Annotated in this window: 58 protein-coding genes (2 of these 58 running past the window's edge); 27 read left to right on the forward strand and 31 right to left on the reverse strand. The window is 64.7% G+C overall.

Annotated elements, in window-relative coordinates; all coding sequences use genetic code 11:
* Positions 1 to 303, reverse strand: partial view of a TetR/AcrR family transcriptional regulator gene (locus P9217_RS01145; RefSeq protein WP_095824675.1) — the beginning only. Its footprint begins 324 nt before the window's first position; the window shows 303 of its 627 coding nt (coding positions 1-303); its start codon is at positions 301 to 303; the stop codon falls past the left edge of the window.
* A 460-nt stretch (positions 304 to 763) separates the two neighbouring features.
* Between P9217_RS01145 and P9217_RS01150 the strand changes: the two genes are divergently transcribed.
* The 3 genes from P9217_RS01150 to P9217_RS01160 are packed head-to-tail and all read left to right on the forward strand — an operon-like array spanning position 764 to position 4496.
* Positions 764 to 1231, forward strand: coding sequence for a (2Fe-2S)-binding protein (locus P9217_RS01150; RefSeq protein ID WP_278088283.1), 468 nt, complete (start codon positions 764 to 766; stop codon positions 1229 to 1231).
* Positions 1228 to 2211, forward strand: coding sequence for a xanthine dehydrogenase family protein subunit M (locus P9217_RS01155; RefSeq protein ID WP_095824555.1), 984 nt, complete (start codon positions 1228 to 1230; stop codon positions 2209 to 2211). The genes P9217_RS01150 and P9217_RS01155 overlap by 4 nt, the downstream gene beginning before the upstream one ends.
* Positions 2208 to 4496 carry a xanthine dehydrogenase family protein molybdopterin-binding subunit gene (locus P9217_RS01160; protein ID WP_278086820.1) on the forward strand — a complete coding sequence of 763 codons (2289 nt, stop codon included), beginning with the start codon at positions 2208 to 2210 and terminating at the stop codon, positions 4494 to 4496. Before P9217_RS01155 ends, P9217_RS01160 begins: the two co-directional genes overlap by 4 nt.
* A 158-nt stretch (positions 4497 to 4654) precedes the next feature.
* Here the strand turns inward: P9217_RS01160 and P9217_RS01165 are convergent, their stop codons facing one another.
* Both P9217_RS01165 and P9217_RS01170 read right to left on the reverse strand, forming a co-directional pair.
* Complete coding sequence (locus P9217_RS01165; protein ID WP_095801424.1) at positions 4655 to 5419, reverse strand: slipin family protein; 765 nt, start codon at positions 5417 to 5419, stop codon at positions 4655 to 4657.
* Positions 5416 to 6795, reverse strand: a complete 1380-nt coding sequence (locus tag P9217_RS01170; protein WP_278086819.1) for a nodulation protein NfeD — start codon at positions 6793 to 6795, stop codon at positions 5416 to 5418. Before P9217_RS01170 ends, P9217_RS01165 begins: the two co-directional genes overlap by 4 nt.
* A gap of 192 nt (positions 6796 to 6987) precedes the next feature.
* Between P9217_RS01170 and P9217_RS01175 the strand changes: the two genes are divergently transcribed.
* From P9217_RS01175 to P9217_RS01195, 5 genes are all read left to right on the forward strand, one after another.
* Positions 6988 to 7224: a DUF1127 domain-containing protein gene (locus P9217_RS01175; RefSeq protein WP_164746786.1), complete on the forward strand. Its 237-nt coding sequence runs from the start codon at positions 6988 to 6990 to the stop codon at positions 7222 to 7224.
* A 259-nt stretch (positions 7225 to 7483) separates the two neighbouring features.
* Positions 7484 to 8062, forward strand: a complete 579-nt coding sequence (locus tag P9217_RS01180) for an OsmC family protein (RefSeq protein ID WP_095783432.1) — start codon at positions 7484 to 7486, stop codon at positions 8060 to 8062.
* 167 nt (positions 8063 to 8229) lie between these two features.
* Positions 8230 to 9456 carry an NAD(P)/FAD-dependent oxidoreductase gene (locus tag P9217_RS01185; RefSeq protein ID WP_278086818.1) on the forward strand — a complete coding sequence of 409 codons (1227 nt, stop codon included), beginning with the start codon at positions 8230 to 8232 and terminating at the stop codon, positions 9454 to 9456.
* Between the two features lie 24 nt (positions 9457 to 9480).
* On the forward strand, positions 9481 to 10776 hold the full coding sequence (locus tag P9217_RS01190) for an NAD(P)/FAD-dependent oxidoreductase (RefSeq protein WP_278086817.1): 1296 nt from the start codon (positions 9481 to 9483) through the stop codon (positions 10774 to 10776).
* Entirely contained in the window at positions 10773 to 11240 is a 468-nt protein-coding gene (locus P9217_RS01195; protein ID WP_082953788.1) for a MaoC family dehydratase, read from the forward strand. The genes P9217_RS01190 and P9217_RS01195 overlap by 4 nt, the downstream gene beginning before the upstream one ends.
* Positions 11241 to 11293: 53 nt before the next feature.
* On the opposite strand, the gene P9217_RS01200 is transcribed toward P9217_RS01195, so the two are convergent.
* Positions 11294 to 11605 carry a hypothetical protein gene (locus P9217_RS01200; RefSeq protein WP_127323873.1) on the reverse strand — a complete coding sequence of 104 codons (312 nt, stop codon included), beginning with the start codon at positions 11603 to 11605 and terminating at the stop codon, positions 11294 to 11296.
* Positions 11606 to 12194: 589 nt separating this feature from the next.
* Here P9217_RS01200 and P9217_RS01205 point away from each other — a divergent pair.
* Positions 12195 to 12596: a low affinity iron permease family protein gene (locus P9217_RS01205; protein ID WP_095801430.1), complete on the forward strand. Its 402-nt coding sequence runs from the start codon at positions 12195 to 12197 to the stop codon at positions 12594 to 12596.
* A 95-nt stretch (positions 12597 to 12691) separates the two neighbouring features.
* On the opposite strand, the gene P9217_RS01210 is transcribed toward P9217_RS01205, so the two are convergent.
* Together P9217_RS01210 and P9217_RS01215 are read right to left on the reverse strand one after the other, a co-directional pair.
* The gene (locus P9217_RS01210) at positions 12692 to 14269 is read right to left on the reverse strand and encodes an alpha/beta hydrolase (protein ID WP_278056601.1); all 1578 of its coding nucleotides are present in this window, start codon (positions 14267 to 14269) and stop codon (positions 12692 to 12694) included.
* 309 nt (positions 14270 to 14578) lie between these two features.
* Positions 14579 to 16012, reverse strand: a complete 1434-nt coding sequence (locus P9217_RS01215) for an MFS transporter (RefSeq protein ID WP_278086815.1) — start codon at positions 16010 to 16012, stop codon at positions 14579 to 14581.
* A 134-nt stretch (positions 16013 to 16146) separates the two neighbouring features.
* On the opposite strand from P9217_RS01215, the gene P9217_RS01220 reads away from it, so the two are divergent.
* Positions 16147 to 17040 carry a LysR family transcriptional regulator gene (locus P9217_RS01220; RefSeq protein WP_067322378.1) on the forward strand — a complete coding sequence of 298 codons (894 nt, stop codon included), beginning with the start codon at positions 16147 to 16149 and terminating at the stop codon, positions 17038 to 17040.
* A 783-nt stretch (positions 17041 to 17823) separates the two neighbouring features.
* Here the strand turns inward: P9217_RS01220 and P9217_RS01225 are convergent.
* From P9217_RS01225 to P9217_RS01250, 6 genes are all read right to left on the reverse strand, one after another.
* On the reverse strand, positions 17824 to 17961 hold the full coding sequence (locus P9217_RS01225) for a hypothetical protein (protein WP_164746987.1): 138 nt from the start codon (positions 17959 to 17961) through the stop codon (positions 17824 to 17826).
* A gap of 309 nt (positions 17962 to 18270) precedes the next feature.
* The gene (locus P9217_RS01230; RefSeq protein ID WP_127241894.1) at positions 18271 to 18363 is read right to left on the reverse strand and encodes a putative RiPP precursor; all 93 of its coding nucleotides are present in this window, start codon (positions 18361 to 18363) and stop codon (positions 18271 to 18273) included.
* 102 nt (positions 18364 to 18465) lie between these two features.
* On the reverse strand, positions 18466 to 18558 hold the full coding sequence (locus P9217_RS01235) for a hypothetical protein (protein WP_082980611.1): 93 nt from the start codon (positions 18556 to 18558) through the stop codon (positions 18466 to 18468).
* Between the two features lie 156 nt (positions 18559 to 18714).
* Positions 18715 to 19647 carry a hypothetical protein gene (locus P9217_RS01240; protein ID WP_066999480.1) on the reverse strand — a complete coding sequence of 311 codons (933 nt, stop codon included), beginning with the start codon at positions 19645 to 19647 and terminating at the stop codon, positions 18715 to 18717.
* Positions 19648 to 20030: 383 nt separating this feature from the next.
* On the reverse strand, positions 20031 to 22106 hold the full coding sequence (locus tag P9217_RS01245; protein ID WP_278086814.1) for an AI-2E family transporter: 2076 nt from the start codon (positions 22104 to 22106) through the stop codon (positions 20031 to 20033).
* 178 nt (positions 22107 to 22284) lie between these two features.
* A complete protein-coding gene (locus P9217_RS01250; RefSeq protein WP_066999535.1) occupies positions 22285 to 22827 on the reverse strand; it encodes a hypothetical protein in 543 nt (180 codons plus the stop codon).
* 361 nt (positions 22828 to 23188) lie between these two features.
* On the opposite strand from P9217_RS01250, the gene P9217_RS01255 reads away from it, so the two are divergent.
* Positions 23189 to 25201: an acyltransferase family protein gene (locus P9217_RS01255; RefSeq protein WP_245322360.1), complete on the forward strand. Its 2013-nt coding sequence runs from the start codon at positions 23189 to 23191 to the stop codon at positions 25199 to 25201.
* Between the two features lie 256 nt (positions 25202 to 25457).
* On the opposite strand, the gene P9217_RS01260 is transcribed toward P9217_RS01255, so the two are convergent.
* Positions 25458 to 25811 (reverse strand): cupin domain-containing protein, encoded by a 354-nt coding sequence (locus P9217_RS01260; protein WP_127246740.1) that lies wholly within the window; start codon positions 25809 to 25811, stop codon positions 25458 to 25460.
* A gap of 284 nt (positions 25812 to 26095) precedes the next feature.
* Between P9217_RS01260 and P9217_RS01265 the strand changes: the two genes are divergently transcribed.
* Positions 26096 to 26413 carry a hypothetical protein gene (locus P9217_RS01265; RefSeq protein ID WP_066999538.1) on the forward strand — a complete coding sequence of 106 codons (318 nt, stop codon included), beginning with the start codon at positions 26096 to 26098 and terminating at the stop codon, positions 26411 to 26413.
* A gap of 204 nt (positions 26414 to 26617) precedes the next feature.
* The gene (locus P9217_RS01270; RefSeq protein WP_278086813.1) at positions 26618 to 27883 is read left to right on the forward strand and encodes a DUF763 domain-containing protein; all 1266 of its coding nucleotides are present in this window, start codon (positions 26618 to 26620) and stop codon (positions 27881 to 27883) included.
* An 883-nt stretch (positions 27884 to 28766) separates the two neighbouring features.
* Here P9217_RS01270 and P9217_RS01275 read toward each other — a convergent pair.
* The 6 genes from P9217_RS01275 to P9217_RS01300 all read right to left on the reverse strand — a co-directional run bounded on the left by P9217_RS01275 (position 28767) and on the right by P9217_RS01300 (position 32431).
* The gene (locus P9217_RS01275) at positions 28767 to 29366 is read right to left on the reverse strand and encodes a DUF6456 domain-containing protein (protein ID WP_278086812.1); all 600 of its coding nucleotides are present in this window, start codon (positions 29364 to 29366) and stop codon (positions 28767 to 28769) included.
* 279 nt (positions 29367 to 29645) lie between these two features.
* Entirely contained in the window at positions 29646 to 29987 is a 342-nt protein-coding gene (locus tag P9217_RS01280; protein WP_127326152.1) for a hypothetical protein, read from the reverse strand.
* Positions 29908 to 30615 carry a hypothetical protein gene (locus P9217_RS01285; RefSeq protein WP_067322350.1) on the reverse strand — a complete coding sequence of 236 codons (708 nt, stop codon included), beginning with the start codon at positions 30613 to 30615 and terminating at the stop codon, positions 29908 to 29910. The genes P9217_RS01280 and P9217_RS01285 overlap by 80 nt, the downstream gene beginning before the upstream one ends.
* A 265-nt stretch (positions 30616 to 30880) precedes the next feature.
* Positions 30881 to 31678, reverse strand: coding sequence for a GcrA cell cycle regulator (locus P9217_RS01290; protein ID WP_127246736.1), 798 nt, complete (start codon positions 31676 to 31678; stop codon positions 30881 to 30883).
* A gap of 103 nt (positions 31679 to 31781) precedes the next feature.
* Entirely contained in the window at positions 31782 to 32093 is a 312-nt protein-coding gene (locus P9217_RS01295) for a hypothetical protein (protein ID WP_278086811.1), read from the reverse strand.
* Entirely contained in the window at positions 32090 to 32431 is a 342-nt protein-coding gene (locus tag P9217_RS01300; protein WP_278088262.1) for a hypothetical protein, read from the reverse strand. Before P9217_RS01300 ends, P9217_RS01295 begins: the two co-directional genes overlap by 4 nt.
* Before the next feature lie 80 nt (positions 32432 to 32511).
* Between P9217_RS01300 and P9217_RS01305 the strand changes: the two genes are divergently transcribed.
* A complete protein-coding gene (locus tag P9217_RS01305) occupies positions 32512 to 33144 on the forward strand; it encodes a S24 family peptidase (RefSeq protein ID WP_278086810.1) in 633 nt (210 codons plus the stop codon).
* A gap of 199 nt (positions 33145 to 33343) precedes the next feature.
* The gene (locus P9217_RS01310; RefSeq protein ID WP_278086809.1) at positions 33344 to 37246 is read left to right on the forward strand and encodes a tetratricopeptide repeat protein; all 3903 of its coding nucleotides are present in this window, start codon (positions 33344 to 33346) and stop codon (positions 37244 to 37246) included.
* 88 nt (positions 37247 to 37334) lie between these two features.
* Here the strand turns inward: P9217_RS01310 and P9217_RS01315 are convergent, their stop codons facing one another.
* Entirely contained in the window at positions 37335 to 37580 is a 246-nt protein-coding gene (locus tag P9217_RS01315; protein WP_278086808.1) for a hypothetical protein, read from the reverse strand.
* 68 nt (positions 37581 to 37648) lie between these two features.
* Between P9217_RS01315 and P9217_RS01320 the strand changes: the two genes are divergently transcribed.
* From P9217_RS01320 to P9217_RS01335, 4 genes are all read left to right on the forward strand, one after another.
* Complete coding sequence (locus tag P9217_RS01320; protein ID WP_141247088.1) at positions 37649 to 38185, forward strand: hypothetical protein; 537 nt, start codon at positions 37649 to 37651, stop codon at positions 38183 to 38185.
* A gap of 124 nt (positions 38186 to 38309) precedes the next feature.
* A complete protein-coding gene (locus P9217_RS01325; protein WP_278086807.1) occupies positions 38310 to 39398 on the forward strand; it encodes a GSU2403 family nucleotidyltransferase fold protein in 1089 nt (362 codons plus the stop codon).
* Between the two features lie 82 nt (positions 39399 to 39480).
* Positions 39481 to 39828 carry a hypothetical protein gene (locus P9217_RS01330; protein WP_278056581.1) on the forward strand — a complete coding sequence of 116 codons (348 nt, stop codon included), beginning with the start codon at positions 39481 to 39483 and terminating at the stop codon, positions 39826 to 39828.
* Between the two features lie 126 nt (positions 39829 to 39954).
* Positions 39955 to 40287 (forward strand): hypothetical protein, encoded by a 333-nt coding sequence (locus P9217_RS01335; protein WP_278086806.1) that lies wholly within the window; start codon positions 39955 to 39957, stop codon positions 40285 to 40287.
* 93 nt (positions 40288 to 40380) lie between these two features.
* On the opposite strand, the gene P9217_RS01340 is transcribed toward P9217_RS01335, so the two are convergent.
* The 3 genes from P9217_RS01340 to P9217_RS01350 form a co-directional block, all read right to left on the reverse strand.
* Positions 40381 to 40632, reverse strand: coding sequence for a DUF2934 domain-containing protein (locus tag P9217_RS01340; RefSeq protein ID WP_278086805.1), 252 nt, complete (start codon positions 40630 to 40632; stop codon positions 40381 to 40383).
* Positions 40633 to 40740: 108 nt separating this feature from the next.
* Entirely contained in the window at positions 40741 to 40950 is a 210-nt protein-coding gene (locus P9217_RS01345; protein ID WP_067001047.1) for a hypothetical protein, read from the reverse strand.
* Positions 40951 to 41024: 74 nt separating this feature from the next.
* Positions 41025 to 41324, reverse strand: coding sequence for a DUF1236 domain-containing protein (locus P9217_RS01350; RefSeq protein WP_067001089.1), 300 nt, complete (start codon positions 41322 to 41324; stop codon positions 41025 to 41027).
* A gap of 204 nt (positions 41325 to 41528) precedes the next feature.
* Here P9217_RS01350 and P9217_RS01355 point away from each other — a divergent pair, with 204 nt between their 5' ends.
* Complete coding sequence (locus P9217_RS01355) at positions 41529 to 41882, forward strand: DUF982 domain-containing protein (protein ID WP_245322363.1); 354 nt, start codon at positions 41529 to 41531, stop codon at positions 41880 to 41882.
* A 156-nt stretch (positions 41883 to 42038) separates the two neighbouring features.
* Here the strand turns inward: P9217_RS01355 and P9217_RS01360 are convergent, their stop codons facing one another.
* A complete protein-coding gene (locus P9217_RS01360) occupies positions 42039 to 42257 on the reverse strand; it encodes a hypothetical protein (protein WP_067001044.1) in 219 nt (72 codons plus the stop codon).
* 260 nt (positions 42258 to 42517) lie between these two features.
* Complete coding sequence (locus tag P9217_RS01365) at positions 42518 to 42820, reverse strand: DUF1236 domain-containing protein (RefSeq protein WP_067001081.1); 303 nt, start codon at positions 42818 to 42820, stop codon at positions 42518 to 42520.
* A gap of 221 nt (positions 42821 to 43041) precedes the next feature.
* Here P9217_RS01365 and P9217_RS01370 point away from each other — a divergent pair, with 221 nt between their 5' ends.
* The 3 genes from P9217_RS01370 to P9217_RS01380 all read left to right on the forward strand — a co-directional run bounded on the left by P9217_RS01370 (position 43042) and on the right by P9217_RS01380 (position 45169).
* On the forward strand, positions 43042 to 43857 hold the full coding sequence (locus P9217_RS01370) for a DUF1236 domain-containing protein (protein ID WP_278086804.1): 816 nt from the start codon (positions 43042 to 43044) through the stop codon (positions 43855 to 43857).
* Positions 43858 to 44173: 316 nt separating this feature from the next.
* Entirely contained in the window at positions 44174 to 44407 is a 234-nt protein-coding gene (locus P9217_RS01375) for a polymerase (RefSeq protein ID WP_067321681.1), read from the forward strand.
* Between the two features lie 414 nt (positions 44408 to 44821).
* Positions 44822 to 45169 (forward strand): hypothetical protein, encoded by a 348-nt coding sequence (locus tag P9217_RS01380; RefSeq protein ID WP_245299725.1) that lies wholly within the window; start codon positions 44822 to 44824, stop codon positions 45167 to 45169.
* 296 nt (positions 45170 to 45465) lie between these two features.
* Here the strand turns inward: P9217_RS01380 and P9217_RS01385 are convergent, their stop codons facing one another.
* The 5 genes from P9217_RS01385 to P9217_RS01405 form a co-directional block, all read right to left on the reverse strand.
* A complete protein-coding gene (locus P9217_RS01385; protein WP_095824576.1) occupies positions 45466 to 45873 on the reverse strand; it encodes a hypothetical protein in 408 nt (135 codons plus the stop codon).
* Between the two features lie 758 nt (positions 45874 to 46631).
* The gene (locus P9217_RS01390) at positions 46632 to 47570 is read right to left on the reverse strand and encodes a hypothetical protein (RefSeq protein ID WP_164896086.1); all 939 of its coding nucleotides are present in this window, start codon (positions 47568 to 47570) and stop codon (positions 46632 to 46634) included.
* Positions 47571 to 48000: 430 nt separating this feature from the next.
* On the reverse strand, positions 48001 to 48411 hold the full coding sequence (locus P9217_RS01395; RefSeq protein WP_067321690.1) for a TadE/TadG family type IV pilus assembly protein: 411 nt from the start codon (positions 48409 to 48411) through the stop codon (positions 48001 to 48003).
* Positions 48401 to 48841 carry a TadE/TadG family type IV pilus assembly protein gene (locus tag P9217_RS01400; RefSeq protein ID WP_278086803.1) on the reverse strand — a complete coding sequence of 147 codons (441 nt, stop codon included), beginning with the start codon at positions 48839 to 48841 and terminating at the stop codon, positions 48401 to 48403. The genes P9217_RS01395 and P9217_RS01400 overlap by 11 nt, the downstream gene beginning before the upstream one ends.
* A gap of 4 nt (positions 48842 to 48845) precedes the next feature.
* Entirely contained in the window at positions 48846 to 50099 is a 1254-nt protein-coding gene (locus P9217_RS01405; RefSeq protein WP_067321698.1) for a pilus assembly protein TadG-related protein, read from the reverse strand.
* Between the two features lie 280 nt (positions 50100 to 50379).
* Here P9217_RS01405 and P9217_RS01410 point away from each other — a divergent pair, with 280 nt between their 5' ends.
* On the forward strand, positions 50380 to 51597 hold the full coding sequence (locus P9217_RS01410) for a TadE/TadG family type IV pilus assembly protein (protein ID WP_278086802.1): 1218 nt from the start codon (positions 50380 to 50382) through the stop codon (positions 51595 to 51597).
* 21 nt (positions 51598 to 51618) lie between these two features.
* Here the strand turns inward: P9217_RS01410 and P9217_RS01415 are convergent, their stop codons facing one another.
* Positions 51619 to 51855, reverse strand: coding sequence for a hypothetical protein (locus P9217_RS01415; protein ID WP_067001071.1), 237 nt, complete (start codon positions 51853 to 51855; stop codon positions 51619 to 51621).
* Positions 51856 to 52338: 483 nt separating this feature from the next.
* Between P9217_RS01415 and P9217_RS01420 the strand changes: the two genes are divergently transcribed.
* From P9217_RS01420 to dinB, 3 genes are all read left to right on the forward strand, one after another.
* Positions 52339 to 52623, forward strand: coding sequence for a hypothetical protein (locus P9217_RS01420; protein WP_067001023.1), 285 nt, complete (start codon positions 52339 to 52341; stop codon positions 52621 to 52623).
* Between the two features lie 754 nt (positions 52624 to 53377).
* On the forward strand, positions 53378 to 53758 hold the full coding sequence (locus P9217_RS01425; protein ID WP_095783402.1) for a cupin domain-containing protein: 381 nt from the start codon (positions 53378 to 53380) through the stop codon (positions 53756 to 53758).
* Between the two features lie 357 nt (positions 53759 to 54115).
* On the forward strand, positions 54116 to 55070 hold the 5' portion of the coding sequence (gene dinB, locus P9217_RS01430; RefSeq protein ID WP_278086801.1) for a DNA polymerase IV. It continues 308 nt past the right edge of the window; only the first 955 of its 1263 coding nucleotides appear in the window; the start codon lies at positions 54116 to 54118; its stop codon lies off the right edge, out of view.

Here is a 55070-nt window from a genome sequence, read left to right on the forward strand (position 1 = left end):
CAGCGCCACATCGGCCGGATGAGCGCCGGCAAGTTCCTCGGCCGCATGGCAGAGCGCTTCCACCTCGCGGCGGTAGACCACCTCGACCAGATGCTCGCGCGTCGGGAAATGCCGGTAGAGCGTGCCGATGCCGACTCCTGCCCGCTTGGCGATCTCCTCCAGCGAGGCATCGACACCCTCGGCGGCAAACGCCTGCGTCGCCGCCTCGACAAGCTTGTCGCGGTTGCGCTGCGCATCGGCGCGCAGCGGCTTTGGCGCCGGCGTTTCAGGCTTTTCGGCAGGCTCCGAGGGCTGTTCAGTCAGTTTTTTCTCCACTGTCGCAATATGGGGCTTGAACCCATCCGGGTCAGCCCCCACGTAAATAAACGGAGGCGCCTCCGTTTTAGTGGAGTTGTCTTATCATATAATCAGGGGAAGCGATATGTCACGGGGTAAGCGCCTAATCTTCCCCCTCGAGGGGGAGATGTCGCCGAAGGCGACAGAAGGGGTCGCCGCGCGTGAAACGCCTTGCTGGCGCGCGACGCGCGAGGGCGTTGGCGCTCTACGTGAGACGACCCCCTCTGCCCTGCCGGGCATCTCCCCCGCAAGGGGGGAGATTAGCTGCTTCGACGCCTTGCCCCTCTCCTCCCAAGCCCCATTTCCCTCCCCCTAGCGTCCAGCAATCGGAGCCCGACGCCTCATGACCAGCCAGACAATCATCGATCCTCCCGAAGACGGCCATTTCAGGAACGGCCAGGCCAGCAATGGCGCAAGCCCCACCACCTTGTCCATCCACCTCACCATCAACGGCCGTGACCACGCGCTCGATATCGAGCCGCGGGTTACCCTGCTCGACGCGTTGCGCGAGCGGCTCCACCTCACCGGCACCAAGAAGGGCTGCGACCAGGGCCAGTGCGGCGCCTGCACCGTTCATGTCGACGGTGAGCGGGTGCTGGCCTGCCTGACGCTCGCCGCCCAGGTCGAGGGACGCTCGATCACGACAATAGAAGGGCTCGCCGACGAACACGGCACGCTGCACGCCGTGCAGGCCGCCTTCCTCGAACAGGACGCCTTCCAGTGCGGCTATTGCACGCCCGGACAGATCATGTCGGCGGTGGCCTGCATCCGCGAGGGCCATGCCGGCTCCGACGAGGAGATCCGCGAATACATGGCCGGCAATCTGTGCCGCTGCGGCGCCTATCCGCACATCGTCGCCGCCGTCCGCCAGGCAGCTGGGGAGCTCCGCTCATGAGAGACTTTTCCTATCTTCGCGCCGACAGCGTCGAGGCCGCGCGCAACGCGGCCGCCCTTCCCGGCGCCATGCTGCTTGCCGGCGGCACGACGCTCATCGATCTCGCCAAATGCGGCGTCGCCGAACCGGCCACCGTCATCGACATCAGCCATATCGAAGGGCTCAACGCCATTGATGTAACCGCCGACCGCGCCGTCATCGGCGCGCTGGCCAAGATGAGCCATGTCGCCGACAACGCCGAGGTGAAAAGCCACTTCCCAGCGGTTTCGGAAGCGTTGTGGCAGGCGGCCTCGGCGCAGCTCCGCAACATGGCGACCATCGGCGGCAACCTGATGCAGCGCACGCGCTGTCCCTATTTCCGCGATCCGCAGAACTTCCCGGCCTGCAACAAGCGCGAGCCGGGCAGCGGCTGCTCGGCGATCGGCGGCGTCACGCGCGGCCATGCGGTGCTCGGCACCAGCGAAGCCTGCATCGCCACCTATCCGGGCGATCTTGCCATCGCGCTTGTCGCCTTCGACGCCGAGGTCGATCTTGGCGAGCGGAAGCTGAAGGTCGAGGACTTTTTCCTCGCCCCTGGCGCCACGGCCGAACGCGAGCACGACATCCGCCCCGGCGAACTGATCACGGCCATCGAGATCCCGGGCTCGGCCGCGGCCCGGCGGTCGACCTATCTCAAGGTCCGCGACCGCCAGTCCTATGAGTTCGCGGCGGCGAGCGCTGCCGTCGGACTGGAGCTCGAGGGCGACGGCCGCACCATACGCGACATCCGCGTCGCGGTCGGCGGCGTCGCGACGAAACCGTGGCGGGCGCGCGCCGTCGAAGAGGCGCTGAAGGGCAAGCCGCTCGACGAAGCGTCCGTTCGCAAGGCGAGCGAGCTCGTCATGGAGGGCGCCGTCGACCACGGCGCCAACCACTACAAGATCGCATTGGCGCCCCGCGTGATCGCGCGCGCCATCCTGAAATTGGGAGAAACGGCATGACCGTTCATGACATGAAACACGCAGGCTCCGACAGCGCGCGCCTCGAAGCGGTGGGCGGGCGCCTGTCGCGCGTCGACGGCCCGGCCAAGATCACCGGCGCCGCGCGTTACGCGTTCGAACAGCACCTCGAAGGCCTGACCCATGCGGTACTGGTCGGCGCGACGATTGCCGCCGGCAAGGTCACCGGCATCGACACGCGCGCGGCGGAAACCGCGCCAGGCGTGCTCGCGGTGCTGACGCCCGACACCATCATGGACCTGAATTCGGCATCGGACTGGTTCGGCAGACAGCCGTCCGAAGAAACCTATTGCCCGCTCGTCCGGGAGGTCACCTTTTCCGGCCAGCACATTGCTGCCGTCGTGGCCGAGACGTTCGAGCAGGCCGTCGCCGCCGCGGCGCTGGTCAAGGTCAGCTATGACGAGACGCCGGCAGTCGTCGACCTGAGCGACGGCAGCGACGGTATTCCGGTCGACGCCATGACCAAGGAATGGGGCGACCCCGAAGCCGCCTTCGCCGAGGCACCGGTGCGCGTCTGCGCCGCCTACAACACGCCGCGCGAGTTCCAGGCGGCGATGGAGCCGCACGGGCTGATCGCGCGCTGGGAGGGCGACCAGCTCACCATCTGGGAACCGAGCCAGTGGCTCGACGGCATGGCGCGCACCTATGCCGAATGGTTCGGCGTGCCGTTCCAGAACGTGCGGCTGGTCTCGCCCTATATCGGCGGCGGCTTCGGCTCCAAGGCGCTGGCGCTCGCGCACAGCGCGGTGGCGGCGGCAGCGGCAAAGATGCTCGGACGCCCGGTGAAGCTGGTGCTCAACCGGCCGCAGAATTTCACCTCCTATGGCGGCCGCGCCGCGACGCGCCAGACGGTTGCGATCGGCGCCGACAAGGCGGGCCGCATACAGTCGATCGTGCATCGCGGCGTCAACGAGACGGCGGTCGACGGCATGTGGGTCGAGCCTCTCGGCTCCGTCACCTCGATCATGTATGCGACGCCCAATTTCTCCTCGAAACAGAATGTGGTCAGGGTGAACACGGTGGTGCCGGGGGCGAAGCGCGCGCCGGGCGAGAACCCGAGCGCCTTCGGTATCGAATGCGCCATCGACGAGCTCGCCCATGAGCTCGGTATCGACCCGCTGGAGATGCGGCTGATCAATTATGCCGAGCAGGATCCCCACGCGAAGAAGGCGTGGTCGACAAGGCAGTTGCGGGAGGCCTTTGCCGCCGGCGCGGAAGCCTTCGGCTGGGCGAAGCGTTCGCGCGAGCCGCGCTCGATGCGTGACGGCCACCAGCTCATCGGCTGGGGCGTCGCGGCCGGCACCTATCCGGTTCGGCGCGCCTATGGCGAGGCCGTGGTGAAGCTCCTGGCCGACGGCTCGGTCGAGGTCGAGAGCTCCTCCATCGACATGGGCCAGGGCACCTACACGATCCTGGCGCAGACCGCGGCCGAGACGCTTGGCGTGCCGGTGGAGAAGGTGTCGGTGAGGCTGGGGGATTCCCATTTCGCCCGCGCCGGCGTCACCGGCGGCTCGCGGCTTGCCGGGGTCATGACCGGCGCCGTCTACAAGGCGGCGGGCCAGGCGCTGGACGAGCTGATCGGGCTGGCGCTCTCCGATCCGCGCTCGCCCTTCCATGGGCTGCAAGCGAACACGCTGCAAGTGAAGGGTGGCCGCATCGCCTCGCCGCGCGGTGACGGCCCGGAGTTCTCGATCGCCGAGCTGATGCGCGCCCTCGGTCGCGAAAAGATCGAGGCCAAGGGCGACACGGTTCCGGCCAGCTTCACGCCGGAGCAGCGCTACAACAACTACACTACCATCGCCATGGCGCTGCCGCACACCGAGGGCGATTATTCCCGCCACTCCTGGTGCGCGCATTTCGTCGAGGTGCGCGTCGACGAGGATTTTGGCACGGTGCGCGTGTCGCGCGTCGTGTCGGCGCTGGACTCCGGCCGGCTCTACAACCCCAAGCTGGCGGAGAGCCAGTGGAAGGGCGGCATCATCATGGGTATCGGCCAGGCGCTGCTGGAAGAAGGCATCGTCGACCGCCGCCATGGCCGGATCGTCAACGGCAATCTCGCCGACTACATGCTGCCGACCAATGCCGACATCCCGGATATCCAGACGATCTCGGTCGGCATCCCCGACCCGCATTCCTCGGCGCTGGGCGGCAAGGGCGTCGGCGAGCTCGGCATCGTCGGCGTCGCGCCGGCGATTGCCAACGCGGTGTTCCACGCGACGGGGAAGCGGGTGCGGGACCTACCGATTACGCTGGAGAAGTTGATTTAGCGCCGGCCTTGTCTCCCCCCTCGAGGGGGAGATGTCGCCGAAGGCGACAGAGGGGGCGCCGCGCGTGGGGCGCCAACCTACAACCGTCGCAATAGGCTGAGTCCAGTCGGACCGACCCCCTCTGCCCTGCCGGGCATCTCCCCCTCGAGGGGGGGAGATCACTTGCCCTGGCTCTGGCCCTTCAAAAACTGGCTGAGCAGATCCATCGGCAGCGGGAAGACCACGGTCGATGAGCGCTCGCCGGCGATGTCGTGCAGGGCCTCGAAATAGCGCAGCTGCATGGCCTGCGGTTCGGCCGCCAGCATGCGGCCGGCCTCGACCAGCTTGGCCGCCGCCTGCTGCTCGCCGTCGGCGTTGATGACCTTGGCGCGCCGCAGCCGCTCGGCCTCTGCCTGCTTGGCGATGGCCCGGACCATGCTCTCATTCAGGTCGACATGCTTGATCTCGACATTGGAGACCTTGATGCCCCAGGCGTCGGTGCGCTGGTCGAGGATGTCCTGGATGTCGCTGTTGAGCTTGTCGCGCTCGGCCAGCATCTCGTCCAGCTCGTGCTTGCCGAGCACCGAACGCAGCGTGGTCTGCGCCAGCTGGTTGGTGGCGGTCATGAAATCCTCGACCTGGATGATCGCCCGCTCGGCGTCGACGATGCGGAAATAGAGCACCGCGTTGACCTTGACCGAGACATTGTCGCGCGAGATGACGTCCTGCGGCGGCACGTCCTGCACCACAACGCGCAGGTCCACGCGCACCATCTGCTGGATGAAGGGAACGAGCAGGATGAGGCCGGGCCCCTTGACCCCGGTGAAGCGGCCGAGCGTGAAGACCACGCCGCGCTCATATTCCCTCAGGATGCGGATCGCCGCCGACAGGAACATGATCACCAGCAGCGCGAGGATCAGATAGGCGACATAGCCGAGCGTCATCGTTTTGCTCCGTCGTTTCCCGCTCCGTTGTGACCTGCACCACGCCGCCGCACCGTCAGCACGAGATCGCTGACGGCGGTCACCTCAGCACGATCTCCGGGCGCGATCGGCTCCTCGGCCTTGGCGCGCCAGCGCTCGCCGAGCGCCAGCACATGACCTTCTCCGCCTTCCCAGTCGAGAACGTCCACGGAAAGACCGTGCATGGCCCCGCCGCCGACGCGCGGCGGATTGCGACGCGCCGCCCAGAGATAGCTGCCGGCCAGCAGCGCGAGGCCCAGCGTCAGCGCCGCGGCGGGGCCGATGACCGCCCAGGATATGGCGAAGCCCGGCCCCTCGACCTTGAGCAGCATGGCCGCGCCGAGCAGGAAGGCGGCCGCGCCGCCGACACCCAGCACCACTGTCGGGCTGAAAGCCTCGACGATGAGGAAGGCGACGCCGAGCAGCATCAGGGCGAGACCGGTATAGTTGATCGGCAAGAGATCGAGCGCGTAGAGGCCGAGCACGAGGCAGATGGCGCCAATGACGCCAGGCGCCACCGCACCTGGGCTCGTGACCTCGAAGACGATGCCGTAGAAGCCGATCAGCATCAGGAGGACGGCAACGTTCGGATCGGTGATGACCGCGAGAAGCCGGATGAACCAGCCGGGATCCAGGACCTCGACGGCCAGGCCCTTCGTCGCCAGCACCTCTTTCTTGCCGGCCACGTCGACGGTGCGGCCGTCGGCGAGCTGCAGCAGCTCCGCCGTGTCACGGGCGACGAAGTCGATGACATGTTGCTGCAGCGCCGCGCTTGCCGAGAGGCTCGCCGCCTCGCGAACCGCCTTCTCGCCCCAGTCGCCATTGCGCCCGCGCAGTTCGGCGAGCGAGCGGATCAGCGCCACCGCGTCGTTGGTCGCCTTGGCCGTCATCGGGTCGCCGGCTGGCTTGCCGGTGCCCTTGTCGTCCTTCTCGCCGGGAAGCGAGGGCAGCCCGCCGATCTCGACCGGCGTCGCGGCGCCCAGATTGGTGCCGGGCGCCATCGCCGCGACATGGGTCGAGTAAAGGATATAGGTTCCGGCGCTCGCCGCATGACCGCCGGCGGGCGCGACATAGCCGATGACGGGAACGGGGGACGCCAGGATATCGGCGATCATCTCGCGCATCGAGGTGACGAGGCCGCCGGGCGTGTCGAGCTGAAGGATGAGAGCCCCGGCGTTGCGCTCGGCCGCGGTCTTGAGCGCTTCCTTGAGCTGGCGCGAACTCGCCGGACCGATGGCGCCGTCAATCGCGATGCTCAAGGCCATCCTCTCCCCCGCCGTTTCGGCCGAGGAGAAGGGGAAAACCGCCGCGGCGGCCATGAAAGCCGCTGCCAGAAGGGCCACCCGCGCGAGTTTCACGCCTCAAAGCTCCTTGGGATTCAATATGGGGTTGTGCCGGGGCAAGTCCAATGAGGGCAGCGGAGCGGGTAATCTCCCTCCTCACGATTCCACGGCAATTTCGACGTCGCCTCCAACGCTGGCTCCCTCGCCCGTACGTCATTGTCCCCATCGACGGCGCGAATGAACGCGCTCGCAACAATGGAGACGACAATGACGACGATGGATCGTTTACAGTACGAAACCGACCGCACGGGCTTCAACCTGTTCGGCTCTGCCCGCCGCGGATTGCGGCTGGCCTATCACGCCATGCGGATGCGCAGCGATCGCGCCGCGCTGCGCGCCATGCCGGACTATTTGCTCAAGGACATGGGCATCAGCCGCTCGCAGATCGAGCACTACACGTCCACGCGCGCCGCGCTCGCCGCAGCCGGCAGGACGGACGCCTGAAGCGGATGAACGAGTGCATCGGCGGCCGGCCGGAAGGCTGGTGAAAACCCCGGCTCGCCGGGGTTTTCGCGTTCCGGCGCGAGGCACTGCCGGCATTGGAACCGGTCGCGGGCTGCCCGCCCAAATGAACGGCCGATGCAATTTCCACGGTGGGCGTATCAGAAATTCCACGCTGCCATCCACTCTCGTTCAAACGCATCGGCGTCAGAAAGGAGCCGTCACGGCAACCAAGCCGCAAAGCAACCTTCGGAGTAGTCACATGCAACCCAGCACCAAACCTGCCCGCGTTCCGCTCAATGGCGTCGACACACCGAACCTTCTGGCGACCATCAATTTCGTCGCCGGTCAGCCGGAGCTGGCGAAATTCCAGTTCCGCGCCCACAACGAATGGATCGAAGGCACCCACAGCAAGAGCGTCATGCATGGCTTCCACGGTGCCGGCCAGGAGCAGAAGCACGAGAAGCCCTTCTATGCCGACAGCGACCATCCGGCGATCCTGTGCGGCGCCGACAACGCCCCGACCCCTGTCGAGTGGCTGCTGCATGGGCTGGCGAGCTGCCTGATGGCGGGGCTCGCCAATATCGCCGCCGCGCGCGGCATCAAGCTCACCAGCGTGAAGTGCTCGGTCGACGGCGACATCGACCTGCGCGGCATCCTCGGCATCTCGGACGAGGTACGCAACGGCTTCCAGAACATCCAGGTGTCGTTCGAGGTCGAGGGCGACGCGCCGGCCGAGAAGCTTGAGCAGCTGGTCGAGCAGGCCCGCGCACGCTCGGCCGTGTTCGACGTGCTGACCAACGGCGTGCCGGTCACGGTCGGCATCAAGACCATCCAGTGAACTAAAGCGCGTCGTCCTGAAAACGGTTCAGGCGACGCGCCTTAGTTCTTTGTTTTGACGCATGTCGTTGTTCCAGAACCGCTGCACACTTCTGGGCGACATGCGTTAGCTGAAGCGACGGTTCGGAGAAATCCGGACCGTCTCTCCTAGGGCCTCGGAACAGAGCCATGAAACATGCTGACGTCGTCATCATCGGCGGCGGGCAGGCCGGGCTTGCGCTCAGCCATTGCCTTGGCCGCGCCGGAATCGACCATGTCGTGCTGGAGCGCGGCCGCATCGGCGAGCGCTGGCGCACGCAGAGCTGGCGATCGCTGAGGCTGTTGACGCCGAACTGGCTGAACGGCCTGCCCGGCTCGCCCTATGAGGGCCCGGACCCCGACGGCTTCAGGACAAAGGACGTGTTCGTCCACGATCTCGAAACATATGCAAGCCGCTGGCAGGTGCCGGTGGAATGCGGCGTCGAGGTCACCTCCTGCAGGCGGACCGGCGGCGGCTTCGCGCTCGCCACCGGCGCCGGCGACTGGTCGGCCAGGGTCGTAGTGGTGGCGACGGGGCATTGCGACCGGCCGATGATGCCCTTTGTGTCCGAGACCAGAGGCGGACCGCTGAATTTCCACGCTTCGCAGTATCGCTCTCCCGGCGAGCTGCCGCCCGGCGGGGTGCTGATCGTCGGCGCCTCATCTTCCGGCGTGCAGATCGCCGACGAGCTCGCGCGCGCCGGCCGGCGTGTGATGCTGTCCGTCGGCAAGCATACGCGCCTGCCGAGACTGTGGCGCGGCAAGGACATCTTTTTCTGGCTCTGTCAGATGGGCGTGATGGCCCAGCCGCTCGACGGGCTCGCCAATCCCGAGAGCGCCAGGCGGCAGCCCTCGCTGCAGCTCGCCGGGCGACCGGACAAGGCCGATGTCGACCTTGCCACGCTGCAGGCGCTCGGTGTCGAGCTCACCGGCCGCGTGCGCGGCATAGCCAACCGCGAGATCGCCTTTGCCGACGATCTTGCCGCGCAGATCGCGGCGGCGGACGCGAAGCAGGCGCGGCTGCTTGCCGAGATCGACCGCTTCGCCGGCGCCGCGCGGCCCGGCCGGCGCGAGCCGGTGCGGGTGCCTTCGACGCGCCGCCAGCGGCTTTCGCTGACGGAGGGGTCGACCGGCACGGTGATCTGGGCGACGGGCTATGCCCGCTCGTTTGACTGGCTGGAGCCGTCGGCCGTTGGGCCGGATGGCGAGCTGGCGCACCGCGACGGGATCACCGGCGTTCCCGGCCTCTATGCGCTCGGCTTCCGCTTCCTGCGCAAGCGCGATTCCAACTTCATCGGCGGCGCCGGCGTCGACGCGCAAGCGATCGCCGCCGAGGTCTCCAGCTATCTCGACCGCAAGGGTCGCCAAGCCGCCTGAGAGGCCGCCGTGAGGACACCGAAGATGCCGACGACCGCGATTTCCCTTCCGCCAACGCCCAAGCGCGCCCACTACGACGCCATCATCGTCGGTGCGCGCTGCGCCGGGGCCTCGACGGCGCTGTTGCTTGCCCGCGCCGGCCTGACGGTGCTGGCGATCGAGCGCCGGCCCTACGGCTCCGACACGCTGTCGACGCACGCGCTGATGCGGCCCGCCGTGCTGCAGCTGTCGCGCTGGGGCTTGCTCAAACCGCTGCTCAGGGCCGGCACGCCGCTGATCGAGACAACGACGTTCCACTATGGCGACGAGGAGATCACCATTCCGATCAATGCCGGGCCCGATCTTCCCGGGCTGATCGCGCCCAGGCGCACCGTGCTCGACCGCATGCTCGTCGATGCCGCGCGCAGGGCCGGCGCCGAGTTCCTGCACGAGGTGGCGGTCGGCGACCTCTTTGCCGACACGCGCGGACGCGTGCGCGGCGTCGAGATTCGCGGCGCCGGCCGCGCGGCCTTACGTTTAAGCGCCGACATCGTGATCGGCGCCGACGGCATCGGCTCCACGGTGGCGAAATGCTGCGACGCGCAAGTGCTTAGAAGGGGCACGGTCTCGGCAGCCCATGTTTATGGCTACGCGCCGGTCGAACCCGGCGCCGGCTATCACTGGTATTTCCGCGACGGCATCGCCGGCTCCCTCATTCCGACCAATGGCGGGCTGGCCTGCATCGTCGCTTCGGTGCCGACCAAGCTGTTTGACGAGCGCTTCCGCCTTGGCCATGGCCGCGCCCGCATGAAGGTGCTGGAGGCGCTTTCGCCGGCACTGGCCGAACAGGCGAGCCGGGCGCCCGACGATGTCCGCCTGCAGGCTTTCCGTGGCGTGCCGGGCTACATCCGCCACGCCCACGGCCCAGGCTGGGCGTTGGTCGGCGATGCCGGCTTCTTCCGCGACCCGATCACCTCGCACGGCATTGCCGACGCGCTGCGCGACGCCGACGGCCTGACGCGGGCGATCCTGGACGGATCGGAAGCAGCCTTCGCGACCTGGCAGCAGGAGCGCGACCTCTTCGCCCATCAGATCCTCGACACCACTGACGCCATTGCCGGTTTCGACTGGTCGCTGGCCGATATCGGCGAGCGGCATCGCCGCTTCAGCGCGGTGATGAAGGCCGAGGTCCGGGCGCTCGCCGCACACGCGATCTCGGTCCGCCGCGCCGTGTCCGCCATGAGCGGGCTGGCGACTTATCGAGCGCCGGCAAACAAGGACGAACCGCAGGCAATGGCGGGCTCGAGCTTCTATCGCAACCGAACGGGAGTAAGACCATGACCGTACATTTGATGAAGGACGGGTGGATCGGCGTCATCAAGGGGCGGCCGCAGGTCGGCGCCGTCGCCGAGCGTTCGCGGCGCACGCAACCGCAGGATATCGACGCCTTCGCGGAGATGACCGGCGACCGCAATCCGCTGCATTACGACAAGGCGTTGGCCGAGGCCTCGGTGTTCGGCAAGCTCATCGTGCAGGGCGGCGTCACCTCCGGCATCCTGAACGCGGTGGTCGCGGAGGACCTTCCCGGGCCCGGCTCGGTGTTCCTCGAAGTCTCCTGGAAATTCGTCAAGGCGGTCGGTGTCGGCGAACTGATCACCGGCCGCGTCGAGGTCAAGGACGTGCGCGCCGACAAGCCGATCACGAAATTGGAGACCTCGGTGCGCAACGAGGCCGGCGAGCTTTGCCTCACCGGCACCGCGACGGTGTTCACCGTGCCGCTCGCCGGGGGCGAGGCGGACAAATGATCGCCGGCAACGGTTCGGCCCGGCTGTCGGTTCTCGAGCCGGGCCGATAGCCGTCAATAGTCGGTGTCGCTTTCGACGGTGACCGGACGACGGTGGTAGCGGTGATGGCGCTCGACTGAGCTCGTGACGACGACGCTATCCGAGCGGTGATGGCGATGCCAGGCGCGGCGGCCGTTGTCATAGAATGCGACGGTGCCGTGATGGCGGTGATGAAGGCGGTGGCCTTCCTCATTGATGACGATGGCGGGACGGTGATGGTAATGGTGCCTGTGATGCGTCGTGATGACCACATCGGCCTCGGCGGCGGATGCGACGGCGGGTGCCGCGACGCAAAGCGCCAACGCTGCGAGAAGCACTGTTTTCATTGCAATATTCCTGGTTGGTGGAGCGTCCCTTCGCCGGATAAACCCCTGCCGGGCTGTTTGGTTCCGGCCTGGATCGGGCTGCCCGGCAGCAACGCAGCGAAGGTCATTTCGGGCGTTCGCGCCGCAGCGCAACATATCTGAGGTAAGTGCTCGCCGCGGCGTCGCAGGCGCGTCGCGACGGTCCGTTCGCGATCAACATGGCCTTGGCAAGCTTGTCGGAGAGCCCGTATTTGCTGGCGAAGGACGCTGTTTCATAGGGCTGGTCTTCCCAGATCGTCCGCGAGTCCGTCGGTCATATATCGCCTCCCGATGCAATGGCGCGTCAGAAATGCGGAAGCATGACTTAGGTTGCGGCGGTCGATCCTCTTCTTTGCTTTCCGGACTTCAGTCCGACGGCGCTTCGGACGGTGGGCCGATGAGTGGAACGAACGCTCTTGGTCCCCGTTTGCCGGCAAGCAATTCGCCGATGGGAGGATAAATATGGAAGACCCTACCAACAGTGTCCTGGAGGCTCGCTGGCTGCTTGCCGTGCCGGCCTCGATGGTCCTCACCGTGCTGATAGCCGGGTTCCTGCTTTCATAGGTCGCCCATGAATCGGCTCCTCTTCATCCTCGCCGATTTTCTGTCTAGGCCGCCCGGCTTCTATGCGATGGTTATCGCGATGGTTGCGTGCACCTTGCTCGTACCCTTCGGACTTACCAACACGGTGACCTATGCGCTGTCGGCAGCGGCCATCATCATCACGGGGATCGTGCTTATCCAGGGGTACCGGGACACGGCGGCCATCCACGCCAAACTCGACGAGATCGTGATCGCGCTGCGGCAGACACGCAATGACGTGGTTGGGCTCGAGCATGCGGACACGCAAGAGATCAAGTCGAAGCTGGTCGAGCTGGAGCGCGAAGCGGAAGCCGGCTCGGCCGAGGCGGCATCGCAGAACGAGACGAATGAGGCCGGTGCCGCAGCGGGCGGGGGGCGTTGGGGTAGCTGAAGCACCGGCCGAAGGGGGCGGAATGGGCACCGCCGCCACCCAAAGATAGGCTTCCCACGCCAAGATTAAATTACGCGATCGCGGTAGGAGATTTCCTAGGAACCTGCTGTACCGGCGACGAAGGCCCGGACGTGGGCGACGAACTCGTCGAAGGCCGGCTCGCCCTCGAGCAGGATGTGGTTTTGGCTTTCCAGCTCGAGGAAGCTGGCGCCGGGAATGCCTGCCGCCATGGTGCGGCCGGACTCGACCGGGGCAACATTGTCTTCCCGCGCGTGCAGCACCAGGGTCGGCACCCGCACTTTTTCGAGCAGCTCGCTGACATCGATCACGGAAAAGGCGGTCTGCAGGCGCCAGGCGTCGTCCGGCAAAACCGTGCGCCGCATCAGATCGTCCATCCAGGCGAAATGTTCGTGCGTGGCGCCGGGGATGAACATGGAGCAGAAGGCTTGGCGGAACATCGGGTTCGACTTGCCCCAGCTCTCGCGCATCAGCGTCGATACGGCCTCGCGCGTGGCGATCTCGCCGGGGTCGCCGCGCGCCCGCCAGCCTTTGACGTAGCCGCCGTAGAGGATCATGCCCGAGACTTTCTCGGGGTGGCGTATGGCATAGGCGATCGAAACCGCGCAGCTCTGCGACAGACCAAGAAGCGTGAAGCGATCGAGCCCCGCGGCCTCGACGACGCATTCGAGATCCGACACCATCGTGTCGAACGAGACGTCGGCCACGTGGCGTTGCGACAGGCCATTGCAGCGCTCGTCGTAGCGCACCAACTGGTTCCGGCGTGACAGTTCCCTCATCCAGTGCCGCCAGATCGGGCTGTCCCAGTCGAAGGTCAGATGCGACATCCAATGCGCGGCGCGCAGGATGGGCGGGCCGCTGCCGGTCTTGGCAAAAGCAAGCCTTGTGCCGTCGCGAGCCCGGCAGAAATGGACGGCGCGGCCGGGATCCTGCGCGGGCGTCGGGCGGTTGGCAAGCTGAGTGGAAGGTGATTGCATCTGGGCCACGTCCGTGGCGCCGCGTTGCGCGGAGCGTCCCGTCGGCTGGGCGGCTGCCGCCCTCACCTTCTCTTCCAGCGCCGCGATCTCTTCCGCCAGGCCGATATCCTCCGGCAGCAGCCGGCGCAGGCGCCTGGCAAGCGGCAGCACACGCCTCGGCTCGCCGGCCAGGCGCTCGATCAGCTCGCGCAACATGCCGAGCTCGGCGATCTCGACCTCGCTGGCGACGCCCGCGCGCCAGGCCTCGTATTCGAAGCAGCGTTCAAGCGAAAGATCGGCAAGGAAATCGCCGCGGATCGAACCGGCCGCGGCCTCCAGCTCTTCCGTGGACGCCATGGAAAGATCGGCCTTCACCAGCGGCAGCAGCCGGGCATAGTCCGTGCCAAGTTTCAGCGAGACAGTGTTGCGGTCGGCGACCAGAGCGGATTCGTCGTCGCCGAGCACCTGGCGGATCTTGGACAGGCTCCAGCGCAAGGCGCCGCGCGGATCGTCGGGAATGTCCCAGAAGATTTCGCAGAGCCGCTCGCGCTGATGCGCCTTGCCGGTGACGGCGAGATAGGCAAGCAAGGCTCTCGTCTTGCGCGACGGAGGCAGGTCGAGCAGCGCGCCGTCGCGGACCACCTGGAAATCGCCGAGCACGCACAGGTCCAGCAGCCCCTTATGCGGAGCGTCGGTCATCCGGCCGGGCACCCTTCCACTGCCATCTGGCTCCTCGTCGATGCGGCGGGAGAAGACCGCAACGGAATATCAAAATCGGCTAATTTACGGAAGCCGATACGGCAAGACGGGCGCGGGGAATGTGCGATGGGTTACATTGGCGGCGATGCGTACTCTCCCTTCGAGGGGAGCTGTCGCCGAAGGTGACAGAGGGGGCGCTTCGCGTGAAGCGCCAGCGCTCTCCCCGACATCAGACGGCGTTGGCAATCCAAGTGAGACGCCCCCCCTCTGTCCTGCCGGACATCTCCCCCGCAAGGGGAAGATTGGATGTTACCGACGCTTTCGCAAACCTCCAACCACCGCAATTGCCACCGCCAGGGCGACCAAACCCGCCGCCACTGCGAACGTAAACGCCATCCCGCCGGCGACTGCTTCCGGTGCCGCGGCGCCGACCTCGCCAGTGCCCACCGTGAACGCAAACACCGCGCCCATCACCGCCGTGCCGGTGATCAGGCCGAGATTGCGCGACAGGCTGAGCATGCCCGAGACAACGCCGCGCTCGTTCTTATCGACATTGGCCATGACGGCGGTGTTGTTCGCCGCCTGGAAGAGCTGATAGCCGGGCGTCAGCAGCATGATCGCCGCCGCGTAGCCGGCGACGCCGAACAGCCCCGGCAGCAGAGCAAGTGCGAGGCAGCCGATGGTCATCAGCACCAGCCCGGCAACGACCATGGCGGACGCGCCCAGGCGATCGACGAAGCGGCCGGCAGTCACGCCGCACAGCGCCGAGACGACCGGGCCGATCGACAGCACGGCGCCGACCTGCGCTTCGCCCAGGCCCAGCGCGCGCGACAGGAAAAAGGGCCCGACGACAAGCGTCGCCATCATCACGGTGGAGACCAGCCCGTTCATGGCAAGGCTCGGCGCCAGCACCGGATCGCTGAACAGCGCTGCTTTGACCAGAGGCGACGCCACTCTTCGCTGCGCATAGAGGAACAGCGCGGCGCCGAGAACGGCAATGCCGAGCAACGCGATGTTCGTGCCGCCGAAATGGCCGCGTCCTGCCGTCATCGCCAGCGCATAGGCGGCGAGCGTCAAGGCAAGCAGCAACGTGCCCAGAACATCGAAGCGCGGGCCAACGCCCTGCGCCTCATTGCGGAGGATCGTCGCGGTTTGATCGCCCGGCAGGAAGCGCCGGGCGAGGATCATCGCCACGACACCCAGCCCGGCAGTAACGAGGAAGATCGCGCGCCAGCCGAGGTAAGCGATCAGCACGCCGCCAAGCGACGGCCCAAGCGCCGTGCCGATCGCCGACATGGTGCCGAGCAGGCCCATGGCGCTGCCGGTGCGCTCTTTCGGCATCGTCGTGCCGACCAAGGCCATGGTCAGCGCCATCATCACCGCGGCGCCGAGGCCTTGGGCGGCTCGGGCGGCGACCAGCAGCGGCAGCGACGGCGCAAGCGCGGCCGCCAGCGACGCGGCGCTGAACAGGCCAAGACCGGCGACCAGCAGCAGCCGGCGGCCGACGAGATCGCCGAGACGCCCGACGCTGACGATGAGCGCGGTGACGGCAAGCAGATAGGCTAGCACCACCCATTGCACCGCCTGGAAGGATGCTGCGAAGGCGGTGCTCAGCGTCGGCAGCGCGACATTGGCGATGCTGGTGCTGAGCGAGGACAAAAGCATCGCCAGCGACAGGCTGGCCAGCGCGCCGCTTGCCGAGCGGCTTGCGGGAACGGTGCGTGGATCTGCGATATCGGCCATGGTTCTTCTCCGGCTCGGGTGGAACTTGCCGGGAGAATAGGCGCCTGGCCCATATGGCGGAACGCGCAGCATTTGCACTCGAATAGTGCATGAAGCGCCATGTCACTGCATCGAGGACGTGCTAAGATCGCACCATGTCGCGACCCGATCTCAACCTGCTCGTCACGCTGGACGTGCTCATCGCCGAAGGCAGTGTCGCGAAAGCCGCGCGGCGGCTGAAGCTCAGCCCGTCGGCAATGAGCCGCGCGCTCGCAAGACTGCGCGAGGTGACCGGCGATCCGCTTTTGGTCCGCGCCGGGCGCGGCCTGGTGCCGACGCCGCGCGCCATCGAGCTCGGGACGGATGTCGGCCGGCTGGTGAAGGAGGCGGAAGCTGTGCTGCGCCCCGCCGAACGGCTCGACCTGAAGCGGCTTACGCGCAGTTTCACGCTGCGCAACAGCGATGGTTTTGTGGAAAATTTCGGCCCTTCCCTTCTCGCGCGCGTCGCGGAGGAAGCGCCGGGCGTGCAGCTGCGCTTCGTGCCGAAGCCCGACAAGGACAGCGCGCCGATGCGCGAAGGCAGTGTCGATCTCGAGACCGGCGTTATCGGCGGCTCGACCGGCCCCGAGGTGCGGGCGCAGGCGCTGTTCCGCGACCGTTTCGTCGGCGTGGTGCGCAGCGGCCATCCGCTGTGCGACGGCAAGATCACCGCCGCCCGCTTCGCCGCCGGCCGGCATATATTGATCTCGCGCCGCGGGCTGGATCGCGGGCCTATCGACGACGCGCTGGAACTCGCCGGGCTGACGCGGACGATCGCCACCGTGGTCGGCGGCTTCGCGGAAGCGCTGGCGCTGGCGCGCGGCTCCGATCTCATCGCCACGGTGCCCGAGCGCTATACCGGCAAGCTGCGCGAAGGCCTGCTCACCTTCGCATTGCCGGTGAAGCTCGCCGGGCTCACCATTTCGCTGCTATGGCACCCGCGCCTCGACGCCGACCCCGCGCATCGGTGGCTGCGGGGCCTGGTGAGGGAGGTGTGCGGAGGGCGGTGAGACAGCCGATCTCCTTTCGCGGCGACCGGCACGCAGGCAGGCGAGGCGCGAAGGAACGCCGCGCCGACAGACCGACACGCCGGGACGGAGCGGGGGGACGCCCAACAAGAACCCCCGCTCCGTCGCTGCGCGAGCACCTCTGCCCGATCTGCCCGCCAGGACCTGCGCCGGGACACTTCGAGCAACCGATCGCCCACCCTCATCGGATGGCGAATTTTAGCATCCCTGCATGTGCGCATCATGAAGCGGTTCACAGAGCGGCAGCGTTCCTCTCCCCAGCCTTTGAGGGGCGACGAAACCGCTAGCGCGACGGGTAATTCACTGCCCTTTGCCCGCCAATGCTGCGTTGCCGAAATGCGCCCAAAAAAAGTCAGGTTGAGAACCGGACCTCAAAACGCCTCAACCAGTGAGAAACCAGCCTATTCAAACGTGTAGGCGGCAACATTCGTGTCGCTTGCCGCAACGGCCGAAAAGCCCGGAAATCCGCCATTTCGGAGCCTGCCGGCGCGGCAACCGCGGAAATGCGGCAGCCCGATTTCGGCATTGCACAACGGAAAAAAACGCTGTTCCGGAGGCGCCGCCGCCGACGTTGACAGCCAAGCCGGGCCAATGGCAATCCGCAGTGACTGGTCACGCCATGACCGTTGCTGTTGGGGACGGACGGGGTTTCAGCAGCTTGGCGGCGGCGCCGGACGGGCGGGCACTTGCGTAGTGTACCGCCCGCTCCTGGCCGGCAGCGGCGCGAGGTTTCGCGTACGAGGCTCAGAAAGGGTGCCCAGACCGCTACTGACGAACCGTTGCCAGCTTTTCAAGCGTCGGCTCGCTATAGGCCTTCTTGATCGCAATTCCCTCCTGAAGACGCTTCGCGCGGGCGAGCGCTGCCGGGGAGCGACCATCAAGCTTGCGGCCGGAAGCGTTCACCAGGCGCTCCGTACGAGGCAACAGGTCGTAAGAGCGGATCAGCGCCCTTCTGCTCTCCTCAATCAGTTGGTCCTGGAAATCTGCGGCCGCGTGCCCGCGCGCGGGCTAGTGGGGATTCTTGTTCTCGAGCATGCCGCTCTCCCTGTTCAGGCGGGAGCGCGGATCAACGTCTCTCAGTCGCCAATGGTGTCCGGTGGGTGGTACCAGCGATAAGGCAGGGTACGCCGATTGGCGCGCCGTGGCAAAGCCAATAGTTTCGACCGATCTCGGACCGCCGCAAAGGAGTGCCGCAGGGCGGCCTGGCTCGCCTCAGAAGGTAAAGCCGGACGACGGCGCGACGGCGGTCGCGGCCGACAGCCTGCCGCGCTTTTGCAGCCGCGGCTTTTCGTAAGTCTTCTTCATCGTTCGTTCCTGGGCGGGTCAACGACCGGCGCAGGTGAACGCGATGCGGCCGCCCTGTCAAGCTTAGCCCGGGAATGCTTGCCCTGCTGGCTGTTGCTTAGGTCAGCGCGGCGGGATCGGGGCCGACGACCCGGCAACGACGCTCGACAGCTTCTGGCGCTTCACCAGCACCGGTTTCTCATAGATCTTCTTCATGGATATGCCCCTTGCCCAATTTGCCGCCTCACGACGCAAGGGAAGTGCCGTTTGTCAAAAAACGTTTTCGTGAGATGCGTGCAGAGCGAGCCGGCTGCAACCGAATGCGGGCAGGCTGTGGTCAGCCGGCAACATCGAGCCTGCTGAGGTTCGTTCCTAGCCCGCGTGCTGCAGCCAATGGCGGTCGAACACGTCGAGGATGGCGCGATACTCGGACGGCGGGATTTGGTTGACGCCGCCGTCGCTGTCGGCACTGAGGAACTGGCCGAGCTGCCGGTCGACCGCTTCCGGGTGCTCCATGACGATGCCGAGGCTCGCGAGATCGGCGGCGATCGAGGTGCCCGGCGGCAGGTACCCGCCCCATTGCTCGGCGGCTGGCGCATCGCGCAGGCGCACCAGCAGGATTCTTGTCAGCGAGGGCTGCGCCTCCGGGCCGATGATGGCGGTGCCGACCATATAGCCGCCGAGCACGCTCACCGGCTGCGTCTGCGGGAACAGGCAAAGGAAGAACTGCGCTTCGCCGCCCACCTCCTTCAGATGTAGGTAGAGGCTGCGCTTTGCCGGCGTGACCGGCCCGCCGAGCTGCAACTGCCCGGTCGGCAATGTCTCGCGATATGTGGCGGTGAACGCATGCGCGCCGGGTCCGGCCTCGATCGACAGGCGGCCCCTGATGAGTTGGCCGCGATAGTAAGGCGACCAGGCGCGCGAATAGCAGGCATAGGTCCCGGCAAGCGCCAGCCCGGTGCCCTTGTCGTCATGCCCGGGCGAGGCCTCGGCCTGGGCGTGGGCGCGGCGTTCGAGCTCCGTCGCGTCGATGCCGTGCCGGGCCGCGATCGCGGCCGTGAAGCTCGGCAGATCGCTCTCGGCGATCCAGGCGCCGGGTCGCTCGAGGCGCAGCACTTTCGCCCAGTCTTCGTAGACGCTGTGCTCGCGAGGCTGGGCGCGGCCTTGCAGCCATTTGTCGGCGCGGCCGATATCGAAAGCCGTCTTCGGATTGACCGCTCGGAACGCCGCCGCCAGATCCTTGCGGCTGGCGGTTCCCAGCACGACCGAAGTCAGTCGTAACTTCTGCGCGATGTTCAGTGCCATCCGGCTGCACCTGTTCCGTCCCGACAGAATCGGGATTGGCCTCTTGTTCGAGCGAAGATCATGCTTTCACGGCCGCCGCAAGCTCACTGGGCAGTGCAACCAGGAGCAAGCAAGCCGTCCCGCCGGCTCCGCATCAGCGCCGCAAGACGATCCAGGCCAAGCCATCCGCCTGCACTGGACCTGCATTTCTAGCGCGCTCCGAAGGATCCGGGCTTCTGCCCGGATCGGCGAGGCAGAACAGAAACGGCCGGACAAGGGCCGAACCAGACAGCCACCCGGCCAGCCTGAGGGCTGGGGCGTGGCGCCGCCGGCGGGGCCGGCGCCTGCCCGCGCGGTTCGCGCGGGCCTTCGGGCCGGTCAATTGAGGGGGAAAGTCGCCTCCCTCATCCAGCCGCCTGCAGCTCCTTCTTGCGGGCCGGCCGGCGGCGTGGCCGGCGTTGCGGCGCAAGCTTCAGCATCACCGGCGGCTCGCTCGACAGGGCGCCCGTCACGGCGCTGACCATGCCATGGGCGACGAAATCGGCGTTAAGCCCGGCGGCAAGTTCGGCCGCGGCCTTGGCGTCGCTGTTGCCGATTTCCGACCAGGACACGATGCCGACCCTGAGACGCGGTTTCAGCCGCTTCAGCCGCCGCACCATGAAGCGCGCGTGCTTGGTGGAGTCGCGGTTGAGGAAACCGATCACCACCGTATCGACGCCGCTCAGGTCGAGGCGGCGGATCCCGGCAGGTTCGAGGTCAATGAAACTCGCTCTCGACACTTCGGCGCCCTGCACCTCCAGCACCTGCGCCAGCATAGCGGCGGCGGCGTCGTCGAGCTCGCCCCGCCCGCCGGCGCAAAGCACGGAGAAGCCCACGCCATCCGGAAGATCGACCTCCTCGGATAGAGGCTCCTTGCCGTCGCCGGCCTTCCGATCGTTCGCCTTGCCTTCAGCAGCCTTGCCCGCGGTGATCTTGGCTGAGGCTGCCTTGCCCGGCGAGGCCTCGGCCGAGGCAGTGGCTGCCTGCTGGTCCTCTTCCTCCTCGGCTTCCGCCTCCTCCGCTTCCTCCTGGGCGCTGGCGTCCAGATTGGCGACGAGCGTCAGCGCGCTCGCCGCTACCTGTTTGCGCTGTTCGTCATCCATGACGCCGCGCATGCGGTCCTGCTCGCCAAGCAGCAGCGCCGGAATCGCCACCTGGTCGTAGAACTCGAACAGGTATTTTTCTTCGAGCATCTCCTCGGCGTGGTCGGTCGCCTCGTCCGGATCGGCGGCAAGCAGCCGCTGATAGAGACGCGCATGAGGCTCGAGCACCGGCTCATTGCCGAACAGCACGTCGAGGAACTCGAACTGCGGAACGTGGCGGCCGAGGACGACGAGGCAGACGGTGAGCGGCGTCGACAGCACCAGGCCGATCGGCCCCCAGAGCCAGGTCCAGAAGATCGCCGCGACGATGATGGCGAGCGGCGAGAGGCCGGTGCGCGAGCCATAGAGCCATGGCTCGATGACGTTGCCGGTGATCAGCTCCATGGCGATGAACAGTGCCCCGGTCCACAGAAGCAGCGACCAGCCGGGCGCCACCGCCAGCGCCAGGAACAGCGGCAGCAGCGCGCCGATGATCGGCCCGATATAGGGAACGAAGCGCAGGGCGAGCGCCAGCATGCCCCAAAGCAGCGCATTGGGTATGCCCAGCACCCACAGGCCGATGGTGATCGGGATGGCGTAGATGACGTTCACCACCAGCTGCATCAACAGATACTGGCCGACCCGCTTGCCGGCGTCCTGCAGCGCCTGGGTGGTGCGGTGGAGATCGCCATAGCCGACGAGACGGATGAAGCGGTCGCGCAGGTCCTCCCGCTCCATCAGCATGAAGATGACGACGACGACCACAAGGCCGGCCGAGCCGAGCGGGCTGAGCAGCGGCTCTATGACCTTTTGCAATACTTCGAGCGGCCTTTCCTGCGCGACGATCTCGACCGGGATCGGATCGCGCTTCGGCGTCTCGGCGGCGGACGGCAGTTGCGGCTCCTGGCGCTCGAACTCCTGGCCGACGCGCTCGATCACGCCGCTCAAGCGCGAGATGATGCCGTTGCCCAGCCCGTTTTCCTTCAGCGCGCGGATCTTTGTCAGGATGTTGATCTGATAGACGGGGATGTTCTGGGCGAGGTCGCTGACCTGCGTGGCCACCACGAAGGAGAACAGCGCAAGCGCGGCAAAGGCGCCCAAAACGCTGGCAATCACGGCAGGCAGGCGCGGAATGCCGACGCGTTTCAACGCCGACACGAGCGGCGCGATGGCGAAAGTCAACAGCAGCGCGACTGCGATCGGCAAAAACACTTCGCGCCCGAAATAGAGCGCCGCAACCGACGCGACGACGGTTGCGACCGTCGGCAGCGCCGTGCGCGGATGGCTGCGCGAGGCAGCAAGCAGGCCCGCCAGCCCCGGTTCCGGCTCGCGCGTGCCGTTCTGACGATTATCCGCCACCGTGAGTCTCCACCCTGCCCGCCATGATTGGCTTTCGCCGGCGTGCAACGCGCGGATCGGAGGATGGTTGCGAGGCGCGATCAGTTGGAGGGAGGATGAAGCGGCTGATGCAAATCTCCCCTTGCGGACAAGGGGAGATTTGAAGCGCTCGCCGCCGCACCAGAAGGCTCGTGCCCGGCTATTTTACCGGGATCATGAGATGCGCGTAGGGCGTGCCCGGCCACATCACGTAAGGCTTGGACGTGTCGGGCTTGGCATCGGTCGGATAGCCTTTCATCATGTCCATCGCGTTGACGATCATCACATGCGGCCCCGTCTCGATCCAATTGTTGCCTGCCTCGGGCTTCGTCGCATAAGGATCGGTATTGCTGCCGTCGGTGCCGCCGGACAGCATATACATGAAGCCGACCTTGCCTTTGGGGGGTTCCTTCTTTTCCAGCCAGGCCATCGCCCATTCCATCGAGTTGGCATCGCCGCACATCGGATCCGGACCGGGCGAGGCCGGATTGTCCGGCATGCACCAGAAGCCGGTCTTGCCCTCGCGCAGGGTGCGCATGTTCCCCTTTTCATCCATGGCGTAGACCGCAGCGCCACTCGCCACTGCGGCGGGTGCGGCGGACTCGGCGCTTTTGATCAGCGCAGCGTCGTCGGCAGCTGCGCCCTGCATCGCAATCAAACTGCCCGCTGCCAACAGCGCAGCGACCGTCAGAAGCCGTTTCATGGCCGTTCTCCGGTTCGAGTTGATGTCTTTGTGCATGATGTCGGACGTCACGGCGTCCCAGAGCCGTTCGTCGGTGCATTGATCCTACCAGATTACCTGCAGGCGGACAATTTGCCTTTAGCGTTCGCCAATGTCCTTCCATGCTCTCGAACGCTGGCGAAACCGGCGGCTGAGCTCCTTCGTCATCCTGGGCGAAACGAGGCGCGCAGACCCTGGCGTGCCGAAGCGTCGGCTGCCGCCGGCGTTGCTGCCGCCTCCCTTTATGTTGCACTGCGTTAGATTTGTTGCATTGCGGTATGAGCCCATAGGCGCGAGGCTTTCCCAAGGCGGGATACGAACGACCGTTGCGAGGTTCGCCTTCGTGTCAGCACCATCGCCGGACTTCCGGCCCGATATTGAGGGGTTGCGGGCGCTCGCCGTGGCGGGCGTTGTCGCTTTCCACTTCGGCTTCACCGCCCTGCCCGGCGGCTTTGCCGGCGTGGACATCTTTTTCGTCATCTCCGGTTACCTCATCACCCGCCATCTGGTCAGCGAGATTTCGCTCACCGGCCGGCTCGACCTCCTTCGTTTTTATGCCCGACGCGCGCGGCGGCTGCTGCCGGTGGCGCTGTTCGTCATCGCCGCCACGCTTGCCGTCGGCACGCTGATCCTGTCGCCGGAGGAGCAGGCGCTCTATTCCAAGGGCGCGATGTTCGCGTCCGCCTACATGATCAATCTGTGGCTGATCCGCTGGTCGTTCGACTATTTCGCCAGCGATGCCGCCAACAACCCCTTTATCCATTACTGGTCGCTGTCGGTGGAGGAGCAGTTTTACCTCGCCTGGCCGGCGCTGCTGATGCTGGCGGCCTGGCTGAAGCCCGGCAAGCGGACGATCATGCTTGCGATCGGCATTGCCGGCCTGGTCTCCTTCGCGGTCTGCGCCTGGCTGACCCCCATTTCGCAGCCCTGGGCCTTCTACTTCTCGCCGCTGCGCGCCTGGGAATTCGCCGCCGGCGGGCTGGCTTCGATGGCGCCGGCATGGCTGCTCCAGAACCGCCCGCGGCTCGGGACGGCGTTCAGCCTGTGCGGGCTGGTCCTCATTGCCTTCGCTTACCTCACCTTCAGCGAGGAGGCTCCCTTCCCCGGTTTTCTGGCGCTCGTGCCCGTGGCCGGTACTGTCCTTCTCTTGCTGGCGGGCGCGGCCGGCGTCAGGGACGGCATTCTTGCACGCAATTTCGAACGGAAAACCGCGGGGCTCTTTTCCTCGAATTGCGTAAATGCCGCCCTGGCGCTGCCGCCCTTGCAGTGGATCGGAAAGGTTTCCTACTCGCTCTATCTCTGGCACTGGCCGGTGATCGTCTACGCCGGCATGCTGGTCGAGGAGCTGACTTTTGCGCAACGCTTCGCCTGCCTCGGGCTGACGTTGGCGCTCTCTGCGCTGAGCTACCATTTCATCGAGAATCCAATCCGCCGCAATGGCTGGCTTATGGCCAATGCGGCGCGGGCGCTGGTGCCGGCCCTCCTCCTGACCGGCACCGGCGTCGCAGCCGCCTACGGCAACGCAGCGCTTGCCGTGCGCGCCGAGGACCCCGAGCAGCGCGCGATCGCGGCAAGTGCGGCCGAGCCGGCCACCGCGCGCGCCAAGGCCTGCGTCGAGGGCTACGACACGGTAACGCCGAAACCCTGCGTGTTCGGCAATGGCCAGCGCGTGATCGCGCTGTTCGGCGATTCGCACGCCGATCACTGGTCGACACCGCTGATCGAGGCAGGAAAGAAGAACGGCTACCGCGTCGAGACCTGGCTGAAGAGCTCGTGCCGGCCCTCACGGTTTTCCTACTTTGTCACGAAGCTCAACCGCGACTACCGCGAATGCGACCAGTGGCGCGAACAGGCGATCAAGGAGATCATCGCGGCCAGGCCTTCGCTGGTGGTGATCTCCGAACTGGCGCTGACCTCCTCGCGCAAGATGGCGGCGGGCAAGGGCGAGCCGGACACGCCGGACGCCGTATGGCGGGCCGGCCTGCGCTCGACACTAACCAGCTTGAGCAAGGCCGGGCTGAAGATCGCCTTCATCCGCGACGTGCCGTTCAACGACGAGAACATCGACACCTGCGTGTCGCGCGCGCTGTGGCGCGACAAGGCGCCATCGCTCTGCGACCAGAGCCGCGCCTATGCCGCCAACGACCAGATGGCGGCGGTCGAGCGCGAGATCGTCACCAGCGTGCCCAATGCCACTTACGTCGACCTCACCGACCGCTTCTGCAACGCCACAACCTGCCACGTCTTCATCGACGGCCAGCTCGCCTTCCGCGACCAGCACCATCTGGCGACCCCATTCGCGGAATCGCTGGAACCGGAGGTGGAAAGGCGCGTGATCTCGAAGGTGGGAAGGTAGGGCGCCGCCCCTGTCGTTCGTGATCCTAGGGCGGAGCAAGGAGCGAAGCGACGCGCGCAGACCCTAGGATCCATGCCGTGACGCTAAAGCGTTGCAGCAGTAACAGAATTCTGCACCGTAGCGCTTCACGCCGAAGGTCACGGCATGGATCCTCGGGTCAAGCCCGAGGATTGCGACCGTGCGAGCGTCGGCGTTCCTTCACACCCGTCTGTCCTGCCAGACATCCCCCGCACGGGGGGAGATCAGCAGCTTCTGCTTACTCCGCCACAACCACAAAATGCTTGGTCACCGGCTCGAGGATCTTCCAGGTGCCCTTGAAATCGGCTTCGACCACGAAGGCGTCGCCGGGGCCGACCTCGACCGGCTCGCCGCCATCGGGCGTGATGAGGATGCGGCCGGCGATCATGTGGACGAATTCATAGTCGGTGTAGGTGGCGTGATAGGTGCCGGGCGAAGCGCGCCAGGTGCCGGACATCACCTTGCCGTCCTCGCTGGTGTGCTGGACGGTCGTCTGCATAGTCGGCGCCCCCTCGACCGCGATCCAGCCCGGCAGATCGCCGCCATCGCCATGCTCGACGGGGCCGAATTTCAGGATGGTGGGCTTGGTCATGGCAGGCTCCTGCGGTTGGGATTGGCTGGACGTGGCAATAGACGACGACGCCGCGCGCGCACGCGCTGCACGGCGACAGCAGGTGGCGATATGGCGACTCCGAAGATCGAAAACAGCGGGGCGAAGAAAAGCGTGACCTTCCCCGCAAGGGCGAAGATCGTCAGCTTCGGCGCCGCTTCGCTCCTTGCTGGGCCCAGGATCGCCGCCCAACTTTCTCGGAACACCACCCGTCCCGAAACCGTTTGTGCCTCGAAGGGGCAACCATCGACCTCAAGGAGGCAGCGATGAAAAAGCTTCTGCTTGCTTCGATGATCGCCATCGCCTCGGCGTTTGCGATCGCGCCGGCGAGTGCCGGTAGCGTTCAGTTCGGCATCGGCGTCGGCCCCAGCTACGGCGATTACTATGGTGACTACTATGGCGGGTATTACCCTCACCGCTATTACCGACACGTCTACGATGACGACTACTACACTCCCTATCGCGAGCGTTATGTGGTGCGCTATCATAACCGGTATTATCGCGATCATTGCCGGATCAAGATCGTGAAGCACTGGCGCCACGGCCACCGCGTCATCGAAAAGATCCGCATCTGCCGGCGCTGACCGACCAGCGAGCGGACATCTCCCCTCGGCGAGGGGAGATGTTCGGTCGACATCGCTCGACGTCGTCGAGGTCTCGCCACTTCGCTTCAGGGCTTGGTTTCGGGTTTTGCCGTTACTGACAGGCGACATTGGCTGCGGTTGCGCCGCCTTGCAAATTCCCGCCAAAATGCCAACTAGAAGCCGGCATTCATAAGGAAAGCAAAAGTGACGCAGCGAAGCGGCAGCGCCGACCTGCCGCTGCATGGCGGGCGGGTTCCGAAATGGCTGGGCGATCGCATGACGAAGCTGGGCGCGGTGCTGTGCGAAGCCATCGTCCACCATTACGGCCGCGACGAGCTTTTGCGGCGCCTCGCCCATCCCTTCTGGTTCCAGTCCTTCGGCGCCGTGATGGGCATGGACTGGCATTCTTCCGGCATCACCACTTCCGTCATCGGCGCGCTGAAGCGGGGCCTCAATCCGATGGCCGGCGAGCTTGGCATCCATGTCTGCGGCGGGCGCGGCGCACACTCGCGCAAGACGCCGGGCGAGCTGATGGCGATCGGCGACCATGTCGGCCTCGACGGCCAAGCTCTTGCCACTGCCAGCCGGCTGGTCGCCAAGGTGGACAGCGCCGCCGTGCAGGACGGCTACGACCTCTACCTGCACGGCTTCATCGTCAGCGATGACGGGCGCTGGGTGGTGGTGCAGCAGGGCATGAACGGCGACGCCCGCCAGGCGCGCCGCTACCACTGGCTGTCGGAGGGGCTGGAAAGCTTCGTCGACCAGCCGCATGCGGCGATCGAGGGCGAACGCCAAGGCGAGATCGTCAACCTCACCGACCACCGCGCCGAGAAAGCGCGCGACGGGCAGATCGCGCTTCTGAAGACGATGAGCCCGGAAAAGATCCTGAGCGAGCTTGCCGTTCTGGAGCCAGCCGAAGCGCCCGAGCCGGCCGCGCAACCGCTGCTCCCCAACCTCGTCATGCCCGCGCATCACGACGTGCGCGAAAGCGACATCGTCATGCGCCGCCTGCACGGCAACATTGCCGCCGCGATCGAGAGCGGCCCGAAGGATTTTCCCGAACTGCTGCTGGTGCCCGGCGTCGGCCCGCGCACGGTGCGCGCGCTCGCCATGGTGTCGGAAGTGTTGCACGGCGCGCCCTGCCGCTTTTCCGACCCGGCGCGCTTCTCGCTCGCCCACGGCGGCAAGGACCGCCACCCCTTCCCCGTGCCGCTGAAGGTCTATGACGAGACGATCTCGGTGCTGAAATCGGCGGTGAGCAAGGCGAAACTCGGGCGCGAGGAAGAGCTGCAGGCACTCAAGCGGCTGGACGGGGAATCACGTCGGATGGAGCGCTATGTGACGGGGCCGAGCCTGAAGGAGATCGTCGCCGGCGAGATGGATCAGTCTCATCTGCTGGGGGGACGGAGCGTGTTTGGGTGGGAACCACCACCTGACAGCGACCCGAAGCCGCTGAAGAAAGGCGCTTGAGACACGGCTGAAACGGCGTCACGCAAAGCGCGCAGATAACCGCATCGATCGGCGCTGCCCCTCATTGCCCTGCCGGGCATTTCTCCCCGTATAGTGACGGGGAGAAAGATGCTGTCACCGCCGCTTTCGCCAACCGCCAACGTCGCGGAATAGCTGCCAGCGTCGCGGCCATCCCCTTCTCCCCGTCACTATACGGGGAGAAGGTGCCGGCAGGCGGATCAGGGGCAGCGCCGAGGCCAGAAGTTTTTGCGCGGTCGTCTTTCAATACGCTCTTCGCAGTGAATCGTCGGAATGAATAACAATGTGAATTTGTCCTTCGGCACGTGGTTTAATCAGTGCTGGGATTGGGAGAGAGCCGCAGCCGCCTCCTGCTTCCAGCTTCAGCGGCCAGTTTCAGCCACTTCAAACTTTCGCCGGCGTCGGCTCTCACCCCGTCTGCCCCAGTGGCATAGGCTTTGCAACCATAAGCTGGTAGGGTGTTGCTGGATCGGCGCCTTCCTCGACAACCAGCAGGCCCCGCGAGCCAAGCCGACGGAACCAGTAAATCGCATCCGCCTCTTCTAGACTGGATGGTCACTGCGAAGCGAGGTGGTCGTGGTCGGCTGGCCGGTCATCTTCAATCCGGAGATCAGTGGATTAACGGTCATCGCCAGCTCGATTTCAGGTGCCCCCAGGCCGCCTTAAGCACAAACAGCAGTGTCATCAACATTGCGGTGTTGAGAACAGGATGGGCGTTAAACACGGTCGCAATTACTGCAGCGACGGCCGATCATGAACATCATTGAACCGGAAACAAGTCTAATGAAACGCATTCAGTCACTCCAGTTGCATAGTCACATAAGCAGCTTTCGATCCGGCGCAAGTTTGGCACATCGCTTTCCCCTCACCCTACCTTCCTCCCCATCATCATCCCGTAATGCACCGCCAACAAATCCAGCCCGACCTTCAGCAGCTTGACCACCACATCGCGGCCGTCGCCGGTGCGTTCGGCGATGGCCTTCACCGACTGGCCTTCGAGGCAGATTTTTCGGACCACCTCCGCCACCTCCCAGTGGGCGAGCGCGGCCGCTGCGTGGGCGTGCGCGCGGCCGGCTGAGAGCACGCGGTCGGGCACGCCGCCGCCGACGCGGCCGCCGTCGACGCGCTCGCTCCAGGATTGCGGCTGCAGGCCCTCGCGGGCGGAGCGCTCGAAATCGTCGCGAAAACGCTGGCCGGCTTCGCGCTGCTGACGGGTGAGCGAGGTGATGCCGGTGAGCGGATCGACATTGCGCAGGCGCACGATGCCGCCGGTTGAGGTGTAGCCACCGTTCGACACCTGGTAGACGCGGCGCGCCTCGGCCGTGCCGGGGGTGAGGCGCTGGCGGCCGAAGGCGTCGGGCTTCAGCGCGAAGTCATGGCCGATCTCGCGGCGGATGCGCACCTGCTCGGCCTCGCCCTTGGGGAGTTTCGGGGGTTGCGGTTTCTTGGCGGCTTTGCGGGGCATGGGCGGTGTCCTTTGTGGTGGGTGGTGTGAGTGGCCAACGGGAGAGGCTGCGTTCCTTCGCGCCCCCCTCTGCCCTGCCGGGCATCTCCCCCACTTGGGGGGAGATTGGCAGCTTGGGCGCCCCCGCTCAGACCTGCGAGGGTGGAGGCTGGCGAAAGCGGTGGCGAAGTCTGATCTCCCCCCTTGTGGGGGAGATGTCCGGCAGGACAGAGGGGGGCGCTGTCCCGCCGGCATATCGATCATTGTCGGCTCCCCCTCCGTCGCGGCTGCGCCGCGCGACTAGCCGGGGCGAACCACGGGTCTCGCCCGTCCTTCGGACCCCCCACTTCGCGGCGGCGAAGAAATGAGCGCCCGCTTCGCCAACAGCTCCCGCATCAGCCGCCGTTCCCGCACCTCGATCGAAAGCTGGGCGCTGGACGGGCAGAACTGGGCGTTGTCGACCTTCGCCTCGCCGCGGATGAAGCGCTGGATCGCGGCTTGCACATCGGCAAGCTCGGCATCCTGCACGGCTGCGAGATAGCCGCGCAGCTGCATCTCGGGATCAGCGAGCGCGGATTGCGGGAAGCAACTGAACATCGCGGCCAGCGCTTTCGCCGCCTGCTGCAATTCGGCTGCGGTCATTGATCTCCTCGATGATGGCGTTGGCGGCATCGACATGTGTCTTGCGGCGATGCCAGTTCTGTCCGGCTGAACGGCCCGAAAATAATTTCTCGTTCTTTTGCCGCGGAGCGGCAGCCCGGGAAGAAAACGCCAGGGCGTTTTCTCCCGATGGATCTATGGCTATTGGATTGTTGGATTCTGGATTCTTGGATTCTGGACTCTGGGGCTTATCCTCCCCCTTATCCCCTGACTTAACCCGCCGCTTATCCAAGCGCGAAAACGCCCTTTCTTTCGAAAGGCTTGGGTTGCCGCCCTTGAGGCCGTTGCGGCGCACCACGCGCGCCTTACGCGCATCCGCGATCATGCGCCGGGAGTAGATGCGGCCATGCCGGTCTCGCGAGAAGACGCGGTTCTGCTCGAGCTCGGCAAGCAGGCATCCCAGCTCCATTTCTGTGCAGCCGGCAAGGCGCGCGAGCGCCGCCTCCTCCAGCCCCTTGCCGGCGATGGCGACATAGCCAACCGGCTCGTGCGCGGCGGCAATGCAGAGCATCCGCATCCACAGGCCTTGGGCCGCCAGCGAGCAGAGGCGCAGATTTGGATCGGACTCCCAATCCGACCAGAAAAACTTCGACCAGGTCGTACCGCTCATGGGATTGCCTGATGAGAGGCCGGGCAGCGGCAGGTGGCTAATCTCCCCCCTTGCGGGGGAGATGGCCGGCAGGCCAGAGGGGGGTGCTGTCCCGCCAGCCTATCCGCTCTGCTTGTCCTCCACTTTGCCCATTGTACTGCTGTCGTACCTTGAAAGGATTGGCGAGGCTGGCGTTCCTTCACACCCCCCTCTGTCCTGCCGGACATCTCCCCCGCAAGGGGGGAGATTGAGCACTCCGCCGCCGGCGCCTTCATTGTTGCCACTCTCACATCCCCCTCCCGCGATGGCCGTGAAACCGCGCATGATGATGCGCGCAGTAGGAGCGCGTGGCCGACGTCGGCAGGCCGCAGCAGAGCATGTCGGGACCGGGCCGCGCGCCGACGGGATCCTCGTCCGCCTCCTCGCGCAACGCGAGATCGACCGGCGCGCGGCAGCGCTTGAACAGGCAATCAAGGAAGCGCATCGCCGCGACATGCGGCTGGCGGCCGGGGTTTACCGGGGGCGGCGGCGCGGGGAGCTTGTAGAGCTGGACGTCGGATTTCTCGCGGGTGCCGGGGGAAAGCCAGGCGGGCGGCATGCTGCGCGCCGGTTTGCGGGCTTTGGATTTTTTGGGTTTGGGGGGAGTGCGGGCATCCGGCTCCGTGGATAGCTCAACAGCCGATAGGTTGGCGGGACAGCACCCCCCTCTGCCCTGCCGGGCATCTCCCCCGCAAGGGGGGAGATTGGCAGTTGCGGCGCCGGCGCCCTCAATCAGTTCGGCATGCCTGGAAAGCGCTGCCGGCTCGGAGAGCGTGACACCTCCAGCCGCCACCCTGCCCCGCCGGCCCGGCCGGTCCGGCCGTGCATGTTTCCGCGGCCTGCCGCCGGCGCGGCCACCCTTCGGGTTGGCGAAGCCGATGGCACGAAGGCCGGCGTTGCGGTGCACGATGCCGATAATAGCGTTGCGCGAGACCGGGCTGCCGCGCAGCGCGCTGAAGCGGCCGGCGATGCGGGAGGCCGATAGCCCCTCCTTCAGCCAGGCGGCGATCTCGTCGATTTCCTTTTCGGTGTAGGCGGCAGCCATGTCTCATTCCATTGCTTGCGAAGGGTTGCGAAGCGCTCGGCATGTGGCCAAGCGCCGGGGTTCGGCCGCGGGGCCGTTGGTCAGGTCAGGGAAACGGTTGGGATCAGGCGGCGCCGGGCGCCGCACCAAGCAGGAGAAGAAGGGCCGCCTCGGCGGCGGCCCGGGTCAGGCCCGACACCGCCAGGCCCGCCTTGCGGTCGAACAGGATGACGGTGCCGTCCTCGGTGCGGATGCAGGAGACGAGCCGGCCCGAATTGGGGGCCGGAGCCGGGGGAGGAGCGGCTCCGGCCGTTCCGGTGAACCGGGGTGCGGGCGGTTCGACCGGATCCGGGGCAGAGGCCCCGGAAAGCGTCCGGACCGGGGAGGAGGACGGCCCGGACGATTGGAATTCGACAGGCGAGGCAAGCGCGTTCATGCCGCCTCCCCTTGCATGGCGGCAGCGGCGCGATGGCCCGCCAGCCATTCGTAGCTGATACCGGCAATGCCGCGCCTGCGGCTCGCGGCCACCACATGCGGCCAGTGCTGCGGCGCGATGCGTCCGCGACGGCGCATCTGGCGGGCGGCTTCATAGCCGCAGCCGACATCTGCGGCGAAGGCGCCGATACTCTGCCAGGAATCAATTAGCCCCGATATGCTCGTGGGCAGCCCCGAGATGCTCGTTGGCAGCCCCGAGATGCTCGTGGGCGGCCCCGGCACATTCGCGGCGGAGATGCTCGCAGGGAATGCGGAAACGCTTGCGGTAGGCTCATTCATGCGCTAAGCGTACGTTATGTACGAATGACGCGCAAGCGAAATCGTACAATTTGGACGATAATTTTCAGGCATTTTGTACGATGATGGATTCTCGGCACAGATTGCAGCAGGCGCGCGCCCAGGCCGGCTTTGCCTCGCCCAGCGATGCCGCTCGGGCCTTGCGCGAAATCAACAAGAACACGCTTATCAGCCATGAGAACGGCAACCGGCCGCTGTCGCGCAAGGCGGCGGAGAAATACGGCCGGCTGTTCGGCGTCGACCCGGGCTGGCTCTTGTTTGACGCCGACGGCGTCGAAGCCGCGCCTGTGCACCTCGCCGCCTCGCCCATCACCATCGACGTGCCGATCGTATCGTGGATCAGCGCCGGCGAACTCGGCAGCCAGGACAGCGTGGTCAACCTTTCGGACTACCCGACCATCCCCACCGCCGATCTCGAGGAAGGCGAGTGGATTGCGCTGCGCGTCGACGGACCGTCGATGAACAAGATCTCGCCGCCGGATTCGATCATCTTCGTCAACCTGCGCGACAAGCGGCTGGTGACCAATGGCTGCTATGTGATCGCCGACGAAACCGGCCGCGCCACCTACAAGCGCTACCGCCCGAACGACACCCCGCCCTTCCAGCCGGCGTCCTATCTCGACATCCCGCCGCCGGAGCTCGAAGGCGCGATCACCATCATCGGGCGGGTCAAGCGCTCAATGATCGATATGTGAGAGACAATCTCGCTGAGAAACCGTCGCTCAACGAAGAACAAGAAGAACGTCGCGTTGCCAGGCTTTGAGGGTTGCGTTCTTTGGCCGAGAGCGAACACAGGATAGCGTTCGCAATTTCTGCTTGCATTTCGGAACAAAAACGGAACTATATAGGCAATTGCAGCCGCTGCCGCGGCAACTCCGGGGGGAGGATCAAAACATGTCACGCCGCACCGGCGCGTTCACCCGCGCATTCGTTGCATGGCTTTCATTTGGCCCGCTTTTGGCGCCGGCGGGAATAGTGGTGACGCTTGGCGGGCTTCGCAGTCCGGCCCTCGCAGAGAGCAAGGATTACGCTACTTGCTTCAGCGACGGCGCCCTCTCCGCCGACCAGCAGATTAGCGTCTGCACGCCCATCGCCGAGGACAGCGCCGAGATTCCCGATCTTCGCGTTAACGCCTATTTCTGGCGTGGCCTGGCTTACACGCAGAAGAACGATATCGACCGCGTCATCGCCGACATGACCGACGTGCTCGCGCTTGATCCGACATACGTGCCCGCCTTTACCAATCGCGCCATTGCCTGGGAGAGCAAGGCAGATTTCGAGCGAGCCGTCGCGGACTACACTCGCGCAATCGCGCTCACGCCGGACGATGCCAACCTCTATGCCGACCGCGCCAGGGCACTCAACAAGAAAGGCGAGCACGACCGTGCGATTGTCGAATGCGACAAGGCGATCGACATCGATCCCGCCAACGAGATGGCCTATGGCGTGCGCGGCGTCGCCTGGGAGGACAAGGGCGACGCCACGCGGGCCCAAGCCGACTATGACAAAGCAGAGAGCGTCCGCGCGGACCCCATCACCCCTTACCATGACCGCGCACTTTCATGGATCGCCAAGGGCGAGCGCAGGCGCGCGGAAGCCGATTGCAAGCACATCGCCGGCGTCGATGCGGACAAAGGGCGTGATTGCTCACGCCGGATCGCCGAGGCTTTTGGCGAGCCGCGCGACGGAGGTGGCGAGAAAACCGCCACCGCCCAAAATGCGGTCGGCATAGAATGGCAGGAAAAGGGCGACCATACCCGCGCCATCGCCGCATTCGACGAGGCGATCCGGCTCAATCCAGCAAGTTCCGCATTCTACTTCAACCGCGCCAAGAGCTGGGGCTTAAAGAAGAATTATGCCCGCGCTATCGCCGATCTGGATGAAGCCGTACGCCGCGACCCGGCCAACGCCCCGGCTTACCGCGTGCGCGGCATGACTATGGCTCGAGTCGGCAATTCGAAAGAGGCGCTTGCCGATCTCGACAAAGCGATTTCCATCAGTTCCGACGATCCAAAATCGTATTTCGAGAGGGCGCTTGTCTGGGAGGCGAGCGATCCTGACAAGGCAATAGCGGACCTGGACAAGGCAATCGCGCTCGACCCGGCCAACGCGGACTACCGAAAGGAACGGCTGAGCGTCCAGATCGGCAAGCGCAGGGCCGAGGGGCAACCCGTGCTGCAGTCACCGGGCGCTACGACCAGTCAGGCTCATGTCCCAATCCCAGCTGAGCCGCAGGCGGCCAAGCCTATCGCGCCTCCCACGTATGAGCCGCCGCAACTCTATGCCAAGCGCGACAATTCCGCCGCCATCGACTGGAATATGAAATCGGGGTTGCAGCAGATGCAGGTCGACCCCAAGGGCGCGATAGATACATTCAGCTTTGTCATCGGCCTCGATCCCTACAACGCCGATGCCTACTACCACCGATCCATCGCGGAGGCCTTGCTTGGCAATTTCGACCTCGCCGTCCGCGACTGCCGGCGAGCCGTCGAGCTCGACCCGAAGCGGGCAGGCACGTGCAGGGAACACCTGCCCGGCGAGCAAGGCAAGCCGACCGCCGCGAAGCCAGGCAGGGATCCGGCGACCGCCAGGATCCTGCTCGAGCGCGCCCAGATGCGGCTGTCGAAATATGGCGTGGACGGCGCATTGCTCGATTTCGACAAGGCCATCAGCCTCGATCCCGAAAACGCCGACGCCTATTTCGGTCGCAGCCGCGCCCGGATGCTCAAGGGCGATCAGGCCGGCGCGGCAGTCGATTGCCGGCGTGCCATCGAACTCGACCTGAAGCGGACTGGACGCTGTGACGAGCAGGCTGCCGTTGGCGAAAACAGGCCGGCGCCGCCAGTGGGCATGCAACAGTTGCAGCCCTCTGTTGCGGCCGCCGTTGAAACCTTGGCCAAGCAACTCGGCCAAGGCAAAGCGAGCCCAACGCGAATACTGTCCGCTTCAAAGATGCTGGAGGCGGCCGAGGCGACCGACCCACGTGTCCTGAGCGCGGTGCAGAGCGGCGACACCTTTTCGGACGCGGGCAAATATGACCATGCCATCGCAGAATATGAGAAGGCGATCGCGCTCGACCCCAGTAGCCCATTCGCCTATTTCGGCCGCGGCAAGGCCTTGGCCGCCAAGCGCGCCTACGACCTAGCGATCGCCGACTACGATCGGGTGATCCAGCTCGTTCCGGATCTGGTCTCGGCCCATATTCGCCGGGGGATGGCCAAAACCATGTCGGGCGATGTCGAGGGCGCGCTTACCGATTGCGGCCATGCCGCCACGCTCGACCCGAAGGCGCGCGACGCGTTCTTTTGCAAGGGCATGGCCTGGCACGCCAAGGGCGACGGCGGGCGGGCGATCGCGGCCTATTCATTAGCGATCGCGATCGATCCGAAAGACGCCGCCAGCTATTATGGGCGCGGCATGGCACGGGCCGACAGGAAGGACTATGACGGCGCCATCGCCGATTTCGACCGGGCAATCGACCTCGACCCGCACAATCCGGATTACCTGGTCAGCCGCAAGGCGGCCGACGCGGCAAGAGGAAAAGGCGATGTCGCGGCCGAAGCCGGCGGGCCTGATCCGAAGAAGCTCAAGGCTTTCACCGATCTCGGCGATGCCCTCTACAAGAGGCACAAATTTGATCGCGCCATTGCCGAATACAACAAAGCCATCACGCTCGATCCGAAAATGGCGTCCGCATATCTGGGGCGCGGCATGTCGCTGGTAGCGAAGGGCAAGTATGACGCGGCCATCGATGATTACGGCAAGGTGATCGAACTCTATCCTGCCTACGTCGAAGCTTACCTCGGCCGCGCCGTCGCCTGGAGCAAGAAGAACGAACTGGATCGAGCGATCGCCGATTTCAGCCGCGCGGCCAAGATCGACCCCAGTTCTGCGCCAATCTATTTCGGGCGTGGCAGCGCCTGGCTCGCCAACGGCGATTACGACCAGGCGATTGCGGACTACGACCAGGCGCTCAAGCTGGATCCAAGGCTGGCCCTAGCCGAGGAGGGCCGCAAGCTCGCCGTGGCGGCCAAACGCAAGTCAGCCGGAAGCGATCCTGTCGGCTCTGACCAGAGCAAGTTGAAGACCATCGTCGACCACGGCTACGTCTGGTACAAGAAACGCAAGTATGCACGCGCCACCACCGCGTTCGAACAGGCCATCGCGCTCGATCCGAAAAACCCCGCCGGCTATCGCGGACGGGCGATGGTCCGCACCGACACCCATGACTATGATGGCGCCATTGCCGATTTCAGCAAGGTCATCGAACTCGCGCCGAAGAGCAGCGATGCCTATTTTGGGCGTGCCGCTTTGTGGGGGAAGAAAAACGAGCTTGACCGGGCGTTAGCCGACTATGACCGAGGCCTCGAGATCGATCAGAGTTGGAGCATGGCCTATTACGGACGGGCAACCAAAAGGCTGGAGAAGGCCGATTACGAGGGTGCGATGACAGACTTCGACAAGGCGATCGAACTGGATCCCAAAGTCGCGCGCTTCTACATCGATCGCGGCTTTGCCTATGCGGCAAAAAAGGACATCGACAGCGCAACGCGAGACTTCAACAAGGCGATCAGCCTGGACCCGAAGAAGAGCGCTGGCGCCCATTTCGGTCTAGGTGCAATCAAGGAAAGCCAAGGCGACCACGATGGCGCCATCGCCGAGTACAGCCGCTCTATCGAGATCGACCCGACATATGCCGACGCCTACGATTTGAGGGCACATTCCTGGAGAGCTAAGGGCGATTTGAAGCGCGCCGAGGCCGACCGCAAGAAGGCGCTGAGCCTCGGACTGAACTAGACAGGCATTTTAGAGGGGCGGATGTCGCGTTGGAAATGGTTGCAGGTGGAGGCGGTCGTCCCCTTTGAGCTTCGTTGAGGCAAAAGTGCTACCAGCGATGTTCGGCGGCGGCAGATATCACCATGAGTCGGTGGCGAAGCCGCCCCAGCCTGTGACCACCGCCTACATCGATGCCTAGATCCGGAAGCAGGATCTCCAGATCGTTGAGGCTATCGCACGCGAATTTCCGGATAACTACGATGCGATGCTGCGCAAGATCACTGCCGCCGCCCAGACCGGAAGCCAAACAGAAGTGCGCAATACCAGCAGACAGGCCGTCGCCGATCTGCGGCACAGATATGCACGGCTCCTGCCTTCAGCGCCGGACAGCTAGGTCTCGCTAGCGCTTTCGGGCAACTCGACATGCTCAATCATGTCATGGCGCGCGAAACGCCGGCCACCTGCAACAATTACCTGCGCTATGTCTCGAAGTATGGCCTTTCCTTCAGCGCCTTGCCGTTGCCGTCGAGCAGAATTCCCGAGGCAAACAAATACCCGCCCATCGCTTCCATCTTCGCCATGTCCATGGTGCCGATGGCGCCGTTAGCATTCCTTCAAAAAATGCCGGTCGTTCAGCGCCGGGTTGGTGAGCGTGTCCTTGTTCGCCGCGATCAGCGGGTCGCCTGCGTGCTTCGCGCGGTCGACGGCGAAGGCGTAGCCGGCCCGCGTCCCTCGAAAAAAGCAGCGGCGGCTTGTCGGTTGGCGCCAAGGAACGCGTTTCCGGAAATGATCAAGGTAGTGTGCTCGTCCGGCAGCCGTAATCGGCGTAACGGAAGCTGCGCTGCTCCAAGCTTCCAAGCCCGGCCTCAACGCCTTCCAGGTCGAGTCTTCGGGCGTGACGTCGACCGCACCGGGCAAACCGTTTCCCCAATCCGCAGAAGAGCGGCCCATCTCTCTTAGGAGATGCCGGTCGTTATAAGATTTTTACCAGTTTCTTATAATGCTCTTGAATCTCGCCGAATAAAGGCCCAGTTATAAGAAAACTGCAGGTTTCTTATAAGGCTGCGCACGCCCGGGAGCGGCCATGAAGACCATCGATCTTGCCTATCGTACCCTCTATGCCGAGCTGGTGCAGCGCAGCCTGGATGCCTCCTTCGAGACCGATTTCTCGACGGCAGGCAATTTCGTGCGCGTGCCGGTGAAGGGCCGCGACTACTGGTATTTCGAAGAGACGCGGCCGCAAAAGTCCAGGCGCTATGTCGGCCCGGCGGAAGATCCCGAGATCGCCAAACGGGTCGCGGCCTTCAAGGAGATCAAGGACGATCTCAGAGCTCGCCGCAAGCTGGTCTCCACGCTGGTTCGCGACGCCGGCCTGGCGGCGCCCAATGCTTTCAGTGGCGACGTCGTCGAGGCGCTGGAAAAGGCCGGGCTCTTCCGCCTGCGCGCGGTGCTCGTCGGCACCGTCGCCTTCCAGACCTATGCAGGGCATCTCGGCGTCAAACTGCCAGGAGCCGCACTGCAGACCGGCGATGCCGACTTTGCCCAGTTCCATTCCGTCTCGGCCGAAGTCGACGACAGCATGCCGCCGCTCATCGAGGTGCTGAAGGCGGTCGACCCGACATTCCGGGAAATCCCGCACCGAACCGATGCGGGGCGCACGACGCAGTTCGAGAATGCTTCGCGCTACCGCATAGAATTCCTCACTCCGAACCGAGGCAGCGACGAGCATGCTGACCATGCCAGCCCGATGCCGTCGCTGGGCGGCGCCTCGGCCCAGCCCTTGCGCTTCCTCGATTTCCTGATCCGAGACCCGGTGCGGGCAGTGCTGCTCCACCGCTCCGGCGTGCCGGTGCTGGTCCCCTCTCCCGAACGCTTTGCGGTCCACAAGCTGATCGTCGCGGCGCGACGCGAACGAAGCGCTGCCGCCAAGCGGGAAAAGGACCTGCATCAAGCGGGCCTGCTGGTCGAGGCGCTTGAGACCACGCGTCGGCGAGACGACCTCGCCCATGCCTTCGCGGAAGCGTGGAACCGGGGCGAAGCATGGCGTGAGGCGCTGCGCAAAGGCTTGCAACTGCTTCAGCCGGACAGGCGCGAGATGGTGGACCTGGTCCTCGGCAGGGCGCTCGACGAAGCGCGCATCGAGCTCGACGGTTTCATGAGACGGTCCAGGTGAGGTATCGTTCAAATTGTACGAAACGTTCTTGACCACTTTTCGTACCTAATGTACGATATTGCCCTTCGTTGAGGGGATGTTCTTGAACACCGCGAACCATGCCGCTTTCGCCGACCTTTCCCGCCCATTGCTCTCGCCTTTGCCGCTCGCCGAGCGCGAACGCCTGGCCGGCGCGTGGCGCATGGCCAGCCAGGACATCGCCGACGACATCCGCTTCATCCGGCAATATCTGAAGGTGATCGCGGAGAAGGACGACCGGCTTTCGACCGGCACGCTGGTGCACGGCCGCGCCTATGTCGAGGCCTGCGCGGCCTGGCTGCCCGAAACGATCGCGCGATATTTGAGGAACCTCAGGCTGATCAGCGAATGCGAGTGCGCGATGACTGCGGCGGCCGTGCGCTTTGCAAAATCGAGCGATGCCTGGGAGTGAGATGTCTTCCTTCTTCGCGGAGGAAGACCACCAATCGCGACGAGACAGAGGGGGCGCGAAGGAGCGCGGCGACGGAACGGTTTCCGCCCGCGCCGGGTGCAGAGAATTCCATTTTGCAACCTTCGGATGCACCTCGACAAATGTATCGTTTCACACAATTGCCAATTGGTGGACGTGGGCGAGCGGCCGGTAGTTAATTCCTTTCGGGCGAAGGAAGGCATAGTCGCGTACCAGGGAGGAACTCGTTTGATAGACCAGCAAATCGACATCGGCGCACCAGCCGACGATCAGCCTTACGAAGTCACCTCATTCGCCAGGAAGCATGGGCTGACGATCCCGATCGCGGACGCGGTGCTTTTTGCCAAGGGTCCGTCGCCGTCGCGGGCGGCCTGCGATACCGCCGCGCTGGCTTTCCTCTGCGCCGTTGCGCAATACGCCAGAAAGCAAGGGAGGCGATAGCCGTTTAGCCTCCAGCTCCGCGCCCTAAATCTTCGGGCGCGGTCTTGCTACATTTCGATTGTGCGGATGGCAGCGGCGGAACGGCCGCTGGGGTCAGGCCTTGGCTTTCGGCTTGGCAGGAGCCTTGGCCTTGGAGGGGCCTTTGGCGGGCGTTTCGGCCTTGGCCGACTTCGGCTTGGCGGCGGCCGTCTTTTTGGGCGCGGCCTTGGACTTCGGCTTTACTTCGGCGTCGATCTCGGCGGCCGCCTGGTCCCAGTGCTCCATATGCGCGCCTTCCGGCCGGCCGGCCTGCTCCCAGATCTCGTGCGCCCGCCGGCGAATGCGTTCCTGCCTGTCGTCCGTCACTGTCGCCTCCTTTGAGTGGGGCCGCTCCCCGACGGAAACATTAGCTGAATTTTCCGGTGGCGTCTTGCGCATCGACGCGTAGGTGCCTGAACTTCGGCAGCGATTTCTTCAGTGCACGTCGGAGACGATCGCAACGCCCAGATACGCCGCCTTCTTTGTAATCAATGCGGCTAAATCGGCGTCAGAGCGTTCGGTTCCGGTGCGCCTGCGCAGCAGGCCAATCGCTTCCTTCATCGATAAGAGGCCAGTGCGGCGTTCGGCCAGAAGCTGGTCGACCGCCTTTGCACAGTCGACTGATTCGACATGGGGGTGATGCATGGCTGCGACTCCTTCCTAGGAGCCGGCATCCCCCCGCCGGCATGGCGGGAGGATCGGGGCTCGTAAGCGTAAGATCACTCGATGACGTGGATGACCCTGCGTGTACCAGGATCGATCAGGACAGTGCGATCGTTGACCACGGCATATCTGTACTGAACGTCCGGCACCTCCCGCAGCTCGACCGTGTCAGGCACCGTCGAGCCGACGCCCAGTTCCAGCCCCAGTATGTTGACCGAGGCGATCGGGTGCTTGTGGACATATTCCTTGACGACAGTCTGCTGCTCCGGCGTGACGATGATCTGGTCCGCAGCGGCAAAGCCTACGCCGGCGATCAGAGCAAGGCCGGCAACAGCAGGAATAAGGGTGCGTTTCATCATAAGTCTCCTGTTGTGTTGGCGGAGCTCCGCCCGCCTCCGCCGTCGCGGAAACCTGGCAGGTCGAACATAGGAGCTCCCGGGGCAAACGCGTGCATTGGGGTCTTGTTCCGTCTGCGGCGCCTAATTGATTGTTGCCGGCGGAACCGCCGGGGCAGCTTCGCATTGTTTGAATTGGATAAATTCGACCAGCAAAGGCCCGCCATGACTGCAGTTCACATCACAAGCGACATGCCGCTCCGCGCGCCGGTGGCGATCGCAGTCGGGGCCGGTTTCAAGCGCGAGATCGCTTCCCTGGCGGCGATGCAGAATTTCCTCAAAGAATGGCCGCCGGCAATGCGCGGCGACTGTTATGCCGCGGCCGTGCAGACCTGTGAGGCGGCGCGGACAGGCGAGAGGAAACTCGGGGAAGCGCGGCAGGCCTTCGTGGCATTCGCTCAGAAGGCCGGCATTCTGTGGACCGGCGTCGACCCCGTCACCGCGCTACGCGAAGCCAAGATCAGACGTCTCAAGGCCAGGAGCATAAGCCAGCAGCGCCGGCAATGGCCGCTGGCGTGACAGGCTGCTGAAGTCCGGGCCTTAGGATCGGGCTTATCGAACCAAGCATCATCGAAAAAGCCCTCGCGGCCGAAGGCTTTTGTCGCGCCAAGCGGCGTAGCGCCGCTCACTGCCGCCCAGTGCTGGACGGCAGCCAGGCGACATCGATGACGGCTGTCAGTTCAGCGAAGCTTCGCACGACTCGGTGAGGAAAGATGCGGCGATCAGATCGTCCGCATCGATGCGTAGGGAGCCATCGCCGCCCCCCATTATGGCCGCGACCTTCTGGAAGGTCTTTATTTCATGTGCGGTGATGTGGGCGTCTTCCATCCTGGCCCGCAACTCGGCGACGCGCATCCCGAGCGAGCGGGATGTTCCGATTTCTCGTTTCGACATGTTAACTAGTCCTCCTCGCCCCTGCCCATGCCTGTTCGCCGCCGCCCGATTCTGCTCTCTGCCACCGGTTTGTGTTGCCTATGAGACAGGTTTGTTTCTGCCGCCGGTTTGTGTTGCCTATGAGACAGATTTGACCCAAAGCGCCCAACTTGGGTGTGGGTCAAAGGTTCCGTTAGCATATCGTAAATTAATAATTTTCCGTTAACCGCCCGCCGCCGTGACCGGCGGCGGGCCATCCGTTCGGCCGATTACGCTATCGGTTAATTGAGCACCTTGATGATCTTGCGCGTGCCGGGGTCGACGATCACAGTCCGGTTATCGACCACGACATAGCGATATTTGACGTTCGGCACCTCGTGCAGTTCGACCGTCTCGGGAAGCGTGCTGCCGATGTTCAGCTCGATACCGGGAACCTTCACCGAAGCCAGCGGCTGCTTTTGCACATATTCCTTGATGACGGTTTCCTGCTCGGGCGCGATCACGACGGTGTCCTGCGCAGCGACGGCGCCAGCGCCGGCGAGAAGCAGGAGGGCCGCGGCGGCGGTGGTGATGTGCATTTTCATGGTCGTCTCCTTTGTGTGGTCAATCGCCTCCTCTGCTGCGCCTGCGATTTCCACAGCCGATCGGCACCGTCCTAACGCCGAGGACCGCGGCTTGTTCCTGCAAAATTCCGCGCATCCGCCGGCGTAAGAACGCCGCCGCCGCTTGGCAAAACAATCTCGGAACAATGCCTTCCAAGTCGTGTTTAACCAACGAAGGGACCGACTTTCCGAGGAGAAATCAGATGAAGCATCTTCTGATCACGAGCATGATCGCGCTCGGCGTTGGTTGCGGCGCCGCGATGGCGCAGACCGAGTCCGTGCAGCCGAGCGGCGGCGATAGTTGTGCCGCCGGCCAGGCCGACTGCCCGAAGGGCGGCAAGGCTGGCGAGCAGGCCCAAGGCAAGATGAAGTCTCAGATCGAGCAGAATGCCCAGGGCACCACCAAGATGAAGACTGAGCAGAATGCCCAGGGCGAGGCTGGCACCAGCACCGAGCAGAACGCCGAGGACAATACGCAGCTGAAGAAGAAGCAGCAGGCGCAGGGCAAGGCCGGCACAAAGACTGAGCAGAACGCTCAGGACAATACCACGCTGAAGAAGAAACAGCAGGCCCAGGACAAGACCGGCACCAGCACCGAACAGAATGCTGACAGCAACACAAAGGTGCAGACCGAGCAGAATGCTCAGGGCAAGACCGGCACCACCACCGACCAGAACGCCCAGGGCACCACCAAGATGCAGACCGAGCAGAACGCTCAGGGCAACGTCCAGACCGACCAGGACAAGACGGCCTCGATCACCAATGTGACGGTCGAGCAGCGGACGCAGATCACGCAGATCATCCGCGAGACCAACGTCCAGCCGGTTCGCGATGTCAGCTTCGACATCTCGGTCGGGGTCGAGGTTCCGCGGCAAAAGATCCGGCTGCATCGCCTGCCGGCCCGCATCGTCAAGATCGTCCCGGCTTACGAAACCTATATGTATTTCGTGCTGGCCGACGGGCGCATCGTGATCGTGGATCCGGACACCTACAAGATCGTCGTGATCCTGGAGGCCTGATCCAGACAGCATTTCAGACAGGAGGCCTGCCGTGCCGCATGGCATGGCGGGCTTTTCTTATGTCGCTTCAGCCGCGGGCGCAAACGCCCCTCTCCCCGAGGCCGGGGCAGCCCCATCAAAGCCTTATCGCCCGCCCTCACCGGAACACAGCCGTCGGACTGAGGTCTGGTTTGGCAGGGCATTGGTCCCCCTCTCGAAACATACAGGCAGTTATCTTGTTGGATCATGACTGGCGAGCATAGGTCCCTTCATCGTCGGTTGTTGTTGCACCCGCCGCTACCTGCGATGCGGCGGGTGCTCCTTTTGGGGGTGCTGCATGCAACTCGGAGAGATCATTGCGAACCTGTTCGCCGCCGTTCTTCTGATCTGCGTTGTGGCGCTTGTGTTCTTCGCAGGCGGCAGGCCACTCTGGCCGGATCGCGAGGCCAAGATGGTCATCCTCTTGCCGCCGGATGCCATGAGAACGGGATCGGTCAGGGCGCTGGCGCACGTTCGCCTGCCCGACGCCTTCGATACAAGAATGGTGCAGCCAAGGCCCCAATCCCGATAGCCGGTGGGCCAGCCCCTAGCCGGCCGCGACGTGATCCGGCCGAAATGGGGGTCAGAGCTAACCCTCCACTTCTTTCGCGGAAAGGCGGAGAGGCCGGCCTCCCGCCGATGAAGGGACGTGCTCGGCGGGCGGGCACTGCGGCGATCGTCAGAGGGCGTCAGCTCAGCAGCATTGCGGCAGCGGCGAAGACGATGCGCGTTCCAAAAGCAGGCGCAACAAGCCAGCGCGCCGCGTAGACGCTGCCGTCCATTAGCTACTCCTGATCATCGTTCCGCGAGGGAACGGAATCGGCCTCGGCTGGGTTCCTCAGGCGTAGGTCCTTTGGCGGGCCGGAATTAAGACCTATGGCAAGGGGGCTGCGTGAAGTCTTGCGATCCTGGCGGAAAAGGTGCAAGGGTCAAAATGGGTAGAGCAATGGGCGAGATCGTCGAAGACCCTAACTGGTCGCGGCGCTCGGTTGGGCAAATGTATTTTCCGCAGTTTCTTGTGGGAATGACGGCAACGCTTCTGGTGGTTCTCGGCTGGACCTTCATGTCCACCGGGTCCGTCTGGCAGTCGCTTGGCTGGACGTTCCTGGCGGGCGTGGTGCTGCAGGCAGGCTACTTCGTGGCCGTGCTGTGGCTCGTGCAAGCCGAAGGCCGGGCCACGGACGAGAGCAAGGCGAGCGACGCCGGCGCCCCCGCCAAGCTGCCCGGTCCCTTCGAGCGCGACGGCATCGTCCACGCGCTGATCTCGCGGCTGTTCCCGAGGCTGCTGCCGTAAGGCGGCTCAGCGTCCGGCCGAAGCCCCAACGCCGTCATCGTTGGGCGTAGCGACGCGAAGCGGAGCAAAGACCCGAGAACCCACGCTGTGACCTCGTCGAGGAACGCAGCGCGGCAGAATCCTGCATCGTCGTAACGCTCTGAGCTTACGGCCTGCAGTTTGCGCCGCGTCGCTTCGCTCCCTGCTCCGCCACACAGGACACGAAGAGGCGCTTCGGCCGATCTTGGCCGCGTGCGATCGAGCAATTGAGCGCGTCGCACTAGGCCGGTTCAGGCGACGCGCTGTTGGGTGCACCGTTACTGCGCCGGAGCGACCGTGGCCGAGCGCACCGTCTCTGCGGACGAGAAGACAATGAAGGCAAAGGTCAGCACCGCGGCGGCGACGATCAGCGAGCCGATCGCCACGACCGGCTCGATCTCCGGATGGCCTGCGGCCAGCATCCAGTAGAGCGCCGGCAGCATGATCACGAGGCCAACCGTGTAGAGACCGTAGTGGATCATGGCGATGCGGCGCTCGGCCTTGGCCGGATTGAGCGCGTAGTAACCGCCGAAGATCGCGCTGGTCACCCAGCCGAGAAGGTTGATGTGGGCGTGCGCCGGGAAGGCGCCGTGGTCGCCCGAAATCGCCATCTGCAGCCCGGCGGCTATGCCCAGGATGAGAAAGACGATGGCCGTCTTGAAGAAAAGCTCCGAAACCCGTGGCATTTTGTTGTCCTCCCAATGCCCTGTGAAATCCCTCACCCGCTAAGTCTACACACCGCAATGCATATTAGCCACACGACAGCGACGTTTTGGTGTGCATTGCGCACAGCGTCAGGCGAGGCAAAAAGACTCGCAAGGTCGGCGGCGGCGGGGCAGCGCTCCCGGGCCTGCAGTTGTTTTCCCCAATGCAGGGCGGCTCGCAAAAGAAATTGCCCGTTCCCATTCCAACGCCGGCTTTTATATCGTAGTACGACATTCACAGCGAGATCTCGGGGGTGGCAACCGGGGGCCGGGAGCTGACCACGCAGCTCCCGGTCAAACTCGTTTTCGGCGCGCCGATTTTCGACTACCCGGTCTGCGTCACCGCCGTCGGTTCTGCCACCGTTTCAAACACGTGGCACAACGCCGACCAAAACCGACGAAAGGCTTCCAGCGGTGCGGACGCCGAGGGATTTTTAGCTATTCCTTAACTAATGTTATTCGGTCGGTACACCCCCGCATGTTAACCTTCGGACGCGGGTAGAAGCCGTCTGACCACCTCGGCTTTTGCTACTTTTGGGCTCGCCTCAAGGGCGAGCCTTTTTTTGAACTCCGCCTGTGCCTCGGCGTGGGGTTTCTGCTCGCCGCAACCAGAATTCCCCCTGGCCTCACTTGGTCTGTTGCCGTGTGCGAATGCATTGCCGTCAAGCCAAACAAAAATGCCGCCGGGTCGCCCCGGCGGCATGCATGCACTCCACTGCGGCAGGTTCGCCGCGTGTGCCTTATGGCGTGGACGTCGCCGCGGCCGCCTGGTCGATCTTGTCGGCCAGCACGTCCTTGGCCCAGTCCGTCACCTCCTGATCGACCGGCTTGTTGGCCATGTCCTGCAGGGCGGCGTCGAGCGTGGCGTCATCGGGGGCAGGGTTAGCGGTCACCGCAGCCTGGGCATCCGTGACCGCCTGGGTGTCAGCGGCGATCGCGGCGTTCTGGGCGTCGATCTGCGCCTGAACGTCGGCAACCTGCGCATCGAAAGCCGCCTTTTCCTCGGCCGTCATGTTGGTCGTGTCTGTTGCATTGAGGTCGGCGAGCTGTTGGGTGAGCGTGCCGAGCTGGGCCTGGTCGGCGGCCAGCTTCGCGTTTGCCGCGTCAAGCTTGGCCTGCGCGTTCTGGGCTACGGCGGCCTGGGTCACATAAGCCTGAATGCCCGCGAACTTCTTGCTCTTGGAATTCATGTAGGCATTGATGTTGCGCTGGAGCGAGTTCAGCCGGCCGAGCTTGGCATGGATGTTCTTCTCCTTCGGGGTGGCGGCCGTAGTGGTATCGTCCGTCGTGTCGTCATCGGTTGCATCGTCGACCTGCGACTTGGCGGCCTTTGCCGATGCCGACTTGCCGTGCGAGGCGCCGCTGTTGCTGCTTTGGCCCTTGCCGCCGCCGTTGCCGCCGCCGTTGCCATTACCGCCGCCATTGCCGTTACCGCCGCCATTGCCGTTGCCGCCGCCATGGCTGCCGCCATTGCCGTTGCCACCGCCATTGCCGCCGGCTCCGGCGAGTGCGGGAGCAGCCGCGAGCGCCAGAATGGCAAGCGAAGCCAAAAGTGTTTTCCGGATTGTCATCATGTTTCTCCGCAGGTGAATCGCCACCAATGCCCAACCGCTAGATCGCGTCATATGAGATTTCCCTAACGGCTTGGAGTAACTTTTAAACAAATTCGGTGGCGGCAAGAGAGTATCCCGAGAAGCAGCTCCGGAAATCCTGCTGAACACCTGTTAACTTGCTGAAATTATTGCGTAAATAAATGGGCTAAGGCCAGGTCCGCCCTCTGGAACAATGAAGGCCCACCTCCCGTCGGACCATGGGCCCAACGCTATGCGGCCAGCGTCCGTCGAGGAGTACAAGACGCCTGTTTATAAAGGCGATTTTCGGACGTGCGCGGCATCGTTTCGGGCAACCCGCGGGAGCGGTGATGCCACCAGCGCTTGGGGCGCGCTACCGAGGTGTTCTTATCCCGCTTTGCGGCCAATCCCAGATATATACTTATATATTCTTCCTCGGCATGCCCTGAAGCGTGTCGCAATCTTTCGGCCCACACAGCTTGTTAAGCTTAGCCCTGGCTTTGACCCGAAACGAAGTCCCACTTTGGGGAGACGTGCTTCAGCTGTTGATCAGCGGCACGGTGACAGTGGTCGAGTAATTGATCGGAAAATCGCTGAAATAGGGAAAGTTGATGACGAAGGCATAGCTGGCGCTGACATGCGCCATCTTGAAGCCGCCGCTCGGCGGGTCGGTGGTGATCGTAACTGTCACGTTCTGCAAGCCGAGCGCCTGTAGTTTCTGCGTCGCGATCGCCTGGATCTGAGCCTGGGTCATCGTCCTGTCAAGCTGCAGCGAGCGCGCCGAGGCCTCGAGCGCATAGCGCACGCTGGACTCGTTGTTCATCGACCAGCCGAAGGCGAAGATGCCGAACAGAAGCATGATCAGGAAAGGCACGATCAGCGCGAACTCGATCGCGGCGCCGCCAGAGGCGTTGCTGGCAAACAGCCTGGTTTTTTGCTTAGCGGACACGGACCACCTGCTGATGGCTGAGCGCGCTATTGCCCGGGAAGACGCCGAAGGTGAACGGCGGAGTCCAGGTGCCCGACGCCTGGATCTGGACATAGATGGAAGGTACTTTCGATCCCGCACAGGTGGTCGACGACGTGACCACGGTCGTTCCGCATTTGTAGGTGCGTGTCACCGTGATCGCCGCATCGGAGGGTTTCTTCTCCCAACTCGCAAGAGCGGCGGCCTGAACGGCGGTGTCGTCTCCCCCGCCGGCCAGCAGCAGATTCGCCGCCGTCTTCACACCCGCCCGCATCGCCATCGAGCTGGTGACATAGGACCAGCCATCGGCGATTCCGAACAGCGCGACGCACAGCACCGGCAACACCAGCGCGAATTCCACCGCGGCCGCGCCGGAGCGATTCTTGCGGAAGCGGATCGCTGCCGGCGCCACGCGGCTACTCGACAATCGCAACAGACGGGGCGGCGGGGATGTCTTGCAGCCCAAGGCTCGAGCAGTTCTGGTTGATTGTGGAATTGCCCGACCACTGGATGGTGTCGGCCACAACCTGGGTGCAGCCGTTCGCGCCCGAGAAATTGCCGAGATAATTGACCTGCTGCTTGGGGAAATAGATTGCCCCGGTCAGCGAAGAAGTCGCCGTGCCGTTGAAGGTGCTCTGTGCGGCGTTGCCCGTCCTGTCGCCATAAAACAGCACGCCGGAATAGGTCCCCGAGGTCGGCGCGCTGAGCGTCACCGTGGCGTTGCCGTTCATGCTTATGGTGTTGCTGCCCGTCATATAGATGGTTACGCCGTTGGTGCAGGGTGCAGCGCAGGTGATGACCGCGCCGGCGTTGATCTTCAAATTGCCCTGGACAACGTAAGTGCCGGAAGAAAGCGCGACATTGCCGTTGAGGTTCATACCATTGCAGTAGGTACCGGGCTGGATTGTTTGCGTTGACTTGCCGCTGTTGACATTCTGGCAAGAGCCGCTGGTCGAGGGCGCCGGCAGGCTGGAGAACGGATCGGACGCGGGCAAGGCCTGGGTTATCGGCGACTTGCAGGTCGTGGTCACCGGGTTGTTCAGCGAAACGCCGCCGACCGAGATCAGGCAGTCGGCCTGAAGCCCTGCCGACCCCTGGACCTTGATGGCGTCCGCGGCGCTCGAATTCGACATGACCGAGCAGCCGGTCAGCTTGACGCTGGTGCTGCCGGAGAAAAGCGCCGCCTGCGAGGCCGACTTATTTAGCGCCAGCACGCAGGCCTTGGAAGCATCGGTAATGAGCGCCACCGCCCTCGCCTGCTCCGGCACCTTGGTCTGCGTGAAGATCGAGGTGAACATCCGGTCGAGGTTCTGGTTGAGGATGACCTCGACTGCCTTCTTGGCCGTGTTCGGCCCCGAGGTGGGCGGCGTGTGGACGGTGATGGTGCCATTGCCGAGGCCGTTGTCGGTCGCCGACTGGGTCGCGGCCGCCGTGATCGTCGCAGTGTCCGATCCCTGGATCTTTTCCAGCGCGCCGGCATAGGCGGCGGCGTCCGCCGTCGCCTGCAGCTTCAGGCTCGAATAGTACCAGTAGGACGTCTCGACGCCGAGCCCTGCCCCGCCGACGACGATCGGCAGGGTGAGCGCGAAGATCGTCGCAACATTGCCGCTCTCGCCGCGCCGCAGGCGGCGGGAGACGAACTGTCTGAAAATCCGACCGAATGTGTTCATGGCCGAGCGCGCCCAAGCTATCCCAGCCACCACGTTCAACACCCGGCGATAAACGAATGGCTAATTTTTTTCCTCGACTTGCGATTTTCAGACCCTTGCATGCATATTTACCGCCCTGCGCGGCCACGACTCAGACTTAGGTCCCATTCTATATAGGACGTTAGGTCAAGCTGCGGATAAATCAGCGATTTTAGCTTTTGCTGCATTTTATCTTTTTCGGAAATCGATCGTAGAGACGGCTGGAGTAGTGTCTCTGCCGTTTCCGGCGAGGGGTGCTGCCATGATCAGACGGTTCTGGGCTTCGACGCGCGGCAATTTCGCGCTGGCGACCGCAATCGCCATGGTGCCGCTGATGCTTGTCGTGGCCGGCGCCGTCGATGTGGCCGGCACGAGCGATGACGCAGCGCAACTGCAGAACTCGCTGGATGCGGCCGGGCTCGCGGTGGGCACGAAATACCAACCGACCATGTCGGCCGGCGATGTGCGCCAGCTTGGCCTGACTTTCTTCTCAGCCAATATGAGCGTCGCCGACGCCGGCGAATATTCGGGCAGCGTCGGGGCCTTCCAGGCAGCGGCCAGCGGCGATCCGAGCGGCTACACCATCGCCCTGTCGTCGAGCATCAGCCGTGCGGCGTTCATCAGCGGCGCGCCGGCCTGGCAGGCGACCCGCTCCGCCTCGGTCGAGGTCAAACCCGGGGCGCAGGCGTGCGTTCTGGCGCTCGATCCGCATGTCGGCTCCGCCGTCAATATGCAGGGGTCGACCAATGTCGCGATGAACGGCTGCGTGATCGCCGCCAACTCGGACGCGGCCGACGCCATCGACCGCGGCGGCTCGGCCGTGGTCAGCGCCGCATGCGTCTCGACGGTCGGCTCGACCTCGGGGTTGACGCCGCCCAATGCAACACTCTCGTGCGGCGCACCGCTCGAAAACCAGTACGCATCTTTCGACCCGCTGGCCAATGTCACCCCGCCCGCCTACGGCATGTGCCAATCCATGCCGAACGGCAAGACGGTCACGCTCTCGCCCGGCACCTATTGCGACAAGACCTGGTCTGGGAAGATCACGCTTAATCCGGGCGTCTACATCCTGCGCAACGTCACCATAAAGCCCGGCGGCAATGGCATCCTCACCGGCCAGGGCGTGACGATCTTCCTGATGGAAGGCTCGCAGCTCTACATCAATGCCAATGAGCAGGTGAACCTCTCGCCGCCGACCAGCGGCCCCTATGCAGGCATCACAATCTTCCAGGCCAAGGCCAACACCGCGGCGCTGACGATCAACGGCGGATCCGGCTCGGTGGTCAGCGGTTTCATCTATGCCCCCGACGCGGCGATCTCCTATGCCGGCAATTCGGATATGAACGCGCAGGGCAATTGCCTGCGGCTGGTCGGCAATACCGTAGGCATGACCGGAAACTCGGCGGTGAAATCGGACTGCGCGGCCGAGCTCGGCAATCGCGAGATGTATGCCGGCAGGATGATCACCCTGGTTAAATAGCGCCGCTCTTCCTTGAGGACATCAGTACTCGCCGACGATATCGGCGCCCGGCTGTTCGTCGAACAACACCGCGCAGCCGCGCTGCAGCGCCACCTGGCTCAAGGCGTTCGCCGCCGCTTCGTCGGACGACACGAAGTCCCCGGTCAAGACGCGAAGTTCCTCGACGGCTCTCGACATTGAAACAAGGCGCCCAGCCGCGCCGTCGCTGGCGCAGGCGTCGACGACGCAGAGAAGATCGATCAGTTCGAAGCTGTCCATGGCGGCCTCCGCCCACAGGATCCCTTCGCGGAAGTCAACGGCGTGACGGGCGGCCGGGTTCCGCTCGGAGTGGTGCATCATGATTTGGCGACAGCCTGGGCGGCCCGCGCTGAGATCGAGCGAAGCGGCAGGCAGGGCATAAAAGTACGTCGCGCACGCCTGTGGTCGTTTGGATCGACCGGCAAAAGCGCGGCGAACAGGTTCGCGAATCTCGGCAGACTGCGGGATTGTGGGAGTTGCCCGCCACATCGCAGGAAATGGCGGGCAACTCCACTTTCAAACCGCCGATGAAGGGACGTTACTCGACGGTTGTGCCACAATGAGTTGTGGGCCTACTTGTTTCCAGAAATCGCCCATTCGGACCTCTGCGCTCAAAGGTGCGGCCTCAGGTCCCGCCTGACAAGGGACCGTGGCCCGAAAGCAGGAACATTCCAGCTTTGGCGCCGTTGCCACGACATCCCAATCGGCAGAGGAGAGGAAACCATGGCCGACAGACCTACAGTTGTAAACACCAGTGGCGGGGGCGGCGCCGGCACAGCAGTGGCGATCGTTCTTGCCATCATCGCGATCGTGGCCCTGCTGTTCTTTACCGGCATTATCAATGTCGGTGGCCGCACCGGCGGTGGCGGATCGACGGATGTCAATGTGAAGCTCGATGCGCCGAAGGTCGAGGCGCCCAAGGTGGAGACGCCTGCGGCTCCGTCGACGACGCCGGCACCCGCGCCTGCCGCTCCGGCTCCGGCCCCGGCTCCGGCCAACGGCGGTTGATCCGCCTGGCGCAACCGGTAGGCCGGTTGCGCGTTTATCGAATGGCTACTCCAGCTTCGGCCCGCATTCCTCTGGAAGGCGCGGGCCTTTTTTTCTCGGGCCCTTTTTTCTCGGGCCCTTTTTGTCTCCGGCAGGTCCGCTCAGTCATCCAATTCCATCGGCCGATGGCCCGGCCTTTGATGCCAGACGACCTGGCGGAAGTCCGTCAGTTCGACGACTTGGTCGCAGGTCGGACAGATATAGTTGTCGCAGCACTGGCGAAGCGCCGGCGGAGTGCGGCGCACTGCCCCGACCGGCGGACGGGTTTCCGTTTTTCCTACCTGATGAAGCATCGATTCCTCCCAGTTTTTCTGATTTTTCGAGTATCGCCTTCCACCCGGCTTGGCCTCGCCTATGGCGGTTTCGATGGGCGCGGTGAGCGCGCGCCCGCGAGCGGAAATGAAAATGGACTATCGCGGACGGGGCCTGGCTTTGCCGCGGCACTATTGGCGAAATTCACTTGCCGAGGGTTCACAGGATTCTCCCCAAGGGCGAGAAACGGGGTGGCCCCTCAACCACCGTCGTGCCAGGCGCAAGGAACAGCAAAACACCGGCAGAGCGTGCTTGCAATAGGGCCTGCGCGGCAAAATCGATTTCGCGCCGCGCCCGGCAATTACATTAGCAATCATTCATTGAAAGGCGTATCAATCCAGCGGCGGTCGCCGACGATCGTGTGTCAGGTCCCGCTTGCAATCCTTGGAAATGGGAGGATGCCATGGCCGAAGCTGCAATGAAGGTCACCAAGCTCGAATCCAAGTCGCACAACAATCCCGACGAGGTTCGCTCGCCCGCCAAGACCCGCGTCGAAGTGGTGCGGCTGCCGGGCTACACGCTCGGGCGGCTCAATATGGAGCCGGGCTGGAAATGGTCCGAATGCGTGAAGCCGGTGGTCAAGACCGACAGCTGCCAGGTCTCGCATGTCGGCTATGTCGTGTCCGGAACGATCACCATACGCATGGACGACGGGACGCAGAAGACCTTCGAGGCCGGCACCTCCTATACGATCCCGCCCGGGCATGACGCCTGGGTGGAAGGCAATGAGCCATTCCAATGCATCGAGGTGCTCAGCGCCGAGCAATACGCCAAACCGGCCTAGCGGCGGCTGTCGGCGAAGGGACGGCCAGAAGAGGGGCGGTGCTCCGGCTCGGCCGCACTTCGTCATCCTGGTGTTCGCGCGTCGCTCGGCTCCTGACTTCGTCCTAGCATGACGCAGTTTTGGGCCGCGATCCTTCCCGCCCCTCCCTGGTCTCGCGGTCAACCCGTCAAAGGGGAGCACACCGGCGCAACCGGTCAAAGCCCTTGGTTGTGACGGGTTGCAGATGTTCTCATCCCCAGCTGGCCGGCTTGACAGGAAACTCCTTTTGTTCTCTTTATGTTCACACGCATTACCGCTTACAACAGTTGCTGCTAATGCTGCGATGCCGCAAAGCGGATGGATGGAGCCGGGAGCGCGATGGCCGCCACGAACGCCGCTTCGGCCGCTACGATCCTGCATGCCGATCTCGACGCCTTCTACGCCTCGGTCGAGCAACTGCTCGACCCGTCGCTGCGCGGCAAGCCGATCGCAGTCGGCGGCGGCGTAGTGCTTGCCGCTTCTTATGAGGCGAAGATTTTTGGCGTGCGCGGCGGCATGCCCGGCCGCAGGGCGCGCGAGCTCTGTCCGCAGCTCATCTTCGTCGGCGGCCGCTTCGGCGAATACCAGCGTCTCGGCGACGCCGCGATCAAGGTGCTCGACGATTTCACGCCGCTGGTCGAGCGCATCTCGATCGACGAGGCTTTCGCCGATGTCGCCGGCTGCACGCATCTGTTCGGACCGCCGGACGAAATCGCGCGAACCATCCGCCGCCGCGTGAAGAGCGAGCTCGGCCTGCCGATCTCGATCGGGGTGGCACGGACGAAGCATCTCGCCAAGATCGCCTCGCAGGTGGCCAAGCCCGACGGGCTGGTGGTGGTCGAGCCTGGCACCGAGCTTTCCTTCCTGCACGATTTGCCGGTGTCGCTGATGTGGGGCGTCGGTCCGGCAATCAAAGCCAGGCTCGCCGAGATCGGCGTCGAGACGATCGGGCAATTGGCGCGCACGCATAGCGGCGCGCTGGAGCGGCTGATCGGCCATGCCGCCGGCCAGAAGCTCGCGGCCCTTGCCTGGAACCGCGACCCGCGCCGGCTGGAGACGCATCGCCGCGCCCATTCCGCCGGCGCGCAGTCGGCGCTGGGCCGCAAACCGGCGCTGCCGCGCGTCTTCGTGCCGACGCTCCTACATCTTGCCGACCGCGTTGCCAGCCGCCTGCGCGCCAAGGACCGGCCCGGCCGCACGGTGACGGTGCGCGTGCGCTTTGCCGACATGCGCGCGGTCACGCGCTCGGTGACGCTGGAGCAGCCGATCCAGGCGACGACCATGCTCGCTGACG

It is taken from the genome of Mesorhizobium sp. WSM4989 (genome assembly GCF_029625795.1).
GTDB lineage: Bacteria > Pseudomonadota > Alphaproteobacteria > Rhizobiales > Rhizobiaceae > Mesorhizobium.

Bases quoted from the DNA above. Each gene is read 5' to 3' on its own strand.
- P9217_RS01360 (WP_067001044.1), bottom strand. From the start codon at position 42,257: ATGTCGAAACGAGAAATCGGAACATCCCGCTCGCTCGGGATGCGCGTC.
- P9217_RS01385 (WP_095824576.1), bottom strand. From the start codon at position 45,873: ATGCCACGGGTTTCGGAGCTTTTCTTCAAGACGGCCATCGTCTTTCTC.
- P9217_RS01160 (WP_278086820.1), top strand. From the start codon at position 2,208: ATGACCGTTCATGACATGAAACACGCAGGCTCCGACAGCGCGCGCCTC.
- P9217_RS01405 (WP_067321698.1), bottom strand. From the start codon at position 50,099: ATGAACACATTCGGTCGGATTTTCAGACAGTTCGTCTCCCGCCGCCTG.
- P9217_RS01365 (WP_067001081.1), bottom strand. From the start codon at position 42,820: ATGAAAATGCACATCACCACCGCCGCCGCGGCCCTCCTGCTTCTCGCC.
- P9217_RS01355 (WP_245322363.1), top strand. From the start codon at position 41,529: ATGACTGCAGTTCACATCACAAGCGACATGCCGCTCCGCGCGCCGGTG.
- P9217_RS01190 (WP_278086817.1), top strand. From the start codon at position 9,481: ATGCCGACGACCGCGATTTCCCTTCCGCCAACGCCCAAGCGCGCCCAC.
- P9217_RS01420 (WP_067001023.1), top strand. From the start codon at position 52,339: ATGGCCGACAGACCTACAGTTGTAAACACCAGTGGCGGGGGCGGCGCC.
- P9217_RS01180 (WP_095783432.1), top strand. From the start codon at position 7,484: ATGCAACCCAGCACCAAACCTGCCCGCGTTCCGCTCAATGGCGTCGAC.
- P9217_RS01280 (WP_127326152.1), bottom strand. From the start codon at position 29,987: ATGACCGCAGCCGAATTGCAGCAGGCGGCGAAAGCGCTGGCCGCGATG.
- P9217_RS01295 (WP_278086811.1), bottom strand. From the start codon at position 32,093: ATGAACGCGCTTGCCTCGCCTGTCGAATTCCAATCGTCCGGGCCGTCC.
- P9217_RS01210 (WP_278056601.1), bottom strand. From the start codon at position 14,269: ATGACCGACGCTCCGCATAAGGGGCTGCTGGACCTGTGCGTGCTCGGC.
- P9217_RS01325 (WP_278086807.1), top strand. From the start codon at position 38,310: ATGAAGACCATCGATCTTGCCTATCGTACCCTCTATGCCGAGCTGGTG.
- P9217_RS01335 (WP_278086806.1), top strand. From the start codon at position 39,955: ATGCACCTCGACAAATGTATCGTTTCACACAATTGCCAATTGGTGGAC.
- P9217_RS01155 (WP_095824555.1), top strand. From the start codon at position 1,228: ATGAGAGACTTTTCCTATCTTCGCGCCGACAGCGTCGAGGCCGCGCGC.
- P9217_RS01290 (WP_127246736.1), bottom strand. From the start codon at position 31,678: ATGGCTGCCGCCTACACCGAAAAGGAAATCGACGAGATCGCCGCCTGG.
- P9217_RS01260 (WP_127246740.1), bottom strand. From the start codon at position 25,811: ATGACCAAGCCCACCATCCTGAAATTCGGCCCCGTCGAGCATGGCGAT.
- P9217_RS01410 (WP_278086802.1), top strand. From the start codon at position 50,380: ATGATCAGACGGTTCTGGGCTTCGACGCGCGGCAATTTCGCGCTGGCG.
- P9217_RS01235 (WP_082980611.1), bottom strand. From the start codon at position 18,558: ATGAAGAAGATCTATGAGAAACCGGTGCTGGTGAAGCGCCAGAAGCTG.
- P9217_RS01375 (WP_067321681.1), top strand. From the start codon at position 44,174: ATGCAACTCGGAGAGATCATTGCGAACCTGTTCGCCGCCGTTCTTCTG.
- P9217_RS01205 (WP_095801430.1), top strand. From the start codon at position 12,195: ATGAATCGGCTCCTCTTCATCCTCGCCGATTTTCTGTCTAGGCCGCCC.
- P9217_RS01165 (WP_095801424.1), bottom strand. From the start codon at position 5,419: ATGACGCTCGGCTATGTCGCCTATCTGATCCTCGCGCTGCTGGTGATC.
- P9217_RS01345 (WP_067001047.1), bottom strand. From the start codon at position 40,950: ATGCATCACCCCCATGTCGAATCAGTCGACTGTGCAAAGGCGGTCGAC.
- P9217_RS01240 (WP_066999480.1), bottom strand. From the start codon at position 19,647: ATGGCACTGAACATCGCGCAGAAGTTACGACTGACTTCGGTCGTGCTG.
- P9217_RS01305 (WP_278086810.1), top strand. From the start codon at position 32,512: ATGATGGATTCTCGGCACAGATTGCAGCAGGCGCGCGCCCAGGCCGGC.
- P9217_RS01200 (WP_127323873.1), bottom strand. From the start codon at position 11,605: ATGAAAACAGTGCTTCTCGCAGCGTTGGCGCTTTGCGTCGCGGCACCC.
- P9217_RS01370 (WP_278086804.1), top strand. From the start codon at position 43,042: ATGAAGCATCTTCTGATCACGAGCATGATCGCGCTCGGCGTTGGTTGC.
- P9217_RS01175 (WP_164746786.1), top strand. From the start codon at position 6,988: ATGACGACGATGGATCGTTTACAGTACGAAACCGACCGCACGGGCTTC.
- P9217_RS01185 (WP_278086818.1), top strand. From the start codon at position 8,230: ATGAAACATGCTGACGTCGTCATCATCGGCGGCGGGCAGGCCGGGCTT.
- P9217_RS01195 (WP_082953788.1), top strand. From the start codon at position 10,773: ATGACCGTACATTTGATGAAGGACGGGTGGATCGGCGTCATCAAGGGG.
- P9217_RS01220 (WP_067322378.1), top strand. From the start codon at position 16,147: ATGTCGCGACCCGATCTCAACCTGCTCGTCACGCTGGACGTGCTCATC.
- P9217_RS01380 (WP_245299725.1), top strand. From the start codon at position 44,822: ATGGGCGAGATCGTCGAAGACCCTAACTGGTCGCGGCGCTCGGTTGGG.
- P9217_RS01415 (WP_067001071.1), bottom strand. From the start codon at position 51,855: ATGGACAGCTTCGAACTGATCGATCTTCTCTGCGTCGTCGACGCCTGC.
- P9217_RS01300 (WP_278088262.1), bottom strand. From the start codon at position 32,431: ATGAATGAGCCTACCGCAAGCGTTTCCGCATTCCCTGCGAGCATCTCC.
- P9217_RS01285 (WP_067322350.1), bottom strand. From the start codon at position 30,615: ATGAGCGGTACGACCTGGTCGAAGTTTTTCTGGTCGGATTGGGAGTCC.
- P9217_RS01350 (WP_067001089.1), bottom strand. From the start codon at position 41,324: ATGAAACGCACCCTTATTCCTGCTGTTGCCGGCCTTGCTCTGATCGCC.
- P9217_RS01310 (WP_278086809.1), top strand. From the start codon at position 33,344: ATGTCACGCCGCACCGGCGCGTTCACCCGCGCATTCGTTGCATGGCTT.
- P9217_RS01275 (WP_278086812.1), bottom strand. From the start codon at position 29,366: ATGCCCCGCAAAGCCGCCAAGAAACCGCAACCCCCGAAACTCCCCAAG.
- P9217_RS01215 (WP_278086815.1), bottom strand. From the start codon at position 16,012: ATGGCCGATATCGCAGATCCACGCACCGTTCCCGCAAGCCGCTCGGCA.
- P9217_RS01425 (WP_095783402.1), top strand. From the start codon at position 53,378: ATGGCCGAAGCTGCAATGAAGGTCACCAAGCTCGAATCCAAGTCGCAC.
- P9217_RS01230 (WP_127241894.1), bottom strand. From the start codon at position 18,363: ATGAAGAAGACTTACGAAAAGCCGCGGCTGCAAAAGCGCGGCAGGCTG.
- P9217_RS01320 (WP_141247088.1), top strand. From the start codon at position 37,649: ATGCTCAATCATGTCATGGCGCGCGAAACGCCGGCCACCTGCAACAAT.
- P9217_RS01265 (WP_066999538.1), top strand. From the start codon at position 26,096: ATGAAAAAGCTTCTGCTTGCTTCGATGATCGCCATCGCCTCGGCGTTT.
- P9217_RS01250 (WP_066999535.1), bottom strand. From the start codon at position 22,827: ATGAAACGGCTTCTGACGGTCGCTGCGCTGTTGGCAGCGGGCAGTTTG.